Source organism: Cellulomonas sp. Leaf395, from assembly GCF_001424125.1.
In the GTDB taxonomy this organism is placed as follows: Bacteria; Actinomycetota; Actinomycetes; order Actinomycetales; family Cellulomonadaceae; genus Cellulomonas.
In genome coordinates this window covers 397,866-453,937 of sequence record NZ_LMQI01000002.1, presented here as the reverse complement: position 1 = coordinate 453,937, position 56,072 = coordinate 397,866, and the positions used below count along the sequence as shown (strand labels likewise).

Sequence of the window (56,072 nt, the reverse complement as noted above, 5' to 3'; positions counted from 1 at the left end):
CCGGGCGGTGTCGGGTGCGGAGGCCTCACCGGCCGCGCGACGGCCCAGCGCGTTGGCCGCCGCGCACCGCCCGGGTCTCGCCCGGTCGCAGAGCCGACCGGCCGACGACGTGCCGGCTCCCCACCGCCCCGATGCCGTCCCGTCGGCACCGCGCGAGACGCGCACGCCGATCACGGGTGTCCGCAAGCAGACCGCCGCCGCGATGGTGGCCAGCGCGTTCACGGCCCCGCACGCCTCGACGGCGCTGACGGTCGACGTCACGCCGACGCTCGAGCTGCTGGAGGCCTTCCGGTCGGACCGCGCCCTGGAGGGGCATCGCGTCTCGATCCTCACGATCGTCGCCAAGGCGGTGACGATCGCGGTCGGCCGCAACCCGTCGCTCAACGCGCACTGGGACGAGTCCGCGGGGGAGATCGTCCAGTACGGCTACGTGAACCTCGGCATCGCCGCGGCGACCCCGCGCGGGCTGCTGGTGCCGAGCATCAAGGACGCCGACGGGCTCACGCTGCCCGACCTGGCCGACGCGATCGGCCGCCTGACGCAGGACGCCCGGGACGGCACGACGACGCCTGCGGACCTGGCCGGCGGGACCATCACGATCACCAACATCGGGGTGTTCGGCGTCGACACGGGCACGCCGATCCTGGTGCCGGGGCAGGCCGCGATCCTGGCGATGGGAGCGATCCGGCGTCAGCCGTGGGAGTTCCAGGACCAGATCGCTCTGCGCAGCGTGCTCACGCTGAGCCTCTCGTTCGACCACCGCCTCGTCGACGGAGCCGAGGCGGCCCACTTCCTCGCCGACGTCGGCGAGATCCTCGCGCGACCGGGCTCCGTCCTGCGCATGGTCTAGCGGATCGTCACCGGCTCGTCACCAGCATGGGGCGCGCCGCCGCCGTGGTGCGCCGGCGGCGGGCCGGGTAGGGGACCGGGTTGGTGACCACCCAGGCCGCGCCCGCGCAGACGAGCTCCTTGTAGCGGGCCATGAGGCGTCCGCCGGGGGCGAAGGATCTCGCGCGGTCGTCGGACGTCACGAACTGGATGACCGCGTCGCGCCGGCCGAGGCTGATGCACTGGTGCACGTAGGCCAGGGGTATGTGCGGGAGCCGACCGCCGGTGAGGCGGGCGACGATCGAGTCGGCGGCCTGCCACGCCATCGGGATGCCCGACGCGCACGACATGCGCAGGGGGTTACCCACGGGGCCGTGCGCGAACGCGGCATCGCCGACGGCATAGACGTCCGGGTGGGACACCGACCGCATGGTCTCGTCGACCACGATCTGACCGCGGTCGGTGACCGCCAACCTCGACGCGGCCGCGATCGGGTGGACGGCGAACCCGGCGGCCCACACGGTGACGTCCGCCGGGATCGTGCGGCCGTCGTCGGTCGACACCGAGGCGGCGTCGACCCGCGTGACAGCGGTCTGCTCGTGCACGGTGACGCCCAGGCGGTCGAACGTCCGGCGCAGGTGGCGCTGCCCCGAGGGCGAGAGCCAGTCGCCGAACGAGCCGCGCACCGCGATGGCCACGTCGAGGTGGGCCAGGGAATCCGCGATCTCGGTGGTCGCCTCGATCCCGGTCAGACCGCCACCGACCACCACGACGCGCGCGCCGGGAGCGAGCGTGCGGAGCCGCTCGCGCAGGCGGAGGGCGCCCGGGCGGCTGGCCAGCTCGTGGGCGTGCTCGAACACGCCCACGACGCCGTGGTCGTCGCGCGCGCTGCCCAGGGCGTAGACGAGGGTGTCGTAGCCGAGGTCGGCTCCGTCGGCGAGCGAGACGGTCTGGTCGTCGACGTCGACAGAGGTCGCGCGCGCGACCCGCAGCGTCACGCCGGAGCCGGCCAGCAGGTCCTGGAGCGGTCGGTCGCGCAGGTCCTGGCCTGTGGCGAGCTGGTGCATCCGCACCCGCTCGACGAAGTCCGGCTCGGCGTTGACCAGGGTGATCTGGACGTCGTCGCCGTGCAGGCGCCGGGCCAGCCGACCGGCGGCGGAGGATCCGGCGTAGCCGGCTCCGAGGATGACGATGCGGTGCTTCATGGGGTGCTCAGCTCCTGTGGTGGAGGGGTGTGCCTCCTGAACTGAGCAGCCGCGCGATCCCTGACAACCCGCGCAGTGTGACCTCAATCACCAGCCGGCGATCAGCGGATCCCCGTGGTCCGACGCCCGCCACTGGCGCTCCGCGCGGCCGAGCTTGTCGGGGTTGACCTGGCTCAGGATCGCGGCGATCCCGTCGTCGGTCACCTCCAGGGTCATCACGCCGACGAGCCGCTCACCGACGGCGATGACGACGGCCGGGCTGCCGTTGGCGGTCCACGCGTAGGCGTCGGGCGACCCGCCGAGGAGCGCCCGCTTGACGTCGGTCGGCCGCAACAGGCCGCGCAGGAACTTCGCGACCGCCATGGCGCCGACGAACGACTTCGCGCGCGCCGGGACCTTGCCGCCCCCGTCACCGGTGCCCACGACGTCGGCGGTCAGCAGCGCCACGAGCGGCTCGGTGCGACCGCTCGTCGCGGCCGCCAGGAACTCCTCGACCACCTGCCGCGCGGCGTCGCGGTCGACCTCGGTGCGGACCCGCTCCGCGGCCAGGTGCTCCTTGGCGCGGTGGAAGATCTGCTGGCTGGCGGCCTCGGTGAGGTCGAGCATCTCGGCGATCTCGGCGTGCGGGTATGAGAACGCCTCGCGCAGCACGTAGACCGCGCGCTCCGTCGGGGTCAGTCGCTCCATCAGGACCAGGACGGCGGTCGAGACCGACTCCCGCTGCTCGGCGGTGTCCGCCGGGCCGAGCATCGGGTCGCCCTCGAGCAACGGTTCCGGGAGCCACTGGCCCACGTAGACCTCGCGTCGCGCCCGCGCGGACCGCAGCTGCGTCAGGCAGAGGTTGGTCAGCACGCGGGTCAACCAGGCGGCCGGCACCCGGATCTGCTCGCGGTCGGCGGCCTGCCAGCGCAGGAACGTCTCCTGGGCAGCGTCCTCGGCCTCCGCGGCCGAGCCCAGGAGGCGGTACGCGATGGCTTCGAGGCGCGGCCGGAGGTTCTCGAAGACCTCGACCTCGTCCGGGCGGATGTCGTTCTCGACGCCTCGCATGCTCACGTCCCGACCCTACGACCGGTCACCCCTCGCGGTCGCGGACGAGCCGGCGGGACCACGCGGTCCGTCCCAGCGCCGCCAGCGCCATCTCCTCCAGCAGTGCCCGCGTCCTGGCCGAGGACACCGCGCGGGCGCTGTGCGGGGTGGAGTTGAGCAGGCCGAACGTGGCCTGTGCGCGCAGCCGCAGCTCGGCGCGCTCGGTCGACGGGCTGAGCCGGGCGAGCACGTCGACCCACAGGTCGACGTAGCGGCGCTGCAGGTCACGGACCGATTCCCGGTCCTGCGGGGACAGGGCCGCGAGGTCGCGGTCCTGCACGCGGATGACGTCGGGGTCGCGCAGGGCGAAGTCGACGTGGAACCGCACGAGGGAGCCGAGCGCGGCGGGTTCGTCCTCCCCGGCCGCGTCCACGACCGCCCGACCACCGACGAGCAGGCCCTCGCTCACCCCGACGAGCAGCGCAGCCAGCACCGCCTGCTTGCTGGGGAAGTGGCGGTAGACCGCGGGTCCGCTGACCCCGACCGACGACCCGAGGTCCTCGATCGACACCCCCTCGAAGCCGCGGCTCGCGAACAGTCGGGCAGCCTCGGACAGCAGCGCGTCGCGACGCTCGGCCTTCGCGCGTCCGCGCGCCGTCGGCGCCGTCGAGGCAGCGGGCAAGGCGTCGAGCTGGTCGGGCATCGGCTCCTGCTCTCGTGGACGATGCGCTCGCGACCACCGGGTGGACAGCGGCGTGATCGCAGACTAGCGTCATTTCGGTTAACGATCGTTAACTCGGTTCGTCTCTCCCACCACCCCCCGCGGAGACAGCGTCGATGGAGATGCTCAACACGGCAGCCGACCCTGCCGACTCGTCGTTCGTCGCGAACGACGAGTCGCAGCGCGCCCTCGTCGCCGAGCTGCGGCGCAGGCTCCGGACCGCTGCTCTGGGTGGCCCGTCGCGCTCGCGGGAACGGCACGTGGCCCGCGGAAAGCTCCTCCCGCGCGAGCGGATCGACGTGCTCCTCGACGACGGCAGCCCGTTCCTCGAGGTCGCTCCGCTCGCCGCCGACGGGCTCTACGACGGTGAGGCGCCGGGCGCCGGAGTGATCGCCGGCATCGGGCTCGTGCACGGCCGGCACGTCATGGTCCTGTCCAACGACGCGACGGTGAAGGGCGGCACCTACTTCCCGCTCACCGTGAAGAAGCACCTGCGGGCGCAGGAGATCGCGCTCGAGAACCGGCTGCCGTGCGTCTACCTCGTCGACTCCGGGGGCGCTTTCCTGCCCATGCAGGACGAGGTGTTCCCGGACCGCGAGCACTTCGGCCGGATCTTCTTCAACCAGGCCCGGATGTCCGCGGAGGGGATTCCGCAGATCGCGTGCGTCATGGGGTCGTGCACCGCGGGCGGCGCCTACGTGCCGGCGATGAGCGACGAGACGGTGATCGTGCGCGGGCAGGGCACGATCTTCCTGGGCGGCCCGCCGCTGGTGAAGGCGGCGACCGGTGAGGTGGTGACAGCGGAGGACCTCGGTGGCGGTGAGCTGCACTCGCGGACCTCGGGCGTCACCGACCACCTGGCCGAGAACGACGCGCACGCCCTGCAGATCGTGCGGGACATCGTCGCGACCCTGCCTGTGCCGACCACCACCGCGTGGGAGGTGCACGAGAGCAGGCCGCCCAAGGTCGACGAGGGCCAGCTCTACGGCGTGGTCCCCACCGACCTGCAGACCGCGTACGACGTGCACGAGGTGATCGCGCGGCTGGTCGACGGCAGCGAGCTGCACGAGTTCAAGCGGGAGTACGGCACCACGCTGGTGACCGGGTTCGCGCGCCTGCACGGGCACCCGGTGGGGATCGTCGCCAACAACGGGGTGCTGTTCAGCGAGTCCGCGCTCAAGGGCGCCCACTTCATCGAGCTGTGTGACCAGCGCGGCATCCCGCTCGTGTTCCTGCAGAACGTGAACGGCTTCATGGTCGGCAAGGACTACGAGGCCGGGGGCATCGCGAAGCACGGCGCCAAGATGGTGACGGCCGTCGCGACCACGCGCGTGCCCAAGCTGACCGTCGTGATCGGCGGCTCGTTCGGGGCCGGCAACTACTCCATGTGCGGCCGCGCGTACTCCCCGCGCTTCCTGTGGATGTGGCCGGCGAGCCGGATCTCGGTGATGGGCGGGCCGCAGGCGTCGTCGGTGCTGGCGACGATCCGGCGCGAGCAGCTGGGAGACGAGTGGTCCGCCGCCGACGAGGAGGCGTTCAAGGCTCCGCTGCGCGAGCAGTACGAGACGCAGGGAAGCCCGTATTACTCGACCGCGCGGCTGTGGGACGACGGGATCATCGACCCCGCGGACACGCGTCGGGTGCTCGGGATGGCCCTCGACGTGTGCGCGACCGTCCCGTTGAGCGCGCCCCGCTTCGGGCTCTTCCGGATGTGAGCGCCATGTTCCGGACCGTGCTGGTGGCCAACCGGGGCGAGATCGCCTGCCGGGTGATCGCCACGCTCCGCAGGCTCGGCATCCGGTCCGTCGCCGTGTACACCGACGCGGACCGTGACGCCCTGCACGTGGAGCGCGCCGACGTGGCGGTACGGGTCGACAGCTACCTGTCCATCGACGCGGTGGTGCACGCCGCGGGCTCCGCTCGTGCCGATGCCATCCACCCCGGCTACGGGTTCCTCTCCGAGAACGCGGACCTGGCGCGGGCGTGCGAGGCGGCGGGCATCGTGTTCGTCGGCCCCGGCGTCAAGGCGCTGGAGGTCATGGGCGACAAGATCCGCGCCAAGGAGCACGTGAGCGCCGCGGGGGTGCCGGTGATACCCGGCTCGTCGTCGATCGACGCCGCGGCCGCCGACCGCGTCGGGTACCCGCTGCTGGTCAAGCCGTCGGCGGGCGGCGGCGGGAAGGGCATGACGGTCGTCGAGCGGGCCGAGGATCTTGCCGACGCCCTCGCGGGCGCCCGCCGGGTCGCCGCTGCGGCGTTCGGCGACGACACCCTGCTGATCGAGCGCCTGGTCAGAGCCCCGCGGCACATCGAGGTGCAGCTGCTGGCCGACTCGTTCGAGCACGTCATCCACCTGGCGGAGCGGGAGTGCTCGCTGCAGCGTCGGCACCAGAAGGTCATCGAGGAGGCGCCGTCGCCGTTGCTCGACGAGGTCACGCGGCAGAGCATCGGCGAGGCGGCCTGCGACGTCGCGCGCAGCGTGGGCTACGTCGGTGCGGGGACCGTCGAGTTCCTGGTGTCCGACGAGGCGCCGACGGAGTTCTTCTTCATGGAGATGAACACGCGGCTGCAGGTGGAGCACCCCGTCACCGAGCTGGTCACCGGGCTGGACCTCGTCGAGTGGCAGCTGCGGGTCGCGGCGGGGGAGCCGCTGACGGTGCGGCAGCACGATGTGGTCCTGAACGGTCACGCCGTGGAGGCTCGCGTCTACGCGGAGGATCCGTCGCGCGACTTCCTGCCGTCCGCCGGCACCGTGCACGTCCTCGACGAGCCGACCGGCGACGGGATCCGCGTCGACAGCGCGCTGCGGCCGGGCCTGGAGATCGGGTCGGCGTACGACCCGATGCTCGCCAAGGTCGTCGCGTGGGCGCCCGACCGGGCCACGGCGATCGCGCGGCTGGACGCCGCGCTGTCGCGGACGACGATCCTCGGGGTCCGCACCAACGTCGAGTTCCTGCGCCACGTGCTGGCGGATCCGGACGTGCGCGCAGGGCGGCTCGACACGGGCCTGCTCGCGCGGCTGATCCCGGACCTGACGTTCCGAGCCCCTGAGGACGCCCACGTCGTCGCCGCCGCGCTGTCGCGGCACGACGCCGCCGGGGGTCCGTGGGGTTCCGACGGCTGGCGCCTCGGCGAGCCCCGACCGGCCCGCTATGAGGACGTCTCCGTGCTCGGCGACACCGTGAGCGTCGGCGACGGCGACCCGGTGCCGGCCCGTCTCGTGCGCCGCGGACCGGACGCCGTCGACCTGGAGCTCGACGGCGTCGTGCACCCCCTGCGCCTCGTGACGCGCGGCTCGGTGACCTGGGTCGGTGACCAGGGCTCGGCGTTCGAGCTCCGGTTCCGCAGCCGCGTCGAGCGGCTCGCCGAGGACCTCGCGGCCCTCACCCGCGGCACGCGCCCCGTCGACCCGCAGGTGCGTTCCCCCATGCCCGGCACGGTCGTCTCGGTGGAGGTCGAGACCGGCGACAGCGTCGTCGCCGGCCAGATCCTCCTCACCATCGAGGCGATGAAGATGGAGCACCGGGTCGTCGCGCCCAGCGACGGCATCGTCACCCTCACGGTCCGACCGACCGACCAGGTGGCACTCGACCACGTGGTGGCCACCATCACCGGCCACCCCGACGAAGGGACCCCGGCATGACCTACGACCTCACCCCTGAGCAGCACAAGCTCCGCGACGAGGTGCGCGACTTCGCCGACACCGTCGTGGCCCCGGCCGCCTACGAGTACGACACGAAGCGCGAGCTGCCGTACGAGATCCTGGCCCAGATGGGGGAGATGGGGTTGTTCGGCCTGCCGTTCCCCACCGAGTACGGCGGGCAGGGGCGCGACTACGTCGACCTGTGCCTCGCGGTCGAGCAGCTGGCCCGCGTCGACCAGTCGATCGCCGTGACGCTCGAGGCCGGGGTCGGGCTCGGGGCCATGCCGGTGTGGCGCAGCGGGACCGAGGCGCAGAAGCGGGAGTGGATCCCGATGCTCGCCCAGGGCAAGGCGCTCGCGGGCTTCGGGCTCACGGAGGCCGACGCGGGGTCCGACGCGGCCGGCACCAAGACCACCGCGCGGCTCGACGACGACGAGTGGGTCATCAACGGGACCAAGCAGTTCATCACCAACTCGGGCTCGAAGATCACCAGGCTGGTGACCATCACCGCGGTGACGGGCGAGAGCGTGCGCGCGGACGGGTCGGTGAAGAAGGAGCTCACCGCGATCCTGGTCCCCAGCGGAACCCCTGGGTTCACCGTCCTCCCCGCCTACGACAAGGTCGGCTGGCACACGTCCGACACCCACCCGCTGCGGTTCGAGGACGTCCGCGTGCCCGAGGAGAACCTGCTCGGCGAGCGTGGGCGCGGGTTCGCCCAGTTCATCCAGACGCTCGACGAGGGCCGCGTCGCGTTCGCCGCGCTCTGCACGGGGGCCGCCCAGGGCTGCCTGGAGGAGGCGATGCGCTACGCCAAGAGCCGCAACGTGTTCGGCCACCCCATCGGCGAGAACCAGCACATCGCGTTCACCATCGCCCGCATGGAGGCCCGCGTCCACTCCGCCCGCCTCGCCTGGCTCGACGCCGCCCACCGGCTGGTCGCCGGCCAGCCGTTCAAGCTGGAGGCCAGCCTGGCCAAGCTCATCGGCAGCGAGGCCGCCATGGACAACGCCCGTGACGCGACGCAGATCTTCGGCGGGTACGGCGTCATGAACGAGAACCCCGTCGCGCGGCACTACCGCGACTCGAAGATCCTGGAGATCGGCGAGGGGACCACGCAGGTGCAGCTCATGGTGATCGCGCGGGAGCTGGGTTTTTCCGGGGCGTCGCGATGACGCGGGACGTCGAGCAGCGCGGGCTGTACTACGAGGAGCTCGAGCTCGACGTCCGCTACGTGCACCGGCCCGGGCGCACCATGACCGAGGCGGACAACGTCCTGTTCTCGACGCTGACCATGAACCCGCAGTCGCTGCACCTGGATGCCGCGTGGTCGGCCGAGCAGCCGTTCGGGCAGCGGCTGGTGAACTCTCTGATGACGCTGTCCGTGCTGGTGGGGAGCTCGGTCGCGCAGCTGACGCAGGGCACGATCGTCGCGAACCTCGGGTTCACCGACGTCCGGTTCCCGCACCCGCTGTTCCACGGGGACACGCTGTACTCGTCGACGGTCGTGACGGACAAGCGGCTCTCGTCGTCGCGGCCCGGCCAGGGGGTCGTGACGATGGAGCACACGGGCCACAACCAGGATGACGTCGTCGTGGCCACCGCGACCCGGAGCGTCCTCTTCTGGTGCCGACCATGAGAGGTCCGGCGCTGCTCTTCTGCCCGGCAGACCGGCCCGAGCGCTACGAGAAGGCCGCCGCCCGGGCCGACACCGTGATCCTCGACCTCGAGGACGCGGTGAACCCGGACGACAAGACGGCGGCGCGCTCCCACCTCGCCGCGAGCGCGCTGGACCCGGCCCGGACCATCGTCCGCGTCAACCCGGCCGGCACGGACGACCTCGTCGCGGACCTGCGAGCGCTGCTGCACACGCCGTACCGCATGGTCATGCTGGCCAAGACGGCGGCTCCGGCCGACGTCCACGCGCTGGCTCGGTACGACGTGGTCGCACTGGTCGAGACCGCCGCAGGCGTGGTGCACGCCGCGCAGATCGCCGCCCAGCCGAACGTGGTCGGGCTCATGTGGGGCGCCGAGGACCTGGTCGCATCGCTGGGCGGGACGTCGAGCCGGCACGCCGACGGGTCGTACCGAGACGTCGCTGCGCACGCGCGGTCCGCCGTCCTGCTGGCTGCCCGTGCCCACGGCAAGGCCGCGATCGACGCCGTGCACCTGGACATCGGCGACGCCGACGGGCTCGCCGCCGAGGCGACCGATGCCGCCGCCTGCGGCTTCACGGCGACCGCGTGCATCCACCCGTCGCAGGTCGAGATCGTCCGGGCGGCCTACCGACCGGGGGAGACCGAGGTGGAGTGGGCGCGCGGGGTGCTCGCAGCCGCCGTAGGGCAGCACGGAGCGTTCCGGTGGGACGGGAGACTGGTTGACGGACCGGTGCTCAAGCACGCCGAGGAACTGCTGCGTCGGGCGCAGTGACGAGGGCAGCCACCCGTTCGGCCCCGGGTGGCTGCCCTCGTGCGGGTGGTGCGGCCGCAGCGACGTTGCTGCGGCCGACGCGTGGGGTCAGGAGGTCCAGGACGGCGACGGCGTCGGCGTGCCCTCGCCCTCGCAACCATGGCTGATCACGAGCTGGGCGTTCGTCGCCATACCGTCGTAGCTGGCGATCACGTTGTCGACCAACATGGCCGGGTCCTGGTAGTCGGCCATGAACTTGAAGGCGCCGTTGCCGTTGCCCGACTGCACCATCGCGTACGTCCCCGAGGGCAGCGTGATGTCGGCGGCGGTGGCCTTGTTGGCCGTCAGGACGAACAGCAGATACGGCGCTGTGCCGTCCTCGCAGTTGTTGTTCTGCAGGGTTCCGTCGTCATTCAGGCCCTGGCCGGTATAGGTGACCTGGTTGGGGTACATCGGACTGGCCGACGCGGACGAGATCACGCTGATTCCGAGGATCACCAGGACAACAGCGCTGAGAAGTGCGATCAACTTCCTCACGAACCTGCTCCTTTGGGGGGTGAGGGATGGGACGCCCCGCTCTGCGAATCCCGTCGTTGGAAGCCACATACAGGACAAATCGGATGCTACTCCCGCGTCGCCGGGGATCAGCGGGTGAAGAGTTCAGCCGTCAGTCGGGCTGCACCTGGCCGGTCGCGTGGTTCGGGTTGCCGCGGTCGCCGTCGCGAATGGACGATCGTCGGGGTTCGAGGTCTGAGGGGGACTGCCATGGGTGCCGACCTGCCACCGTTCGCCGCCTGGCGGTTCGTCGACGCGGTCGACGGATTCGAGGTGGTCTACCTCGGACCGGGACACCTGCGCGGGCACACGTCCGCGGTCGAGAACGGCCGGGCGTATGCCGTCGCGTATGAGATCGCGCTCGACGACCGGTGGGTCACCCGGGAGGTGCGCGTCAGCTCCGACACCGTGGACGGATCCCGCAGCACCGTCCTGCACTCTGACGGGCGGGGCAGCTGGACCGTCGACGGTGTCTCCGCTCCCCACCTGGACGGCCTGGTCGACGTCGACCTCGAGGCGTCGGCCAGCACCAACACGCTGCCCGTGCACCGGCTGACGATGCCCGTCGGCGAGGTCGTCGTCGCCTCGGCGGTCTATGTCCAGGCGTCCGACCTGGTCGTGCGCCGCCTCGACCAGACGTACCGGCGCCTCGACGACCACCGGTTCGACTACGCGTCCGAGGGCGGGTTCCGGGCGGTGCTCACCTACGACGCGTCCGGGTTGGTGCTCGACTACCCGGGCATCGCTACCCGGTTCGTCTAGGACCCGGGCGGGAGCAGTACCTCGACGCCCGCGACGTCGAGCGCGGCGGCGAGGTCGGGCGGCGGCGCGGAGTCGGTGACGAGGTAGTCGGCGCGGCCGAGCTCCGCGATCTGCGCGAACAGTCTGCGACCGAACTTGGTCGAGTCCGCCAGGATCGCGACCTTGGCCGAGCGGTCCATCATCGAGCTCATCATCGCGGCCTCGCCGAGGTTGCTCGTCGAGTAGCCGGCGTCGACGCTGACGGCCCCGACGCCGATGAGGGCGAGGTCGCACCGGATGTCGCGGTCGGGGCCGTTCTCGGTCGGGAAGGCCACGGCGCCGATGGTGCCCTGGGCGCTGAGCCGGACGGCGCCGCCGAACACGTAGATGTCCCGGAACGCGAGCGGGTTGATCTCGGTCGGCATGCGCAAGGAGTTCGTCGCGACCGTGAGGTCGCGGTGCTCGGACAGGTGGCGCGCGAGCGCGAGGGTCGTCGTGCCGGCGTTGATCATGACCGCCGCGCCGTCGCGTACGAGGCCCGCCGCGCGCGCACCGATCTGGTCCTTCGCGGACGTCTGGATCCGCAGTCGGACGTCCAGACCGGTGTCGGGGCGAGGGACGGCCTGCGGGCTGATGGCGCCGCCGTGCGTGCGGATGAGGACGCCGTCGGCGTCGAGCGCGTCCAGGTCGCGGCGGATCGTGTCGGGCGAGACGTCGAACCGTTCGGCGAGGTTGGCGACCGTCACCTGCCCGTGCTCGGCCACGTAGGCCGCGAGGTCGGCCTTGCGGCCCGCGGGGAGGCGGCGTGCGGAGCCGTCGGTGGTCGCTGACATGGGAGTACTGAACCACAGCGATGCAGGTTTGTGCGAGAAACCGCATGCACTCGAAGAACCTGCTGGACGAGCGCGAAGCCGGTCATATGCCCAGTTCAGAGCAAAGGTGCAGGCCTGTGGGGCGCGCGGCTCGGCTGGTCACGCGGTGGTTGCGAGTGCCAAGTTCCGCTTGACGACGCAGATCCGCGGGTCTACGTTGGCGGAAACACGCAAAAGTGCGCACACAGTCGCACGAAGCGGCAGGACCTGAGGATGGGGAGAGTCATGGGCAAGGGCGCTCACGTTGGACGCTTCATTGCACTCACCGGTGTCGCATCGCTCGCACTCGCGGCGTGCTCCGGTGGGGGAGACGCGGGGACGGACGAAGGAGAGGGTGGCGACGTCACCCTCGAGTTCTCGCAGTGGTGGGAGCCCGAGCTTCCCGACGGCGCGTTCCGCGCGCTGATGGACCAGTTCGAGGAGGAGAACCCCGGCATCACGGTCGACCTGCTCTCGGGTCCCTATGCCTCGACGAAGGAGCAGGTCGTCGCCGGCGCCGCCGCCGGGACCATGTCCGACGTCGTCGGTCTCGACGGCGCCTGGGTCAGCGACTTCGCCGACCAAGGGGCGATCACCGACCTGTCCGCCGTCATGGCCGAGGCGGGCTACGACGAGTCGCAGCTAGCCAGCCAGGTCAAGGTCGACGACAAGACGTACATGATCCCCGTCGTGAACTTCGTCTACCCGATGTTCACCAACGACGACCTGCTCGCCGGGGCCGGCGTCACCGCGCCGCCCACCAACCGCACGGAGTTCGCGGACGCGGCGGCCAAGATCACAAGCGAGAACACCTACGGCTGGATCCTCCCGCTGTCGCTCGAGGCACCCAACGGCATCCAGAACGACGTCATGTCCTGGGTGTGGGCGTCTGGTGGCTCGATGCTCGACGCCGGCCAGCCCGCGCTGACCGACAACGAGGACGTCACCAGCGCCACCGAGTACATCCAGGGCCTGTGGGACGACGGAGTCATCGCACCGGGCTCCTTCACCATGAAGGAGCAGGACAAGGTCGAGGAGTTCAGCAACGGCCGGGTCGGCATGATGATCGACTCCCTCGCGCATGTGAACCTCATCCGCGAGTCCAACCCGGACCTGAACTTCAGCATCGCGGCGATCCCCGCCGAGGACGACTACACCGGCGAGCGCGGCATCCCGTACGCGTCCTGGGGCATCGGCATCGCCGAGAACTCCGAGCACAAGGAAGAGGCGTTCAAGCTCGTCGAGTTCCTGATGAGCGAGTCCGTCAACAGCGAGCTGTCGTCGATCGCCAACGCCTTCCCGGGCAACACAACCTCCGTCCCCGACTTCGTCGAGGAGGACGAGCTGTTCGCCACCGCGTTCGAGATCTACCAGTCCGGGTTCCCGGCCAACGAGTTCACCGGACTGCCTGTGGCCGAGCAGCTCATGCGGGACTTCGGCGAGGAGTTCCAGAAGGCGCTCGACGGCCAGCAGTCGATGGAGGACGCGCTCGCCGCGGCCCAGACCAAGTGGGAAGAGGAGTTCTAGGCCACCAGCCCGGAACGCCCGGGCCGCGCCGGAGGCACGACCGGCGCGGCCCGACCCCCCAGGAGAGAGCCGCGAGTCCATGTCACAGACCTCTACGCCCGCGACGTCGCGGACCGTCACGTCCGCCCCGCCCCCCGGCGCAGACTCCGCCCGGACGCGCACGATCGGCCGGATCAAGCGGACGCTGACGCCCTACGGATTCCTCACCCCGACCGGTGTGCTCCTGATCATCCTGATGATCACGCCGATCATCATGGTCGTCAGCTACTCGCTGATGGACCGGGTGATCACGAACAAGAACCCGGCGTTCGTGGGCTTCGAGAACTATCTCGAGGTGCTGACCGACCCGGTGTTCTTCACCGCGGTGCGCAACACGCTGGTGTTCACCATCTCCTCGGTGGTGGTGCACTTCGTGATCGGACTGACGTTCGCGCTCATGCTCAACTCGCCGCTCCTGAAGGACCGCACGAAGGCTTTCTTCCGGGTCCTGTACATCCTGCCGTGGCTGTTCACGGTCGCGATCGTGGCGGTGCTGTGGCGGTTGCTGCTCAGCCCGAACGGTGTCGTCAACTACCTGCTCGGGTCCGCCGGCATCACGGACGGCGCGACCGAGTGGCTGGCCAACCCGTCGACGGCGCTGGCCGCGGTCACGTTCATCAACATCTGGTCGGGCTACCCGTTCTTCATGATCTCGCTGCTGGCCGGTCTGCAGGGGATTCCCCGCGAGCTGTACGAGGCCGCCAAGGTCGACGGTGCCGGCGTGGTGGCCCAGTTCCGCAACGTCACGCTCCCGCAGCTGCGGCCGATCATCATCTCGATGGCGCTCCTGGACTTCATCTGGACCACGCAGCAGTTCGCGCTGATCTGGATGACCACCGGCGGCGGACCCATCAACTCCACCGAGGTGCTCTCGACCTTCACGTACAAGCTCGCGTTCACCGAGTACGAGTTCTCCGTCGCCTCCGCGGCCGCGGTCCTCGTGCTCCTCATGTCGATGGTTCTCGCGTTCTTCTACGTGCGGCACCAGAAGGCGAGGGACTGAGATGACCACGCTCGCAACCCCTGCGGTGACCTCCGAACGTCCCGCGCTTCGAACCCCGCCAAAGAAGACCGGTCAGAGGGCCGCACTGGTCGTCGCGTTGATCCTCGGTGCCTGCTTCGCGGCGCTCCCCGTGGTGTGGATGCTCTCCAGCTCGTTCAAGACCAACCCGGAGATCTTCGAGTTCCCGCCGCGCCTCATCACGCCGGGGTTCTCGTTCGACGCGTACACCACGATCCTCACCGACCCGACGAAGCTGCGGTTCTTCTTCAACAGCTACGTCATCGCGCTGTCGGTGACCGCGCTGTCGCTGATCGTGGCGGTGCACGCGGCGTACGCGTTCAGCCGGTACGAGTTCTGGGGCAAGAAGACGATCAACGTGGTCGTCGTCTCCGTCCAGGCGGTGCCGCCGATCACGCTGCTGATCCCGTACTTCGGGCTGGTCGTGGCGCTCAAGCTCTACAACACCTACCAGGGTCTGATCCTCACCTACATGGTCTTCACGCTGCCGTACGCGATCATCATGATGACGGGGTATTTCAATACCCTGCCCAAGGAGCTGGACGAGGCCGTCAAGGTGGACGGCGCCGGTCCGCTGACCGCATTGTGGCGCATTCTCATGCCCATCTCCGTGCCGGGCCTGGTGTCCGTCGGCGTGTACACGTTCATGATCTGCTGGAACGAGTTCCTGTTCGCCTTGACCCTGACCAGGACCGAAGACATGCGCACGGTGCCCATCGGCATCCAGCTCCTCATGGGCCAGCACTCGTACGAATGGAACGAGATGATGGCGATGAGCATTCTCGGGTGCATTCCCGTGCTTGTTCTCTTCCTCTTCTTCCAGCGCTATTTCATCGGGGGGATGACCGCCGGCGCTGTGAAGATCTAGACCCCCCTCCCCGAAGAAACACCCACACAGGAAAGTTGATACACACCATGTTGATGAACGGCCGAGACCTGCTCGCGGTGGCGAATGAGAACTACTTCGCCATCCCCGCCTTCAACATCAGCGACTACGCGATGGGCAAGGGGATCTTCGAGATCTCCGAGAAGCTGAACGCCCCGCTCATCGTCGCGATCCACCCCGACGAGGTGGCCCACCTGGGCCGCGACGCCCTGCCCGCGCTGATCCAGCGCGCGCACCGGTCGTCGGTGCCGGTGGCCATCCACTGGGACCACGGCGGCTCCTACGAGCAGGTGCTCGAGGCGATCCAGTACGGGTTCACCTCCGCCATGATCGACGCGTCGATGCAGCCGTTCGAGGACAACGTCGCGATCACCAAGAAGGTCGTCGAGACGGCCCACTCCGTCGGCGTCTCCGTCGAGGGTGAGCTGGGCACCATCGGCAAGCTCGACGAGCAGGCCGAGGACGGTGTGCTCGTCTCCCAGATCGCGTTCACCGACCCGGCCGAGGCCGTCGAGTACGTCCAGCGCACCGGCGTGGACAGCCTCGCGATCGCCATCGGCACCGCGCACGGCCTGTACCCGAAGCACGTGACCCCGGAGCTCCGGCTCGACCTGCTGCAGCAGATCAAGGCGCTGCTGCCCATCCCGCTCGTCCTGCACGGCGGCTCCGGCAACCCGGACGGTGAGATCGGCCAGTCGGTCAAGCTCGGCGTCAACAAGATCAACATCTCCAGCGACATCAAGGTCGCGTACCACGACAAGATGCGCGAGGTCCTCGCGGACACCACGCTGCGAGAGCCGCTCCTGATCCAGCCGCCGTGCATCGAGGCCATGCAGGAGGTCGCCGCGCAGAAGATCCACCTGTTCGACGCCGCCGGCAAGGCCGACCTGTACTGACCGGATCGGTCAGCCAGCCACACGCGAGAGGGAGCAGTCGATCGATGAGCACGAAGTTCGTGCTGGGCATGGGCGGCACGGTCGACTACGAGATCCGCTGGGACCCGGGGGTGCTCGAGCAGCTCGCTGCGGAGCACCGGATCGGCCCCGAGGACCTGGACCGGACCACCCCGGTCGACTCCGTGCGCGACCTGGTGCGCAGCCTGCTCGCGTTCGTCCGTGACGGTGTCGGGGGAGAGCGGTTCGTCGCCTCCTCCGACATCGTCGAGGAGTTCGCCGCGCGCTTCCACAAGGAGGTCACGCTCGGGGGGACGTGCGTGCGGGCGGCGATCGCGATGGACGTGCTCGGGGTGCCGAGCACGATGCACCTGGTCTCGATCGACGACAACGTCCGCCGGCTCCTGCCGGCCTCCGTCGACTACGTGTCGAGCGCGGTCGAGGACACCCTCGACCCGCACCTGATCGTGCAGTACCCGGCAGGGACGCGGGTCCGGTTGGGGGACGTCGAGCTGGTCGCCCCGCACCCCAACCGGGTCATCTACGCCAACGACCCGCCCCACCGCGAGCTGCGGATCGCGGCGGACCTGCCTGACGCGCTGCGCACGGCCGACGTCTTCCTCCTATCGTCCTTCAACGTGATCCAGGACCCGGCGACTCTCGAGTCGCGCCTGGCCCAGGTGCGCGACGCGATGCGAGCACTCCCTCCGGACGCGCTCGTCGTCTTCGAGGACGCGGGTTACCACGTGCCGGCGCTGAGCCGACGCGTGCGCGACGAGATGGTGTGGACGGCGGACATCTACAGCCTCAACGAGGACGAGATGCAGGCGTACCTGGGACGCACGGTCGACCTCCTCGACGGGCCAGCGGTCGCGAAGGCTGTCCGGGAGCTGCAGGACGTCGTTCCGGCGCCGACGCTCGTGGTGCACACCAAGTACTGGGCACTGGCGGTCGGGCAACGGGCGACATCGCTCCGGCCCGCGCTCGTCGGCGGGATCACGATGGCGAGCACCCGTTTCTGGTTCGGCGACGGCTTCACGGCCGACGACTACGCGGCGACGGCTTCCCTCGCGCCCGGGACGACCGTCCAAGGGCTCGTGAAGGACGTCGCGGACCTGATCGGCCCCGACGCCTGCGTCGTGCCGGCCCTGGACCTGAGCGGTGTCGCCAACCCGACGACCATCGGGCTGGGCGACTCGTTCGTCGGCGGCTTCCTCGCGGCCCTGGACCCACGATGACCGGCTGGGGCGAGCTGACCGACGACGGCCGGGTCTCCCAGCCGGAGGCGCTCGCGAGCGTCGAGGAGCGCGCCAGGGTGATCGCCGTGCGCCTGGCCGGCGGGCTCGCCTTCGACGTCCTGCCGGGCCGCGGGCTGGACCTCGGCGCGACGTGGTGGGGGTCGACACCCGTCGCATGGCGGTCGCCCAACCCCATCGACCCGGGTCCCGGTCGGGACTGGGAGTCGCGCTTCCTCGGTGGGCTCCTGGCCACCTGTGGCCCGGACAACATCGGCGAACCGCGCGGCTCGTTGGGCCAGCACGGCACCCACCACCTGACGCCCGCGGCCGACGTGCACTGGTCGCGCGACCGAACCGACGAGGGCTGGACGGTGACCGTCCGCGGGACCGTCGCGCACACGTCTCTCGGCGGGTCGCGCATCCTCGTCGAGCGCGAGGTGGTCGCGTCGACCGGGACACCCGCGGTCGAGGTGCGCGACGTGGTCCGCAACGTCGGCGACCGGACCGTCGGCGTCCCGCTGCTGTACCACGTGAACCTCGGGGCGCCGTTCCTGCGACCGGGTGCGCGCCTGGACGTCGACGCGGACGAGTGGGCCGTCCGTGAGCCGCTGCCGGCGGACCGCCATCCACTGATCACCCCTGAGCCCGCACCCGGCCTCGCCCCCGTGGTCGCCGAGCATCTCGGAGTGCGCGGTGCGAGGGCGACCCTCGTCGGCGACGAGGAGTGGCCCGACGTCGTCGTGACCTGGACCGGCGCGACCCTGCCCCGCCTGTGCACCTGGAGCTGGCCCGCGCGCGGCGCCTACGTGCTCGGCGTCGAACCCACCAACGCCCCGCTGTTCGGGCAGGAGCGCGACCTACCGAACGCCGGCGCACCGGTGCTGGAGCCCGGCGCGACCTGGCGCACGGGCGTCCGCATCGCTGTCGAAGGACTCTCGTGAAGCCGCTGTTCCTTCTCGCCAACCAGCCCGCCGACCGGTTCTACGCGGGCGGGCGTCAGATCGCCGGCTTCCGCGGCACCGGAGCGGCCGCGAGCCACGAGCCCGAGGACTGGGTCGGGTCCGCCACGTCGGTGTTCGGTCACGAGCCCGTCGGGCTGACGGTCCTGCCCGATGGTCGGCTCCTGCGCGACGCGATCGACGCCGACCCCGTCGCGTGGCTCGGGGCCGAGCACGTCGCCGCGTTCGGATCGGACCCCGCGCTGCTGGTCAAGCTGCTCGACGCCGGCCAGCGCCTGCCCGTGCACTTCCACCCCGACGTCCCGTTCGCCGCCGAGCACCTCGGCCTCGCGCACGGCAAGACCGAGGCGTGGATCGTGCTCGAGCCCGCGCGCGTGCACCTGGGCTTCACGCGGGATCTCGCGGCCGACGAGCTGGCCGCCTGGGTCCGGACGCAGGACACGGACGCCATGCTCGGCGCGATGCACGTGCTCGACCTCGACGCCGGCGACGCGGTGCTGGTCCCGGCCGGTCTGCCGCACGCGATCGGCCAGGGAGCGTTTGTCGTCGAGCTGCAGGAGCCCACCGACCTGTCGATCCTGCTGGAGTGGTCCGGGTTCGAGATCGACGGATCCGCCGACGGGCACCTGGGCCTCGGGTTCGACGTCGCGCTCGCGGCCGTCGACCGTCGGGGGTGGTCCGCGGACGAGATCGCTCAGCTGCGGGGCGCGACCGCGGCGTCCTCGGGGGACCTGCTGTCTCGGGCGGCGGAGTTCTTCCGTGTGGAGCGGTGGAACGGTGCGCGGATGCTCGACGCGGGATTCGCGGTGCTCGTCGTGGTCGACGGGACGGGCGCTCTCGTCGCCGGCAGCGGGTCGGCTCCGCTGCGACGCGGACAGACGGTTCTGCTGCCCGCCTCGGCCGGACCGGTCTCCATCGAGGGGCCTGACCTTCAGGTCGTGGTCTGCCGCCCACCCCGCCCGTAGTCGTCGGCTCGCGGGGGAGACCTTGGTGCTCGTGCTCGGCGGTGCTGCGTCTGCTTCGCGTGAACCGCCCGCAGCGTGAAACGGTGGGGCGGTGACATCAACGCGCCCGCCGATGGGCTGGAACAGCTGGGACTGCTACGGCACCACGGTGACGGAGGCCGAGGTGCTGGCCAACGCCGAGTTCATGGCCGAGCACCTGCTGCCGTTCGGCTGGGACACGGTCGTGGTCGACATCGACTGGTCCGACCCGACGGCGCGCTCGCACGGCTACAACGCGAGCGCCCCGCTGGAGCTGGACGAGCACGGCCGGCTGCTGCCGGACCCGGGACGCTTCCCGAGCGCGGCAGACGGTGCAGGCTTCGGGCCGCTCGCCGCGAGGGTGCACGCCCTGGGCCTGCGGTTCGGCATCCACACGATGCGCGGCATCCCGCGGCTGGCCGTCGAGCGCGACTGCCCGGTCCTCGGGGGTGCGGGTGCGACCGCGGGCGAGGTGGCGGACGACACCAACGTCTGCGAGTGGAACCCCGACATGCTGGGGCTCGACCACACCCACCCCGCGGCCCAGGCGTACTACGACTCCACCCTGGCGCTGTACGCGGGGTGGGGCGTCGACTTCATCAAGGCCGACGACATGCTCTGGCCGTACCAGGCGGCGGACATCGAGGCGTACGCGCGAGCGATCGAGCGGTCCGGCCGGCCCGTGCAGCTCAGCCTCTCTCCGGGGCGCGACCTGTCGTTGACGCGACTCGAGCACCTGCGCGACCACGCCACCATGTGGCGCATCTGTGACGACCTGTGGGACACCTGGGACGACATCGAGCCCAACTTCGCGCGGTTCGCGCGCTGGGCCCCCTTCGCCGGCGAGCGCGGCTGGCCCGACGGCGACATGCTCCCGCTGGGCCGGGTCGGGCTGCGCGCCGAGCGGGGCGAGCCGCGAGACGACCGGCTGACCCCCGCCGAGCGCATCACGCTCATGACGCTGTGGGTCATCGCCCGGTCCCCGCTCATGATCGGCGGCGACCTGCCGTCGTCGGACCCGGCCACCGTCGCCCTGTTCACGAACCCCGACGTGCTGGCCGTGCACGCGTCGTCCACCGGCAACCGTGAGGTGTTCCGCGAAGGGCCGCTCGTCCTCTGGGCGGCCGCGGGTCCCGCCGGCGAGCGGTACGTCGCCGCGTTCAACCTCGGTCCGGACCCGCTGGCGGTCGCGCTCGACGTGGGCAACGTCGGGCTCCCGCTCGACGGCGACGTGCGCGAGCTGTGGACCGGCGCGGCTCTGGCGACGAGCCGGGTCCGGGAGCAGAGCGACGCCGCTCGAGGGGTCGCACCGGGGAGCGCCGCGGTGCACGTCGTCCTCGATGCGCACGGTGCCGCCCTGCTGCGGAGCGGGCCGGCCCGCTGACGGGTCGGCTCGAGATGCGCGTTCACCCGAACGGTCGAACGATGGACGGCACGGTCGAGAACCGGGCCGACGTCGCAACGATGAAGTTTCGACCAGGGGGCGGCACACGATGCTCAACTCACGACGCACATGGATGGGAGCCGGCAGTGCTGTGCTGGCGGCGGGGCTCGCCACAGGGCTGACGACGAGCGGGGTCGCCGGCGGGGGTGACCGGGACGAGCAGGACCGCGGTCGCGGCAGCGGCCGGACCGTGGCCAAGAACGTGATCTTCATGGTCGGCGACGGCCTGAGCCTCGCGGCGCGGGACGCCACGCGGCTGGCCACCGTCGGCAAGGACGGGCAGCTGCAGATGGACTCGCTGCGGTACGCCGGCTGGACGCACACCGACTCGCTGGACCCTGAGGAGGCTGTCACCGACTCCGCCGCCGGAGCCACGGCGTTCGCGACCGGCGTCCTGACCTACAACGGCGCCGTCTCGGTCGACGTCGACGGGAACCCCGTCCCGACCCTTCTCGAGCACGCGAAGGACCTCCGCAAGGCGACCGGGCTGGTCTCCACCGCGCAGGTCACGGACGCGACCCCCGCCGCGTTCGGCTCCCACGTCCCGGACCGCGGCGACCAGAGCGAGATCGCCCGCCAGTTCATCGAGGTCACCCAGCCCGACGTCATCCTCGGCGGCGGCGAGGACTGGTGGTACCCCGTGGGGGACCCGGGCGCCTACCCCGACGACCCCGCGGACCCGCGGCCCGAGGTGAGCAAGAGCACCATCGGCAACCTCGTCGAGCTGGCCGAGGGGGCGGGGTACGACTACGTCTCCACGCCCGACGAGCTCGCGGCCACCCGGTCCGACCGGGTCCTCGGCCTGTTCGCCAACGAGGAGATGTTCGAGCAGTTCCCGGAGGGCCAGGGCGACGAGTACGCCCCGGTGGTCCCGCTGACGACGATGACCCAGAAGGCGCTCGACATCCTCTCGCAGGACAAGCAGGGCTTCTTCCTCATGGTCGAGGAGGAGGCGATCGACGAGTTCGCGCACAACAACAACGCGGCCCGGACCATCCAGGCGGGTCAGGCGCTCGATGCGACCGTGGCGGTGGTCAGGCAGTTCGCTGCGCAGCACCCCGGCACCCTGGTCGTGGTGGTCGGTGACCACGAGACGGGCGGCCTGGCGATCGAGAACGTCGACCCGGCCGACGAGTCGGGCGACACCGCGAGCACCGATCCGGCCGTCGTGCGGAGCCTCGAGGACGGGCCGTTCCCGATCGCCGGAAGCGACCTGGAGTTCACCGTCGACTGGACGACCGGCGGCCACACGGGGGCGGCGACACCGCTGACGGCCGAGGGCCCGAGCGCCGAGCGGTTGGCCCGGGCGCAGGACAACACGGACGTGTTCACGGTGGTCCTGGACGCGATGCGCGGCGGGCGCTGACGGTCGACGGCGGCCGCCCGGATGCCCGGGTGGCCGCCGTCAACGCCGGCAGGTTCGCGTCGATGACGCGGCAGGTCAGGCGGAGACCCGCTGGCGGACGAGCTCGACCAGCCGGCCGACGTTCAGGGTCCAGCCGACACCGAACACGCGCGGGTTGAGCAGGTGCGCGTTCTCCGGGTCCCACATCCGCTCCTTGACCCGCGCGAAGGTGGGGACGCGGAAGTCGTAGGGCACGAAGCCGAGGACGCCGTTCCACTGGCGTTCCTCGGGCGGGGTGCGCAGCTCCTTGACCACGGCGGCGACCGCCAGCGCCAGCGTGATCAGCCGGATCACCTTCTGGAGGTCCTGCCCGGACTTGCGTTCGTCGTGCGATGTCATCTCGGCCCCTCAGGTCAGTCGGTGGCCCCCATGCTCCACCCCGAGAGGGCGCAGGGCCACCGACGGCTCAGGTGTGGGCTGCTGACCGAGAACCGGTCACGCCTCCGGGGCGAGGACTCCGCCGAGCAGCGCGAGCGCCCGGTCGACCGCGTCGCGGGCCTCGGCGTCGGTGACCGACGTCGCGACGACGCCGTAGACCATGCGCTGCAGCAGCATGACGTCGGCCACGGTGAGGCGTGCGGACACGAGGCCGGCCGACTGCGCACGCGGCAGGGTCGCCCCGATGAGGGCGGGCAGCCGGTCGCCGAGGTCGGTGTCCGCCAGGTCGTGCCGCGCCGCCAGGAACATCTCGACGAACGCGGACTCCTCGACGGTGAGCTCCAGGAGCCGGGTCCAGAGGCTGCCGAAGGCGTCCGGGCCGGGCTCGGCCGCGATGTCCTCGAGCTCGACAAAGTGCTGCTCGAACACCGCGAGGGCCAGGTCGAGCCGCGTCGGGAAGTGCCGGTACAGGACGCCCTGACCCACGCCGGCCTCCTGCGCAATGGCGCTGAGGGGGGCGAGGTACCCGCGGTCGGCGAAGACGCGACGGGCCGCGTCGAGCAGGGCGCGACGGTTCTCCGGCGCGGCTGCGGGGCCACGGTTGCTTCTGCGGCTCGCGTTGTGCATCCTGTCATCCTAGACATCCGGACAATGTTGTCCGGTTACGCGAAGGAGCAGTCGAATGTCCGAGCTCAGCTACGACGTCGTGGTCGTCGGAACGGGTGGTGCGGGGTTCGCCGCAGCCATGGGCGCAGCCGACGAGGGCCTGCGCGTCCTCATGCTGGAGAGCACCGACAAGTGGGGTGGCAGCACCGCCATGTCGGGCGGCGGCATGTGGTTGCCGGTCAACCCGATCCAGCAGCGGGCGGGCGGCGGCGACTCCCGCGAGGAGGCCCTCACCTACATGGAGGCCACCATCGGCGACGACTACCGCGCCACGTCGCGCGCGCGCAAGGAGGCCTTCGTCGACGGCGTCGAGGACTTCGTCACCACCGCCGAGAAGTACGGCATGCGGTTCGCCCGCGCCGCCGACTACCCCGACTACTACCCCGAGCTCCCCGGCGGCAAGATCGGTCGCGCGATCGAGGTCGAGCCCTTCGACTCCAAGAAGATCGGCGCCTGGTGGAAGACCAGCCGCGCGCTCATGCCGCTGCCCCTCAAGACCGACGACGTGTGGCTGCTGAGCCGGTCGTGGTCCACGCCGGCCGGCTTCGTGCGCGGCGCGGACTTCGTGTTCCGCATGCTCGGCGGCGCGGTCCGTGGCAAGCGCCTGGTCGGTACGGGTGCAGGGCTGGCGTGCGCGTTCCTCGACGTGGTGGTCCAGAAGCAGCGCACGCCCCTGTGGCTGAACGCGCCCGTCGAGGGCCTCGTCGTCGCGGACGGTCGCGTGGTCGGCGTGCAGACGGTGCGCGACGGTCGGCCGGTCACCGTGACCGCGACCCGCGGCGTGGTCCTCGCAGCCGGTGGCTTCGACCACAACACCGTCCTGCGGCAGAAGTACCAGGGCATCGACGGCAACCCGTCGGGGAACCCGGGCAACGTCGGCAGCACCCTCGACATGGCCCAGGACCTCGGCGCTTCCGTGGAGCTCATGGACGACGCCTGGTGGGGTGCCTCGGTGGCGCCGCTGCCCGGCACGAGCCCCGGGTTCCTGGTGGGGGAGCGGTCGATGCCCTACTCGATCATGATCGACGCGGAGGGCGACCGGTTCGCCAACGAGTCGGAGTCCTACGTCGACCTGGGCCACCACATGCTCGACCACGACAAGGACGGGACCTACTGGCTCGTCGCGGAGGCCCGGCACGCGCGCCGCTACCTGCGCAGCTACGCCATGGACCCCCGCGCCACCAAGGCCATGGCGGCAGCGGGCACGATGGTGAAGGCAGGCACGCTCGCCGAGCTCGCACGCGGGATCGGGGTGGAGCCCACCCGCCTGCGGGCGACGGTCGACCGGTTCAACGGGTTCGCCCGCTCGGGGGTCGACGCGGACTACGGCCGCGGCAACTCCGCCTACGACCGCTACTACGGCGACCCGACCGTGCACCCGAACGCCAACCTCGGCCCGCTCGAGAAGGGCCCGTTCACGGCGTTCAAGGTCGTCATCGGTGACCTGGGCACCAAGGGCGGCGTGGTGACCGACGAGGACGCCCGCGTGCTGCGCGACGACGGCTCCGTCATCGAGGGCCTGTACTCCGCGGGCAACAACTCCGCCTCCGTCATGGGCCGGACGTACCCGGGTCCCGGCTCGACCATCGGCCCGGCTGCCGTCTTCGGTCTGCGGGCCGCCCGGCACATGGCGCGCAGCGCCCGATGAGCCAACGACCGCACGGCCGTCGTGAGGCGGCCGTGCGGTCGGTCATCCCTCGCCGTCGAGGACCTGGCGGAGCCGCACGGCGAACGCCTCCGGCTGGCCAGGCCGGCCGAACTCGTCGCCGAGGAAGCCGCCGTGGTCACTGGGGAACACGGTGAGCTCCTGGCCCAGCGCGTCGGCCAGTGCCGCCGACGTGCGCCACGTCATCGTGTCCCGGCTCTCGATACCTCCGGCGACGACCACCTCGCTCGAGGCGCTCGTCAGGGCGGCGACGTCCGGGCGGTACGCCGTGACCGCGTTGGAGGCACCCGACAGCAGCGGGTCGGCGCGCGACCCGTCGTCGTCGCTCGGCAGCCCGAACTCCGCGGGGTCGGGGAGCTCGCGCCCGAAGGCCTCGGGGAACTCGCCCTGCACGCTGGTCAGGGCGATGAACGCCGCCATTCCCGCGCCCCAGCCGCGCCGGTGGTACACCTCCTGGACTCTGCGCTCTGCCGCGAACGCACGGTCGGCGTCGGGCAGGACGGTGAGCAGGGGCGGCTCGTGCGCGACGAACGTCCGGACGCCCTCGGGGTGTGTGGACACCAGGTGCAGTCCCGTGACGGCGCCGCCGCTGCTCCCGAACAGGTCGACCGGCCCACCGAGCTCGGCGATCAGGAGGTGCAGGTCCTCAGCCTGCTGCTGGGGCGTGTTCGTGACGTCCCCGTCGCTGCGCGTGCTGCGACCCAGGCCACGCGGGTCGTACGTGACGACCGTCCGGTCGGGGAAGAACGACGCGAGCGTCCCGAACCCGGACGCGTCCATGGGCTGGCCGATGAACAGGAGCGGCACGGGCCCGTCGGTCGCCGGGAGCGCACCCCGGACGTCGTAGGTGATGGTTGCCCCCGGGACGTCCAGGGTGCGCGTGGTCGGCTTCGTCAAGACGTGCTCCTGTCGACTGTCCGGATGGCGGGTCGGCGCCAGTATCTCGTCGCCGACCCGCCCACGCCGGTCAGGGCAGCAGGACGCGCACCGCCTGCGTGGTCCCGCCGCTGCTCAGCGACCAGGTCCCGTCGTCCGTCGGCAGCAGCGTCCACGTGCCGCAGCCGGCCCCGTCGCCCGCAGTGCGGACGAGCGTGAGGTCGGCGCCCAGGCACGCGACCTGCCCGCCTCGGACGTCGGCCTCGACGCTGTGCACGGTGTAGCCCGCGGTCCCGGGCACAGACTCGAACCGCCACGTCTGGCACGCACGCGCGTCGCGCTCCTCGAACGTGACCTGGCCGGCGTTCGGCCCGTTCTGCGCGTGGCAGTGCGCCACGCTCAGCGCGAGGTTCGCGCCCGTGGGGTCGGCCAGCAGCACGTCGCCCACCGGCTCGACGCGGAACTGCTGCTCCGCACCGCCGGTCGGGGAGCTGATCGCCACGTTCGCACCGGCCACCGGACCGCCCTGGACCGTCCAGGCGCGGCTGCCGGGCAGCACGCTCGCGACCGTCGTCCAGCCGTCACCCGCGGCCGCGAAGAACCAGCGCTGGCAGTCGTTGTTCGGCAGGAACCCGAGCCAGCCCCACTGCGCCACGTTGCCGCCGTCGACGTTCTGGCACGCGCCCACCTCGGCGACGTTGTTGCTGAACCGGTTGAGGATCCTGGTCCCGTCGCCCCGGTCCGAGAGCTGCCACTGCTGGCACGCGTTGTCGAGGTCGTGCCAGAGGGCGATGTTCGCACCCTCGTACCCGCAGCCGGCGTTCTCGACGACGGCGGTGCCGTCCCGCGGGACGATCTGCACGAACGCGTCGCCGTGCCCGATCGAGCGGCTCGGGTTGATCGGGTCGCTGATGACCGGCCAGCCGTCAGGTCCCCAGCTCAGGGTGCGGACGTTCAGGCGGGGGGCGCCGCCGTCGGTCGCGTCGTAGTAGTGGTTCACGAAGTACCCGGTGCGGCCGTTCTTGTCCATGAGCAGGTCGCCACCGCCGGCACCGACGAACTCGTTGTAGCCGCGCAGGATCTCCGTGCCGCCCTTGTCGCCGAGCAGCGAGACGCCGTCGGCATCGACGTAGGGACCGGTCAGGCTCGGGGAGCGGCCGACGATCGTCCGGTAGTCGCTCTCGACGCTCCGGCAGCAGTAGTCCCAGGACACGAACAGGTAGTAGTAGCCGTCGTGCCACGCGATCGTCGGGTTCTCCTCGGCGTTCGGCGCGAACTGGCGCTGCGCGATCGTGACGGGCTGCTCGCCGGCGACCGGCTTGCCGGTGGCCTCGTCGAGGGGCACGACGTGGATGCCGGAGAAGAACGAGCCCCACGAGAGCCAGGTCGCGCCGTCGGCGTCGGTGACGACGTTCGGGTCGATCGCGTTGAACGTGTCGACGCCGGGCTGCGACCGCACCACCAGGCCGCGGTCCACCCACTGCGCGTCCTCGAGGGTGGGCGACGTCAGCAGGCCGATCACCGAGTTGTTGGTGCCGAACTGGGACACCGCGTAGTAGAGGCGCCACTCGGTACCGGACCAGCTCAGGTCGGGGGCCCACGCGTCGCGCGGCGCGTTCTCCGGGGTCACCCCGAGCGACTCGAGCACCCACGCCGGGAGCTCCGCGATCGCCGGGCCGAGGTCTTCCCAGTGCACCAGGTCGCGGGAGCGCTTGAACGGCAGGTACGTGTCGTCGAAGGCGGCGTCGCCCGTGATCGCGACGTAGTACCAGCCCTTCTCCTTGACCATCGTCGGGTCGTGCGCAATCGGGTCGACCGGCCGTTCGACCGGCGGCCGGGCCGCGGGAGCAGCCGGTGCAGCGGTCGCGGGGGACGTCAGGCCGATCACGCCCAGAAGGCTCGCGATCGCCATCAGGACCAGCGTCAGGGGGGTGCGCTTCATGGGTGTCCTCTTCTTCTTTCCACGTCGTTGTGGGGCTCGCCTCGCCCATACTGACACAGTTCTACAACGTTGGAAATGGACGCCGGACCCCAACTCACGCGTCCGGCAACAGCGGCACCGCGATCCCCTCGCCTCGCCGCAGCAGGCTGGCGCGCATGACCGCCTGGGTGCCGAAGCGCACCGCGACGGCGTCGACCGCCTCGTCGAGCCCGCCGTGGTCGGGGTGGTCCAGGGGCAGGGCGAGCTGCACGAACTCGTCCGAGGACAACCCCGTCAGCGCGACGCCCACGAGCGTGATCCCGCGCTCGCGGATCAGCGGCGCGGCCGAGTCCAGGAGGCTGACGGCCGCGGCCGCGATGTCCTCGGAGGAGTCCGTTGCGCACGGGAACGACCGAGACCGGGTCGCCTTGGTGTAGTCCTCGAACCGCAGGCGCAGGACCACCGTCCGCGCGATGCGGTCGGCCTTCCGCAGGCGTCGGCACACCCGGTCGACCAGTCCCAGCAGCGCGGCGCGGACGAACGCCTGGTCGTGCGGTCCGTGCCCGAGCGCACGCTGCGCGCCGATCGAGCCCCGTGACCTGCCCACGACCACCTTGGCCGGCGTGTGGCCGTGCACGACCGCGTAGAGGTGCCGGCCACCCGCCGGTCCGAGCGCCGCGACCAGGACCGACTGGGGGAGCGTGGCGATGTCTCCTGCGGTCCGCAGCCCGTAGGCGTGCAGCTTTCTCGCGGTCACCTCTCCGACTCCCCAGAGCATCTCCACCGGCAGGGGGTACAGGAACGACTCCTCGTCGGCCGGCAGCACCAGGAGCAGCCCGTCCGGCTTGGCCACCCGGGAGGCGACCTTGGCCAGGAAGGGCGTCCGCGCCACGCCGACGGTGATGGGCAGGCCGACGACGTCCCGGACCTGGGCGCGCAGGCGCGCCGCGATGTCCACGGGCGGCACGTCGATGCGGTGCAGGCCTCCGACGTCGAGGAACGCCTCGTCGATCGACACGCCCTGCACGAGGGGGGTCGTCTGGCGGAAGAGCTCGAAGACGGCCTTGCTCGCCTCGAGGTAGGCGTCGAACCGCGGCCGCACGATGATGAGACCGGGGCACAGCGCTCGGGCCTGTCGGCCGCCCATCGGCGTGGTCACGCCCCGGCGCTTCGCCTCGTACGACGCCGCCAGGATCACCCCGCCGCCGACGGCGACAGGCCGGTTGCGCAGGCGGGGGTCGTCGCGCTGCTCGACGGACGCGTAGAAGGCGTCGAGGTCGGCATGCAGGATGGTGGAGCGCACGAACACATGTTCGAACACACGTCTGACACTGCGCCAGCCACTAAGGTCCCGCCATGCACCGGATCATGCTTCGCGAGGTCATCATCGACGCCCCCGCGGCGGACATCGACGCGGTCACCACGTTCTGGTCCCGAGCGCTCGCCGCGACCCCGCACCCGATCCCAGGGGAGCCGTTCGTCGCGCTGCGCGGGGCCGCGTCACTGCCCCACGTGGCCACCCAGAGCATCGGCGGTGACGAGGCGGCGCGGTTCCACCTCGACATCGAGACCGACGACCTCGAGGCCGAGATCGCCCGGCTGGAAGGGCTCGGTGCCACCGTCCGTACCCGCGACGACGACTACGCGGTGATGGTCGACCCCGTCGGGCTGCTCTTCTGCCTGCTGCCGCCGGTGTCGCAGGAGTTCGCCGATCGGGCGAAGTCGGTCGGGTAGCGGAAGGGCCCGCCGGCGCCGTCGACGACCGTCAGTCGTAGAAGGGCGGGAGGAGGTCGTCGACGATGTCGTCGCGCGGGGAGAAGGTGTCCGTGGTCTGCGGGCTCTCGTCCGCCAGGCGCCACCAAGGTGCGTTCATACCGACGATTCTTCCGGGCGCCGACGCGGCCTTCCAGGGACGTTGGACCCGGTCGGCCGGCGCCTGCGCTCACTCCCAGACGAACCCCGGCCGCAGCTCCGCGACGCTGCCCGGCCCGGCGAACTGTGCGGCGACCTCCTCCGCGCGCTCGCGGGTGGCACAGTCGACCAGGAAGAACCCCGCCAGGTGCTCCTGCGTCTCGGCGTACGGGCCCTCGCTGGCCAGCGAGTCGCCGCTGCGCCAGCGGTACACGGTGGCCGACGCCGGATCGGCGAGCGCCTCCGCGGAGAGCAGCTCACCGCTCGCGGACAGCTCCCCGAGCAACGCGTCGAACCGGCGGTCCGCCTCGTCGTGCTCGGCGACCGGCAGCGCTCGGCCCTCGTCGGTGAACCGGGAGGTCGGGTGCGCCCACGGCTTCGGGTCGGCGTGGATGAGGATGAGGTACTTCACGATGGCCTCCTACGGTTGCGGTGCGGTCGGGGGATGACGTGGAGGGGTGCCGGTTCTCGACACGTCCTCGTCGCGGCCGTCGTGCAGGTCTGCGCACTCGACCTCGGCGACGCCGTGCGCGACGAGGTACCCGCGCGCACCCCGGTCCCCCGTGAGGGTCTGGGCCAGGGGCGCCCAGTGGTCCGCACCGATGAGGACCGGGTGGCCAGGGCGTCCGCCGTAGACCGCCTGGCGGAGCGTCCGGCGGTCCCACGTCGTCGTCAGTCGCGCGACGACGCTCACCGGGGTACCGGGCAGGTCCACGAGCGTGACCACGACCGCGTCGCCGGTGGCGTGGGCGAGGCCGGCGCGCAACGACTCGCCCAGGCCGTCGGCCCAGCGCTCCGCGACGACCACGGTGACCCGCGGGTCGGTGGGGACGAGCGCACGGGCCTCGTCGGCACCGTCGCCGAGGACCACGACGACGTGCGCGCAGCCGCCGGTGACCAGGAGCCCCACGGCGTCGGCGAGCCACGGCACCACCAGCGCCTTCGGTCCACCGTGGCGCGTGCCCGCACCGGCCGCGAGCACGATCCCGCTGAGGCTTGCGTCGGTGGGAGGCACGTCCCGTACGGTGCCAGTGCGCGTGTGCGGAGCGCTACTGGGAGGCGGCCTTGATGATCGACGACGGACCCGAGACCCGGGAACGGCTCACCACCGCGCTGCACGTCGCCCGGTGGGTCGACGAGGTGGCCGCCGGCTGCCCGTACCCCTCCCTCGACGCCCTCGTCGGCGTCGCGGACCTCGCCGCCCGTGGGCTGACCCCCGCGGAGGTCGACGAGGCCCTGTCGGCCCACCCTCGGATCGGCGAGAAGACCGCGGGGCTGAGCAGCGCGGAGCAGGCCGCGTCGGCCACCGAGGACCCGAAGCTCGTCGAGGCGATGGTCGTGGGCAACCAGACGTACGAGCAGCGGTTCGGCCGCATCTTCCTCATCCGTGCAGCCGGGCGCAGCCGCCTCGAGGTCCTCGCCGAGCTGCACCGCAGGCTCGGGCTGTCCGACGACGAGGAGGCCGCCGAGGTCGCCGACCAGCTCCGCCAGATCGCGCTCCTGCGCCTGCAGACCCTGTTCGCGTCATGAGCCGGCTGACGACGCACGTCCTGGACACCGCGCTCGGGCGCCCCGCGGTCGGCGTGCCGGTGACCCTGTCCGCGTCCGTCGCCGACCAGTGGACCGTCCTCGGCACCGGCGCGACCGACGACGACGGCCGTGCGCGCTCGCTCGGGCCGGACAGCGTTCCGCCCGGGCGGTACCGGTTCGCCTTCGACACCGCCGCCTACTTTGCCGCGACCGGGCAGACGGGGTTCCATCCGGAGATCGTCGTGGTGTTCGACGTCGTCGACGACGGGCACTATCACGTGCCGCTGCTGCTCAGCCCGTACGCGTACTCGACGTACCGGGGGAGCTGAGGGACCGCACGTCGACCTCAGTACTCGACGCGGTTCGGTCGTGCCAGCCAGGCCTCCATCGGGGCGGACGCCGACGGAATCCGATGGCGGCGCACGGGCATGGACCAGGTGTCGGGGTCGGACCCGAGCAGGTCGTAGAAGGCGCTGTCGTCGAACCCGGCGTGGGCGGCGTCTGCCCGGTCGGCGGCGTAGACGACGCGGTCCACCCGGGCCCACAGGCAGGCGGCGAGGCACATGGGGCACGGCTCGCACGAGGTGTAGACGGTGGCCCCGGCCAGCGAGAAGTCCTCGATGGCGAGGCAGGCGGCGCGGATGGCTTGGACCTCGGCGTGCGCGGTGGGGTCGTTGTCGCGCGTGACCCGGTTCTGGCCGGTGCCGATCACCACGCCGGCGCGCACCACGACCGCGCCGAAAGGCCCGCCGCCGTCCGCCACGTTGGCGGTCGCGAGCGCGACAGCCTGAGACACCCAGCGCTCGTCGTCGGAGGTCATGGCGCTCCCACCGATCGGGTCCAGGCACTGCCCGCGTCGGGGGCGCCGTCGCGGACGACCACCGCCTCGATCAGCCCATAAGGACGGTCCGCGGCGAAGAAGACCTCACCGGGGTTGTCCAGCCCGAACGGGCTCAGGTCGGCGAGGAAGTGGTGCTTGTTGGGCGCGGCGAACCGGATCTCGACCACCTCGGGGACCGCGTCGAGGACGGCCTCGCCCATGTGCCACAACGTCTGCTGCAGGGCGAGGGAGTGCCGGGTGGCGAAGGTCGCGAGCATGACCTCGCGGACCTGGGCGTAGGTGGCGTCGTAGTCGAGCCCGGTGCCCTCGTACCGCCACTGGGCCACCAGCGAGGTCGCCAGCACGCGATCCGTCGCCTCGGGCAGCGTCGTGTACTCGTCGGTGAGGAAGCCGCGGAACTCCGAGCGCGTCGACTTCAGCACGGTGAGGTCCGCCAGGCCCGCGATCACGGTCGTCCCGTCGGCGTCGACCGTCACGGACGCGGTCCGGACCTCCTGGCCGCTGCGAACCCACGTGTGGTCGTGCTCGGCACCGTCGACCTCGACGCGCACCCAGGCGTACTCCTCGACGTCGACCCGCGCCCCGGTCACAGGGGCAACGTCGTCGACGAAGTGCCGGGCGAGGAGGGTGGCGAACGCCTCGGGGGAGGACACGCCGTACTCCTTGGCATAGGCGAACGCCGTGTTCTTCTGGGTGTCGGTGGGTAGCACGGCCGACTGGTCGCCGTCGAGGTAGGCGGCCGCGAAGTCGCCCCGCAGGGCCGTCGAGACGTTGAGGTCCCGGATCTCGTGCCGCGGGGCGTCGCGCGCGATCCGGACGACCCGCGTCTCGGCCTTGCCGTACTGGTGGGCGTGCAGTCGGGCCGTCATGGCCGCAGTCTGCCGGGGTCGTGTGACATGCACGTTTCCTCCTTCGCGGACACCCGGTGCAGCGGGGTGCGCCGTGCAGGGTGACGCTACTCGCGGCCGCCCTACAGCGGTCTAGGCTCGTCGCACCCTGTTGGAGTCCGGGAGGTGACCGCCGTGCTCGAGATCGCGGAGCGCCTGCTGGCCGCGCTCACAGACGGTCACCGGGTCGCGGTCGCCACGGTCGTGTCGATGACCGGGAGCGCGCCGACCGTCGTCGGCACGTCGATGGCGGTGGACGACACGGGCGCGGCCCTGGGGAGCGTGGCCGGCGGGTGCGTCGAGGGCGCCCTGTACGACCTGTGCACCTCGGTGCTCGCCGGAGCAGCGCCCGGCGTCCAGGAGTACGGCGTCACCGACGACGACGCCTTCGCCGTCGGCCTGACCTGCGGTGGCGTGCTGCGCGTGCACGCGCGTGAGCTCGGCCCGGCGGACGTGCCGGTGCTGGCGGCAGCAGCACGCGGCGACGAGGCGGTGCTCGTGACGGCGCTGGACGGCCCGCTTCCCGACGCGGTGCCGCGGGTCGACCGCTCCGGCCTCGTGCGCGTCATGGGCCCCGACGGCGGCGTCGAGCTGTTCGTCGAGGTCTCGTCGGCCCCGCCCCGGATGGTCGTCTACGGCGCGCTCGAGTTCTCCACCGCGCTGGCCGTGGTGGCACGGGCGGCTGGCTACCGGGTCACGGTGTGCGACGCCCGCGCGGTGCTCGCCACCCCGCGTCGGCACCCGGGAGCCGACGAGGTCGTCGTCGACTGGCCCGTCCGACACCTCGCACAGCAGCGGCTGGGCGTCCGTGACGTCGTGTGCGTGATGGCGCACGACGACCGGTTCGACGCCGACCTGGTGCTCGCCGCGCTGCGGTCCGGCGCTGGGTATGTGGGCGCTATGGGGTCGCGACGGACACAGGACCGGCGCATCGCGGAACTCGTCGAGCGGGGGGCCACCGACGCCGAGCTGGCCGGCCTGCACGCACCGATCGGGCTGGACATCGGCGCGTCGACGCCGGGGGAGACCGCGGTGTCGGTGCTCGCGGAGGTGCTGGCCTCGCGCACGGGCGCGTCGGGCCTCCCACTGACCGACCTGGCGGGCCCGATCCACCGCCCCGCCCGCACACCCCACCCCTGACGTCCGACCCCTCGCAACGTCCGCATGTTCGGTTGTCGGGACGCTCGGATGTGCGGACGTGCCGACCGGCCCGGGGGTCTCAGTCCTGGAGCAGGCGCCAGAGGCGGTCGGCGGTCATGGGGAGCTCGTGGGGGCGGACGCCCAGGGCATCGCGGATCGCGTTGGCCAGGGCGGGGGCGACCGGGTTGTACGGGGCCTCGCTCATCGACTTCGCGCCCAGAGGTCCCAGGTCGTCGGCGGTGGCCGCGAAGAGGACCTCCGTGCGGGGCAGGTCGATCATCTGCGGCACGTGGTAGCTGCGGAACGAGGCGGTGGTCACGCGGCCCTCGTCGTCGAGCCGCATCTCCTCGTACAGCGCGGTGCCGATCGCCTGGCCGGTGCCGCCCTCGACCTGTCCGCGCAGCTGCTCGGGGTGCAGGACGGTGCCCGCGTCGACCGCCTGGACCGAGCGCAGGATGGTGACCTCACCGGTCGCCGGGTCGACGGCGACGCGGAACCCGTGCACGTTGAACGCGACCGACCGCGGGGTGCCGTCGTGGGTGCCCTGACCGGTGAGCCCGGGGGCGGCGCGCGCGACCTCGGTCAGCGGGACGCCACTCGCCGAGTCGGGGGTCAGGTCCAAGGCGTCCCACGTTCGTGGTTCGTCGCTCGGGTGGTCCCGCAGGGCGCCGGCGGCGGCGAGGATCTTGGCGCGGAGCTGGACGGCGGCCCGGTGCACGGCGAGCCCGGCGACGACGACGCCTGCCGACCCGAACGCCCCGGTGTCGTACCCGGCCTTGTCGGTGTCGGAGTGCACGAGGGTGACCCGATCGACGGTGGTGCCCAGCGCCTGGGCGGCCAGCTGGCCGTGCACGGTCGTCGTGCCGTTGCCGAACTCCGTGGTGCCGACGCTCACCTCGTACCGGCCGTCGTCGAGCAGGCGGACGGTCGCCTCGCCGTAGTGCCCGCGCGGGGCGATCGTCGCGATCATGGCGACGGCCATCCCGGCACCGACGAGGGTCCCGGCCGGTGCGGGCAGGTCCGCCGAGCGGTCGGCCAGGGCGGCCTGCACGAGGTCGAGGCACTGGTCCATACCGTAGGAGTGCATGTCGAGGTCGCCCACCTCCTCGGGGTCGACCACGAGCAGGCGGTCGCCGGGGACCACGACGTTGCGACGGCGCAGGTCGAAGGCGGAGATCCCGACGACCCGCGCGAGGTCGTCCATCGCCGACTCGATCGCGAAGATGATCTGCCCGAGCCCGTACCCGCGGAACGCGCCGGACGGCAGGGTGTGCGTGTACACGGACTCGGCGTCGACACGCTTGTTGGCGCACCGGTAGACCGCCATCGACTCGCTGACGCCGTGGAACATGACGCCGGGGCCGTGGTTGCCGTACGCGCCGGTGTTGTTGAGCACGTCGATGCGCATCGCGGTCAGCACGCCGTCGGCGTCGGCGCCCAGCTCCACCTCGACGCGGACCGGGTGGCGGCTGGGCACGATCGTGAACTCGTCGGCCCGGGTCATCTCGTACTGGACCGGGCGGCCGGTGCGCAGGACGGCGAGCGCCACGACGTCCTCGGTCAGCAGCTCCTGCTTGCCGCCGAACCCGCCGCCGACGCGTCCGGTGAGCACCCGGACCCGTGCGGGGTCGAGCGCGAAGATGTGCGCGATCTCGTCGCGGACCAGGTAGGGGACCTGGGTGCTGGTCCGCAGGACGAGCCTGCCGTCGTCGTCGAGCCAGCCGCGGGTGGCGTGCGTCTCCAGCGCCGCGTGCGACACCCGGCTCGTGCGGTAGGTGCCACCGACGCGGTGCGCGGCGGCGGCGAGGGCCCCGGACACGTCGCCCATCTCCGCGTGCAGCTGCGCGACCACGTTGCGCGAGGGCTCCGAGATCCGCGCCTCCGGGTCCTTGTCGCCGTGCACCAGTGGCGCGCCCGGCTCACGTGCCGTCACCGGGTCGATGACGGCGGGCAGCACCTCGTACTCGACCTCGACCAGCGACAGCGCCCGCGCGGCTTCGCGCAGCGACTCGGCGACCACGACGGCCACGCGCTGCCCCCGGAACCGCAGCACGGGATCGAGCACGCGGGTGTCGTCGGGGTCGTCCAGGCGGCTCTCGTGGCGGGCGGTCGAGAAGAGGACGTCGGGGGAGTCCTCGTGCGTGAGGACCGCGAGCACGCCGGGGGCGGCGAGGGCGGCGGTCGCGTCGATCGACACGATGCGCGCGTGGGCGTGGGGGCTGCCCAGGACAGCGAGGTGGGTGAGATCGGTGGCGGGAACGTCGAGCGTGAACGGCTCGCGTCCCGTGACGAGGCGACGGGCGGCGGGGGAGCGCACCGAGCGGCCGGCGTCCTGACCGGCCACGGCGTCGACGGTGTTCCGGCGCCTGGCGACGGCGTCGCAGATCGAGCGGTAGCCGGTGCACCGGCAGAGGTTGCCCTTGAGCAGGCGAGCGGTCTCGTCGTCGTCGGTCTCGAGCGAGAGCCCCGCCACGGTGGTGACGAGCCCGGCGGTGCAGAACCCGCACTGGAACGCGGCGGCGTCGACGAACGCCTGCTGGACCGGGTGCGGGTCCTCGACGGTGCCGAGGCCCGAGACCGTCGTGACCGCGCGCCCGTCGGCCCGGTACGCCGGGACCAGGCACGAGTGGGTGGGCCGGCCGTCGAGCAGGACCGTGCACGCCCCGCAGTCGCCGGAGTCGCAGCCCTTCTTCACCTCGACATGCCCCTGCTCGCGCAGCAGCGTCCGCAGGACCTGCCCCGGCGCCGGATCCACCTCCAGCGGGACGCCGTTCACCTCGACCCTCATGCCAGCTCCTCCCGCACCTGCTCGGCCAGCCGCACCGTCATGGCCCGCCGCCAGTCGGGGGCGCCGTGCGGGTCGTCGTACCAGTCGTCGACCGCCTCGACGGCGGCCCTCAGCTCGGCCGCCGACGGGACCGCCGGGAAGGCGAGGCGGTGCGGGTGCGTGGTCCCGGCGGTGAGGGTCACGACGAGCCCGTCGGCGGCGTCGCGACGGCCCACCACGATCGCGCCGGATCGTCCGTGCCGCGTCAGGGCGACCCGGCGGAACGCGGCGGGGTGGGCGAGCGCCTCCGCGGAGATCTCCACGGAGCGCAGCACCTCGCCCGGCGCCAAGGACGTGCTCCGCACCCCGGTGACGAGCGACGCGACCGGCTCCCGACGCTCCCCGCCGTCGGGCGTCCACACGAGAGCGGTCGCGTCCAGGGCGACCGCGAACGAGGTGAGGGCGCCGGCCGGCAGCGCCAGGCAGATGTTCCCGCCGACCGTCGCCCAGTCCCAGATCTTCTCCGACGCCACCAGCGAGCGCGCGCACCGGGCCACCAGGTGCTGTGACGCCCAGCCGGCGACCGGAGGGAGGTCGACGAGCGTGCGGATCGTGCAGGTGGCGGCCAGGGAGAGGCCCTCAGGAGTGACCTCGACCGCGGGCCAACCCAGGGTCGTGAGGTCCACCAGCTCCTCGAGGTCCGGCTGCGGCTCGGAGAACAGCCATGTCCCCCCGGCCAGCGGCGCGCTCCGGGGGCCGAGCGTCAGCTCGGCCCGGTCGTGTGCCGCACGGATGCGGTCGAGCGAGATGAGGTCCATGATCCGCCGAGTGAACCGTACCCAGGTATCCGTTGTGTGACGACGAGGGTGTCGGCCTACCGTTGGACGATGACGATCCGCCACCTGCGCCAACCGACAGTGGACTGTGCCGAGCCCCGCGAGCTCGCGGAGTTCTACCGGCAGCTGCTCGGCTGGGAGTGGGCACCCGGCCACGACGAGCCCGACCCGGACGGCGACGAGTACCTCCTGATCGTCGACCCCGATCGCAGGACCCGCCTCGGGTTCCAGCGCTCGGACGCCGTCGTCGCGCCCTGGCGGGTCGGTGCCCGCGTGCACCTCGACCTGGATGTCGCCGACCTGGCCGTCGGGCACGAGGACGCCCTGCGCCTGGGTGCGCGAGCACTGACCGGCACGCCCGAGGAGGAGGGGCACGCCGACGACCCGTTCCGTGTCTACGAGGACCCATCCGGGCACCCGTTCTGCCTGTGCCTCGCGGACGGCTCACCGACGGGCTAAGACGACGGCTGGGGCACGAAGGGCAGCAGCTCCTCACGCCCACCATGGACGACGAGGCAGCTGCTCTCGGGCACCTCGTGCCAGGCGCCCTTCAGGTCACCGAGCGGCTCCGAGACCACGACCCGCGTCGAGTCCGCGAGGTCGTGCAGGATCGGGTTCGCGGGGTACTGCTTCCTGAGCACGGCGACGTCCGTGTTGTGGAACAGCGACCGGCTCTGACCCTCGGAGCTGTACCGGAACGCCCACAGCCGCTCTCCGTCGGTGGTGCAGACGGTCATCTGCACCGGGAACGCGATGCCGTGCGCACGGCCGACCTCCTCGACCAGACCGACGGCGCGGGCGACGGCGGCGGACGGGTCGTCCTGGAGCCCGAACGTCAGGGCGAGATAGAACAGCACCTCGGAGTCGGTGGACCCCTCGATGAACGGGAACAGCTCGGGGTCCACGGCGAGGACGAGGTCACGCTTCATCGCGGAGAACCCGGCGAGCAGACCGTTGTGCATCCAGAGCCAGCGACCGTGCCGGAACGGGTGGCAGTTGGTCTGCTGCACGGCTGAGCCGGACGTGGCGCGGATGTGTGCGAGCACCAAGCCGGAGCGCGTGTGCTCCGCCAGCTCGCGCAGATTGCGGTCGCTCCAGGCCGGCTCGATGCTCCGGAACACGCCGGGGGTCGGGGAGTCCTCGGTGTACCAGCCGACGCCGACGCCGTCGCCGTTGGTCTCTTCCGCTCCGAGCCGGCTGTGCAGGCTCTGCACGATGAGCGAGTTGGTCGGTTCGTAGAGCAGGTCGTCGATGTGGACGGGCGATCCGGAGTATGCGAGCCAACGACACACGACGGCCTCCTTCGCGACGGGCGCCGGCGGACGGAGCCCACCTGCCCACGCTACGTCGCGCAGCCCCGGTTCATCGTGTGCAGGTGAGAGGGCCGATCAGCGCGAGGATGAGGACGACCTCTCAGCCATCGTTCTGCGCGGCCCCACGCATGACGTGCGACGGGTCGAGGACGTCGAGGATGCGGCCCATGATGCGGTCGAGGTCGGCGACGTCGGCCGCGGTCAAGGGGTCGATCACGGTCTCCCGGACGGTGCCGACGTGTCCGGGCGCGGCGGCCACGACGGTCGTCCAGCCGACGGGGGTGAGGACCGCGTTGGTCGCCCGGCGGTCCTCGGCGCACGGCTCGCGCCGCACCAGCCCGCGCTTCTCCAACCGCGAGACGACGTGGGAGAGCCGTGCGAGGGTGGCGTTGGTGTGTGCGGCAAGGGTGGTCATCCGCAGCGTCCGGTCCGGCGCCTCGGAGAGCATCGCGAGCGTGAAGTACTCGAAGTGGCTCAGGCCGGAGTCGCGCTGGAGCTGGGACTCCAGGGTGCCGGGGAGCAGCTCGACGACAGCGATCAGCTTCTTCCAGGCGCTCAGCTGCTCGGCGCTGAGCCATCTCGCGTCCGTCATGACATCGACGGTATCAAATACTTGACGCTACAACTATCTCCTGTACACTTGTAGCGACAACCAATCGAGGAGGACGCTGTGAGCACGGTGACGATCGTCGGAGCGGGCAACATGGGCTCCGCCATCGCGTGGCGGGTGATCGCGGGCGGCAACGACGCGCAGGTGCTGACCCGGACGCCTCTGAAGATCGCCATCCCCGGGGCGAAGCACGGCACGGTGGGTGACCCGATCACCGGTGACATCGTCGTCCTCGCCCTGCCGTACGCCGCGGTGGCCGAGGTGCTCGCGCAGTACGAGGGCCAGCTGGACGGCAAGGTTCTCGTCGACATCACCAACCCGGTCGACTCCGCCACGTTCGACTCCCTCGTCGTCCCGACCGGCAGCTCCGCCGCCGCCGTCATCGCGCAGGCCGTGCCCGGCGCCTCGGTGCTCAAGGCCTTCAACACCACCTTCGCGGCGACGCTCACCACCGGCGAGGTGGGCAACGAGCGGACCACGGTCCTCATCGCGGGCGACGACGCCGACGCCAAGGCCGAGCTGGCCGCCGTGATCGCCGCGGGCGGGCTGCGCGCGGCCGACGCCGGCTCGCTCAAGCGTGCGCACGAGCTCGAGGCGTTCGGGTTCCTGCAGCTCACGCTCGCCGCAACCGAGCAGACGTCGTGGACCGGCGGATTCGGGCTGACGGCATGAACGAGATCCTCGACGCCCGCACCGACGTCGGCGCCGTGACCCTCAAGGTGGGCGACCTCGACGCCATGACCGACTATTACGCGCGCGGCATCGGCCTGAGCGTCCTCGGGCAGGAGGGCGACCGCGTCACCCTCGGCCGGCAGGGCGTCCCGTCGGTTGTGCTCGAGCACACGCCCCTGCTCAAGCACGCCCCGTCGTCCGCAGCCGGGCTGTTCCACACCGCGATCCTGTTCGGCGAGCAGAGCGACCTGGCGTCCTCGGTGTACTCGGTCGCCCGGCACTTCCCGTCGTCGTTCACCGGCAGCTCCGACCACCTCGTGTCCAAGGCGCTCTACTTCGACGACCCCGAGGGCAACGGCGTCGAGCTCTACTGGGACCGGCCGCGCGAGCAGTGGGGCTGGGAGAACGGCCGCGTCGCCATGGCCACCGAGTACCTCGACCCGAACGGGTTCCTGCGGGACAACCTCGTCGACCCCGACGTCCTCGAGGGAGCCGCCGCCGTCGGTCACGTCCACCTCAAGGTGGGCGACATCACCACCGCTCACGAGTTCTACGTCGACACCGTCGGCTTCGAGGTCACCGCCGAGTACGGCACGCAGGCGCTCTTCGTCTCCGCCGGCGGCTATCACCACCACCTCGCGATGAACACGTGGCAGAGCCGCGGCGCGCAGGGTCGGTGGCCCGCGCTCGGCCTGGGCGAGGTCACCATCGAGCTGCCGACCGACGACGAGCGCGGCGCCCTCGGTGCCCGGTTGGCCGGCCGCGGGATCGCCACCCGCGACGACGGTCGCGTGCTGGCGTTCGAGGACCCGTGGAACAACGAGATCCGGGTGGTCGTCGCCGGCTGAACCGTGCTCAGCCGAGCGCGTCCGCCCGGCGCAGCAGCAGCGACCGCTCACCCGCGTTCCGCGTCAGCGCCGCGGCCGCGCGGAAGGCGTCGCCCGCCTCCTCCGCCCGCCCCAGCTGCTCGAGGAGCTGACCGCGCGCGGCCTCGAGCGGCGGATAGCCCTCGAGCGCGTCGATCCTCTCCACCAGCGCGAGACCCTCGGCAGGTGATCCGGCCATCCCGAGCGCGACGGCCCGGTTGACGAACACGACAGGCGATGGCGACACGGTCGACAACTGCGCGTAGAGACCGGCGATCAGCGGCCAGTCGGTGTCCGACGCCGTGGCGGCGCTCGCGTGGCACACGGCGATCGCCGCCTGCAGGGCATAGGCACCGCGCGCCCCGCCGAGCCGGTGCGCCCGTTCCAGTGCAGCCATCCCACGGCGGACCAGCAGGCGGTCCCACAATCGGCGGTCCTGGTCCAGCAGCGGCACCGGGTCGCCCGCGGCCGACACGCGGCTGGTCAGACGGGACGACTGCAGCTCGAGCAGGGCGTCGAGGGCGTGCACCGACGCCTCGTCCGGCAGCAGCGCGCACAGGACGCGCGCCAGCCGGACCGCCTCGTGGCACAGCTCGGGCCGGGCCCACGAGTCGCCGGAGGTGGCGACGTACCCCTCGTTAAACACGAGGTAGACCACCTCGAGCACCGACGCCAACCGGTCGGGCATGTGGTCGGCGGCCGGCAGGTCGAACGCGACCCCCTCACGGGCCAGGGTCCGCTTCGCGCGGGAGATCCGCTGCGCCGCCGTCGCCTCGCTGATCAGGAGCCCGCGGGCCACCTCGTCCGTCCGTAGTCCGCCCAGCAGCCGCAGCGTCAGGGCGACCCGCGACTCGGTGGTCAACGACGGGTGGCACGTGGTGAACACCAGGCGGAGCAGGTCGTCGCCGATCCTGTCGTCCAGACCTGCGCCCACGCCCAGCACCTCCTCGTGCAGCTGCTCCCGCTCGATCGACCGGCCGACCTCGGCCAGCTTGCGGGCGTACGTGCCCCGGCGGCGGACCAGGTCGAGGGCCTTGTGGCGGGCGGTCGTGACCAGCCAGCCGGCCGGGTTCGGTGGGACGCCGTCCACCGGCCACTGCTCCAGCGCGGCGACGAAGGCGTCCTGCGCGATCTCCTCACCGAGCCCCACGTCGCCGACCACCCGGGACGCGACGGCGACCACCGCGGCGGACTCCATGCGCCAGACCGTCTCGGCCGTGCGGTGCGCGACCTCGCGACGAGGGCCCGTCATGCGACCGACTCTCGTCGCGCGGTCCCGGCGCTGCGGTGCGCGAACCCGCGACGATTGGTCACGAGACCGACACTCGTCCTGCGGTCCCGGCGGTCCGGAGCGCGAGCCCGTGACGGTCCGTCATGCCAATGACCCTCGTCGGCCGGTCACGGCGGGGCGAGAGAGCCCGCCACGGTCGGTCACGCGACCGACCTCGTCCCAACCACCCGGTGTCACGGCTCGTAGACCCGCATCACGTCCACCTCGCCGCCCCAGCCGTCCCAGTGCTCCTGGTGCAGGCGGAGGAACCGGCTCGCCCACTCGACGGCCTCCTCGCGCGAGCGCACGTCGTAGACCGCGTAGCTGATCAGCTCCTTGGCCTCGGCGAACGGCCCGTCGGTGACCGTCAGGGTGCCGTCGGCCAGCTGGACGCGAGCGCCACCGGCGGCGCTGGGCATGAGGCCCGCGGTGTCGAGCAGCGCGCCCGACGCGGTCGCCTCGGCGCCGAGAGCCATGATCGCCTCCATCAGGGCAGATGGCGGGGGAGTGGTGGGCTGAGCGGTGACTCGGAGCGTGGTGAAGTAGCGCATCGTCTCGTCCTCTCGGTCGTTCGGCTCAGGCCGCCGTGCGGCGGTAGGTGTCGACGGCGAAGGCGCTCACCCAGGTCCAGGCGACCACGATCCCGGCCGTGAACGCCAGCACCCCGTCGGTCCCAGGTGCCGACGAGATCGCGACGAACCCGCCGAGCAGCGCGACCGCGGCCGCCGACGACAGCACGGCACCCAGCGGGCGGCGCTGCCAGGCGAACCGCCGTGCGACGACGATCATCGCGGCCGCCAGCGCGACGAACCCGATCCCTGCCGTGAGCAGGTGCAGCATCCCGTCGGTACTGGGGACGGTCGGAGCCGACGACCCCACCGGGAAGCCGTCCCCCGGGTCGGCCCGGAAGATCCCTGCCAGCACCAGCCCGGCACCGAACACAGCCACCAGCCGCGGCACCCAGCGGAACCCGGCACCAGAGACGAGCGCGCGCCGCAGACCGACCGCGAACGCCCCGACCATGAGCCCGGTCAGGACCAGGTTGGCCACCTGGATCCAGCCGAGCGAGCCGTTGGCCAGCGTGGACCACGCGTGCCGGGTCAGGTCGAAACCCTCACGCGTCAGCGCTTGCGCCAGCGAGACGACCACGTAGAACGGACCGGCGATCACGCCGTAGCCGAGCAGCGACCGGGTGACGCGGACGGCAGGGTCGACGGGGCAGTCGTTCGACGCGGTGCCAGCGGTGGACGACTCGGGCGCGGTCGACGAGTCGGCAGCGGTGGCCGCGGTGGACGAGTCGGCAGCGGTGGCCGCGGTGGACGAGTCGGCAGCGGTGGCCGCGGTGGACGAGTCGGACGAGGTGGCCGCGGCGGGCGTCGTGGACCAGGTGGACGGGTTGGGCGTGGTGGACATCGTGACTCCTCGGTGCCGGCGGCCGGGCGGATCCGGCCGTACACCCACCCCTCGAACGGGCTTGGAGGTTCTCGACAGCACTTCTGCCACGAGTTTCGACGGCACGGCTGATGTGGCCGGGCGGGGAGTGCTACGGCACGCCGCTGCCGCTACTGGGGGAGTTGATGATGTGACCGCGACCGTTGCGGAAGACGTAGCGCAGAGGTTCGCGACCGGTGATGGACTCGACGGGCTCACCGATGACACCGGTGGGACCTGTCCCACCGGTGTCCGTGCCTTCCATGGCCGAGGCCCTGGCCAGTTGTCGTCGTGTCCAGCCCGGTGGCTTCTCGAGTCGTTGGATGCTCAGAGCGAGGCGGTGGGTCTCGCTGTGGTGGTGCTTGCACAAGAGGGCGGCATTGGTCACGGAGGTTGGCCCGGTGTCGCGGTCCCACCAGCGCACGTGGTGGACCTCGCACCGGGAGGCGTGCTGGTCGCACCCGTTCCACACGCACTGCCCGTCCCGGGCGACCACCGCGCGGCGTTGCGCGGTCGTGAACAGCCGCTTGGTGCGCCCCACGTCCAGCGGCAGCGACTCGGCGGACATCACGATCCGCGTGATCTCGGCGTCGCACAACGCCCGCGCCAGCTCCGACATCGCCACCGGCGTCCCGTCCTCGAGGGTCGCCGGCACGACCGGAGCCCAGGGCAGCGCGATCGGCGCACACACCGGAGCCGCGCCACCGCGTCCCCTCCCACCAGCCGTCACGCCCGCGGAACCATCACGGGAACCATCACGGGAGCTGTCGCGGGACCAGTCACCGCGGGTAGTGCCACGGGTCGCGGTCGCGTCCGTGCGGTCGTCCTGCGCCGTTGTCGCCGCGTCGAGGGCGCGCTGGTGGGCGATCAGCTCGGCGACGGTCTCGGCCGGGACGAGCAGGGACAGGTGTGGGCGGCTGACCGTGCCCGAGACCACCGTCGCGGCGGAGTTCTCGCCTGCCGGGTCAGTGCTGCTGTCCACCAGCGGTCCGGCGGCGGCCGTGGAGCCGCGGGCAACCGGCCCGGCACTGTGCGCGCCCGACTCCGCGACGACGCGTCGCGGAGTCGAACCGGCGCAGACCTTCTCCGCGAGCATGGTCAACGCGTCCGCGCATGCTTGGCCTGGCGAGCGCGTGTCGTCGCCGAACTGGCCCATCGCGGCCAGCGCGATCCGCAGGGTTTCTCCGGCGACCCGGTCCAGGCGGCCCTTGAGGAACACGCCGTGCGGTTGGGCCGACATCGAGAAGAACCGTTCGCGCTGCTGCTCGTCGTGCGACGCCTGCAACCCGGCCGGATCCTTGGCGGCGACAAACCGGGCCAGAGCGCGGGCGAAGTCCGGGCCGGACTGGGACCGCGCCATCGCCACCACGGTCTCTTGTGCCTGCGGGGTGCGCAGCACCGCGGCGACCTCCGGGGTGGAGGACGCCGCGACCCGGGCCAGCGCGTCCAGGTGCCCCAACGGCACCGACCCGTCCCGCACGCCGGCCGCAACCGTGGCCATCGAGACCAGCGCGTCGGCCTGCCGCACCGCCCGGGCCGCCTCACCGAGCCCCGACCGCGACACCCGCGCGTGCGCCGCCTCGAACGTGCGGTCCCCGGTGCGCATGGTGTCTCCGGCGGCCCGGTCCGCCACGAGCACGAACCCCTGCGCCTCAGCCAGGGCGGCCTGCGCGGCACGCACCGCGCCGAGGACCGACGCCCGGTCCGAGGCGGTCCAGGTCGCACTGGAGCGGGACGCGGACGCGAGCTCGGACGTGGCGTCCCGTACACGCGCCGCCACGTCCCGCACACCCGCCTCCACATCGAACATGTGTACGATTCTAGGTGGTAGCAGGCGCCGGATCAAGGCTTTGACCTGCACAAACATATCCACAGGCCATGCGCTGAGCCGCCCACAGCCCGCCGTTGAGGGCGGCGTGAGGCGACCGCCGCCATCAAGGCGGCGGCCGCCGATGGATCATCCGTCGCGCACATGCGGTCATCTCGGGCCGTGTCGGTCGGCGGCTGCCGCGACTCTCACCCGTGCCGCTCGGCGGCTGCCGTGACGCGGACCCGTGCCGCTCGGCGGCTGCCGCGACGTGGACCCGTCACCCCGGGATCGCGGCCGCGAGCTCCTGCCGGGACCGGATCCCGAGCTTCAGGTACACGTTCCGCAGGTGGTACTCGATCGTCTTCGGGCTGAGGAACAGTGCCGCGGCGGCCTCTCGCGTGGTCCGTCCGCCCGCGAGCATGTGCGCGACCTGCAGCTCCTGGGGCGTCAGAAGGTCGATCCCGGTGGAGCTGCGGCGTTGCGCGGTCTCACCCGTCGCGCGCAGCTCGGCGGCGGCCTGGTCGGCCCACGGGACCGCGCCGAGGCGCTCGAAGGTGGCCAGGGCGGTCCGCAGGTGCGGGCGGGCGTCGACGCGGCGCTTCATCCGGCGCAGCCGCGAGCCGTAGGCCAGCTCGGTGCGTGCGGCCTCGAAGTCGTCGGGCGTGTGCTGGTGGTAGGCGAGGGCGACGGAGAAGCACACGTCCACGTCCGGGTCCGGGCAGGTGAGGCCGGCCGCGCGGGCAGCACGCGCCAGCGACCACGGCTGGCCCTTGACCTCGGCGCGCCCGGTCAGCGACGCCGCCAGGTCGCTCGCCTCGTCGGAGAGGCCGAGACGCACCATGGCCTCGACCATCTCCGCGGCGGGCGAGATGTCGACGTCCACCAGGCCGAGGTCCGCGAGGAGGGTGTCGATCGTCCGGAAACGCTCGAGCGCCGCGTCGGGGTGGCCGAGGCCCAGCTCGAGCTCGGCGAGGGCCGTCATCGCCCAGGTCTGGACGAAGCCGAGGTGGTGCTCGCCCGCGATCGCCAGGGCCTCCTGCGCGTGGGCCCGACAGGCGTCTGCGTCTCCCCGCCGCGCCTCGAGCCAGGACAGCCCGGCCAGGCACGCGGTGAGGTCGGTGGCCTGCCCGGCCTCGCGAGCGAGCTGGATCGCCTCGGTGTACCCGGCGACGGCGTCGTCCCACCGGTCGGTGGTCGCCTGGTCCCGGGCGACGTAGAACAGCAGGAGCGGGAGCCCGCCGATGTCGCTGCGCCGCCGCGAGTGGGCGACGACCGTCGGGATGACGTCGCGGCCCACCGTGCTCTCCCGCAGGTAGAGCGGCAGGATCACGAGCCACGGCGCCAGCTGCGGGTCGTCGAGGAACGCGTCGACCTCGGCCATGGCGGCGCGCAGCAGGTCCGGACCGCCCTGTCCCGCCAGGATGCCTGCCACGGCCGTCGCCATCGACCCGACCCACCGCGCTCGCGCTGTGCGCGGTTCCAGCCCGGCCATGAGCGCCGCGGCCGACGCCGCCGCCGCGACGTCTCCCGCGAACTGGCACGCGGCGATGCAGTCGGCCAGCAACGTGACCGCGGTGTCCGGGTCGTCGTCGGCAGCAAGCGTGCCCGCAGCCAGGAAGACGTCGCGAGCCCGTTCGACGGACCCGGTCCGCGCGGCCACGGCGCCGTCCAGCGCGGCGGCCCGGGTGCGCAGGGCGGGTGACCGGGGGAGGCCGGAGGCGCGGTCGAGCAGGTCGAGCGCGGCCTCGGGCAGCCCCGCGCGCCAGGCGCTCTCCGCCGCGGACACCAGACGCTGCGCGCGGTGCGCAGGATCGGGGCTCAACCTGGCGGCCCGCTCGTACCCGGCCGACGCCACCGCCCACGCCCCCCGCGCCCGTGCACGAGCGGCTGCCTCGTCGAGCACCCCTGCCACCGTCGCGTCGGGCGCGGCGGTCGCCTCCCCGAGGTGCCAGGCCCGACGGTCGACGTCGTCGGCGTGCACCGCCTGCGCCAGGGCGGCGTGCACCGCGCGTCGGGCTGCGGGCGCGGCCTCCGCGTAGATGCCGGAGCGGACCAGGTCGTGCCGGAACGTGACCCGCGTGGCGTCGACGGTGAGCAGCCCGGCGCGCGCAGCCTCGTCGAGGTCGCCGACGGACACGCCGAGCAGGTCGCAGGCGGCGGTGACCGTCGCGAGATCGCTGCCCCCCGCTGCCGCGACCAGCAGCGCGGTGCGGGCGTCCGCGGAGAGCGCGTCGGCACGGCGGGCGAACGTCCGAGCCAGGGACGCCGGGACCGGGACGGGGGCGCCCGGCGGGAGGGCGTCGAAACCGTCGTCGGTGAGCTCCAGCAGGGCGAGCGGGTTCCCGCCGGCGGAGGCCAGCAGCCGTGAGCGTTCCTCGGGCGAGAGACGGTGGCCGAGCCGCCCCGCCAACGCCTGGGCGTCGGCAGCCGCGAGAGCCTCCACCGCGAGCTCCGGGAGGCCGGCCGAGCGGACGACCGACGGTTCGTCGCGCGCTGCGAGCAGGACGACGACGGGGTCGGCGGTGAGGCGTCGGACCGCGAAGCACAGCGCCTGCGCCGACGGCGGGTCGAGCAGGTGCGCGTCGTCGACGATCACCGCGACGGGTCCGTCCTCGGCCACGCGGCTCAGCAGGCTCAGGACCGCCGCGCCGACCGCGAAGCGTTCGCCGCCGGACCCCGGCACGAGCGCCAGCGCGGAGCCCAGCGCCTCCGCCTGCGGTGCGGGCAGGGCGTCCAGATGGTCCAGCACGGGACGCAGCAGCTGCAGCAGGCCACCGAACGGCACCTCCCGCTCGGAGTCGATCCCGGCCGCGCGCAAGACCCGCATGCCCGCGTCGCCAACCGCCGACGCAGCATCCTCGAGCAGCGCGCTCTTGCCGATCCCCGCCTCGCCGGTCAGCAGCAGCGTGCCGCTCTCACCCACGCGAGCGGAGGCCACCAGCCTGCTGATGACCTGCCGTTCGAGCTCGCGTCCGACCAGCACGGATCGAGTCTAGGGAGCACACCAGGGGGGTGCCCTGATGCGATGGGTCGACCGTCGCGGCCAGTGTCGAGACCGACACATCCGACACCTCGGCGAGGAGATCGACGACCATGACCGACACCATGCCCGCGCAGGTGCAGCGGACCATCGACCCCGACACGCTCATGTCCTTCGTGTTCCGCGCCGTCGACGAGGTCGGCGCCACCCTGAACACCGCGCTCGTCGTGATGGGCGACAAGCTGGGCTACTACACGACGATGGCCGACGGCCGCCCTGTCACGCCGGCCGAGCTGGCCGAGCAGACCTCGACGAGCGAGCACTACGCGCGGGAGTGGCTGAACAGCCAGGCCGCCGGCGGCTACGTCGAGTACGACGCCGAGACCCGCCGCTACACGTTGCCCGCCGAGCACGCTGTCGCGCTCGCGGACCCGACCAGCCCGGCGTACCTGGCGGGCTTCTTCCAGCTGGCGCTCGGCACCGTCCACGGCGCCGAGAGCATCCTCCAGGCGGCGCGCGACGGCGACGGTCTGGGGTGGCACGAGCACCACACCGACGTGCACCACGGGTGTGAGCGCTTCTTCCGCACGATGTACAACGGGCACCTGCTGAACGAGTGGATCCCCGCGCTCGACGGGGTCGCGGCGAAGCTGGAGGCGGGTGGCACGGTCGCCGACGTCGGCTGCGGGCACGGTGCGTCGACGATCCTGCTGGCGAAGGCGTTCCCGAACGCCACGTTCGTCGGTTCGGACTATCACGAGGCCTCGATCGAGGTCGCCCGCGAGCGCGCGGCGGCTGCCGGGGTGTCCGACCGGGTGACGTTCGAGGTCGCTCCCGCTACCGGGTTCTCCGGGACGGGCTACGACCTGATCGCGATGTTCGACTGCCTGCACGACATGGGTGACCCCGTCGGGGCGGCCCGGCACGTGCGCGAGGCGATCGCTCCCGACGGCACGTGGATGGTCGTCGAGCCGATGGCCGGCGACCGCGTCGAGGACAACCTCAACACCGTCGGCCGGGCGTACTACGGGTTCTCCACCCTGCTGTGCACGCCGGCGTCGCTCAGCCAGGACGTCGGGCTGGCGATGGGCACGCAGGCCGGTCCGGCCAAGATCCGCGACGTCTCCACCGCCGCCGGGTTCACCGCGTTCCGGACCGCCGCCTCGACCCCGTTCAACAACGTGTTCGAGGTCCGCCCGTGACGCGGAGCACCCGCGAGGACGAGACTGCTCAGGTGGGCACGGACCCGAGCAGGGCAGCGGACCCCGACGTCGTCGGCGTCGCCGAGCGCGACGGGGTCCCGCTCGCCTACGAGGTGTTCCATCAGGACCACCGCACCACGGTGGTCCTGGTTCCCACCTGGTCGATCGTCCCCTCGCGGTTCTGGAAGGCGCAGATCGGCTTCCTGGCGCGGCACTACCGCGTGATCACGTTCGACGGCCGCGGGAGCGGGCGCTCGGGCCGGCCGCAGGGCGCCGAGGCGTACACCGACCGGCAGTACGCCGACGACATCCTGGCCGTGATGGACGCGACGGGAACCGAGAAGGCCGTCCTGGTCACCGAGTCGTGCGGGGCGTCCTGGGCGGTGCACGTCGCGGCTGGCGACTCTGCGAGTGCCGCGCGCGTGCTCGGGATCATGGCTATCGCCCCGTCATGCGGCCTGGACGTGGCCACCCCGGGCCGCGACCACGTCCCGTGGGACGAGCCCCTGGACTCCTCGGAGGGCTGGGCCAAGTACAACAAGCACTACTGGCTCGGGGGCGGCTACGACGACTTCACCGAGTACTTCTTCCACAAGATGTTCTCCGAGCCGCACTCGACCAAGCAGATCGAGGACTGCCTCGGCTGGGCGCAGGAGATCTTGCCGCAGACGCTCGCGGACACCACCGCCGGGCGGATCGGGTGCGACGGCGCGGTGTGCGAGCCGGTCACGCCGTTGGCCCGGCAGGTGACCTGCCCGGTCGTCGTGGTGCACGGCACCGACGACCGCATCCGGCCGCACGCGTTCGGCGAGCGGCTGGCCGAGCTGACCGGCGGCGAGCTGGTGCTGCTCGAGCACGCGGGGCACGGCCCGTCGGCGCGCGACCCCGTGAAGATCAACCACCTGATCGCGCAGTTCGTCGACCGGTCCGTCCCGGCCGCACCGCGCACCACCTGGGTGCGAGCCCTGCGAAGGCCACCACGGGCGCTGTACCTCTCGTCACCCATCGGGCTCGGGCACGCGCAGCGGGACGTGTCGGTCGCGGCGGAGCTGCGCGCGCTCCGGCCCGAGCTGCAGATCGACTGGCTCGCGCAGAACCCGGTCACCCGCGTGCTCGCGCGGCACGGCGAGCGGGTGCACCCCGCGTCGGCGTGGCTGCGCAACGAGTCGGGTCACATCGAGCACGAGGCCGGCGAGCACGACCTGCACGCGTTCCAGGCGATCCGCCGGATGGACGAGATCCTGGTGCACAACTTCATGGTCTTCGACGAGGTGGTGGCCGCCGGCGACTACGACCTGGTGATCGGCGACGAGGCGTGGGACGTCGACTACTTCCTGCACGAGAACCCCGAGCTCAAGCGGTTCTCGTTCGCGTGGATGACTGACTTCGTCGGCTGGCTGCCCATGCCCGACGGCGGGCCACGCGAGGCGATGCTCACCGCGGACTACAACGCGGAGATGATCGAGCAGCGCGCCCGGTTCGCCCGGGTCCGGGACCGTTCGGTGTTCGTCGGGGACCCGGACGACGTGGTCGAGGACGACTTCGGGCCGGGCCTGCCGAGCATCCGGGCGTGGACGGAGGAGAACTTCGACTTCGCCGGGTACGTGACCGGGTTCGACCCCGCGGAGCTGGAAGGCACCGAGCGGCTGCGCGCGGACCTCGGGGTGGGTCCTGGGGAGAAGCTCTGCGTGGTCACGGTCGGGGGGTCCGGCGTCGGCACGTCCTTGCTGCGCCGGGTCATGGACGTCGTGCCGCTGGTCCGCCAGCTCGCGCCGGAGCTCCGGTTCGCGTTCGTCACCGGCCCACGGATCGACCCCTCGTCACTGCCGACCTGGGACGGGTCGACGGTCCTCGGGTACGTGCCGGACCTGTTCCGGCACCTCGCCGCGTGCGACGTCGCGGTCGTCCAGGGCGGCCTGACCACGACGATGGAGCTGACGGCCCTGAACAAGCCGTTCGTGTACGTGCCCCTGCGTCACCACTTCGAGCAGAACCTGCACGTGCGCAAGCGGCTCGACCGGTACGAGGCCGGGCGGCACCTCGCCTACGAGGACGCGGTCGACCCGGACGGCCTCGCGGAGGCGATCGTCAAGGAGGCCAGCCGCGACGTGCGGTACCGGCCGGTGGCCACGGACGGCGCGGCGCGGGCGGCCGCGCTGCTGGCGGACCTCGTCTAGAGATCCACCAGCGCGAGGTGCACCCGCACGGTGTCACCCACGTCGAGGCCCTCGGCCTTGCGGACCGCCTTCTTCACCGGCAGCACGTACGTGTCGGTCGACGGGAAGATCGACGTCCGCCACACGGTGGCGCCGACGGTGACCTCGACCCGTACCGACCCGAAGCCGCGCGTGGAGTCGCCGACGACGTCCAGCACCTCGTCGGCGACGTGCGTCGGCAGGCTCACGAACGTCCACGCGTCGGTCTTGCGGGCGTCCCACAGCCACAGCGGCGCCTCGAACTCATAGGTCACGGTCGTGCCATCTCTCCACCCAGCAGGCTCGGACCGGTGTACTCGGTGACCTCGTCCACGAAGTGCTCGGCGTCGTCCTGCGGCGCGTAGCCGAGGGCCCGCGCGCCTGTCAGGTCCCACCAGGCGCGGGTGTTGGCCGAGGTGCCGTACACGACCGTCGGGCCGTCGACCGGTCCGCGCAGCGCGGCGTCGACCAGGCGGACGGCGTCGCCGGGACTCAGCCAGATGCCCAGGTCGAAGGTGGACAGCGGCCGGTCGATGCAGGCGCCGATGCGCAGCGACACCACCTCGATCCCGTGCCGGTCGGCGTAGAGGCTCCCGAGCGCCTCATCGGCGGCCTTGGAGACGCCGTAGAACGTGTCGGGGCGCACGGGCCGGTCCGCCGGCGCCGTCGAACCGGTGGGGTAGTAGCCGACGGCATGGCACGAGCTGGCCAGCACCGCCCGCCGTACTCCGGCACGCCGGGCCGCCTCGAGCACGCGGTAGGTGCCGTCGATGTTCGTCGACACGAGCGCCTCCCACGTGTCCTCCTGCGCGATCGCGGCCAGGTGGACGACCGCCGTGGCACCCGCCATCGCCTCCGTCAACGCGTCGAGAGCGTCGTCGTCCCGGAGGTCCACCGACGTGTACGGATCCCCGGGGTCCACGGCGTCGACCAGGACGAGGTCCCACCCTCGCGACGGCAGCCCTCCGTCGACGTGTCGCAGGTACGTGCCGATCCGACCGGCCGCGCCGGTGATCACGACGGTGTCACCCATCCCGTCCTCCTTGGTTCTCTGTCGCGCGGTGAGGGCCGGCGACGTAGCGTCGATCGTCTCCAACAAAGGATGGTGCCGCATGGACGTGGCCGGACTGCTGGTCGAGTCGTTCGGGCGGGTGGACGGTCTGCTGACGCGGGCCGTCGACGGGTTGGGCGTCGACGAGCTCGCGTTCCGACCCGACCCGGAGGCGAACTCCATCGCGTGGCTGGCGTGGCACGCGGCCCGCGGCGAGGACGCGCAGATCGCCGACGTCGCGGGCACCGAGCAGGTCTGGACCGCCCAGGGCTGGGCCGACCGCTTCGACCTGCCGTTCGACGACACGGCGACGGGGTACGGCCACAGCGCGCAGGACGTCGGTCGGGTGCGCGCGTCGGCGGACCTGCTCGTCGGCTACTACCGGGCCGTCGGCGACCGCACGCTGGACTACCTGCGCAGTCTCGCGGAGGGCGACCTCGACCGCGTGGTCGACGAGGGCTGGGACCCGCCGGTGACCCTCGGCGTCCGGCTGGTGAGCATCGTCGGGGACAGCCTGCAGCACGCCGGTCAGGCGGCGTACGTGCGGGGTCTGCTGGAGCGCTCTGCCCTCACCCACGGCTGACGCGACTCAGAGACCGTGCGCCGCGACCAGCGCGTCCAGCTGGCCGCGGTGCGCGTCGACGAACTCCTGCTGGACGGCGTGCCACGCGGCTCGGGTCGACTCCTCGTACCCGGTCGAGGCGCGGCACGTGAGGTCGGCGACCGCCAGCGCGATCTCCGCGTCCTGGACCTCGGGGGTGGGGAAGACGCCGCCCTCCGTCGCGGCCGCCGCCTGGTCCTCGGCCTCGTCCGGCGACCCGACGTCGTGACCGGCATCGGCCATGCACGCGGACCATGCAGCATCGGCAACGTGCACCCGCGGGTCGTCGATCACGGCGAGCACCCAGGCCTCGAGGTCCGCGTGCAGGTCGGCGAAGTGCGGGTCGGCAACCCAGTCCTCCGCGGGCGCCTCGACCGGTGCGACCGAGCAGGCGGCGAGCGTCGCGTCGTACCGCTGGCGGTCCTGTGGGGACAGGGTGCGGACGTACGCGGCGTTGTGGTCCGCCGACGTCGCAGCGGGGATGCTGAGGCCGCCGTACCCCCACCGCCGCGCGAACGGGAGGGTGTCCTGGGTGAGCTCGTTGTTCGGGTCGTCCGGCCAGTACGTGAACCCGGCGTCGGCCACGCACGTCCGGGTCCGCTCCTCGTTCACCTGCGTCGCGAGCCTCGCGTCGACCTGGTCGAGGTAGGCCCAGAGCGGTCCGGGGACCGGTCGTTCGACCGGGGGGACGGCGGGCGGGAGGACCTCCGCCGTCGCCTGGGCGCAGCCTGCGACGAGCGTGGCGGCGGCGAGGGCCAGCAGCAGGGCGGTCCGGTGCGGCACGTCGTGACTCCCGTCGTCCGATCACAGGCTCCTGCGCCCGCCGCGTCAGCCGACCGTAGCGCCGGTCCGGGGTCCCCGTCCGGCAGTTCATGCAACGGTCGGGGTCGGCCTACGTCGACGAGGCGCTCGTCCACGTAGGCTTCCCGCCCATGCGGTGTGCGTACTTCGACGCAGGGGTCTGCCGCTCCTGCACCTGGATGGGGCGCCCGCACGGCGAGCAGGTCGCGGACAAGGAACGGCACTGCGCCAACCTCCTCGGCGAGCGAGACGACCTCGTGTGGCTGCCCCCGGTCACCGGTCGCGAGTCGGGGTACCGCAACAAGGCGAAGATGGTCGTCGGCGGGACCGTCGAGACTCCGACGCTGGGCATCCTCGACGCCGCGGGCCACGGCGTCGACCTGCGGGGCTGCGGGCTGTACCCGGGTCCGCTCGCGGAGACGTTCCCCGTGCTGGCCGCGTTCGTCACGCGCGCGAACCTCACGCCGTACGACGTCCCCGCGCGCACAGGCGAGCTGAAGAACCTGCTGGTCACCCAGTCGCCGGACGGCGAGCTCATGCTCCGGTTCGTGCTGCGCTCGCAGGAGCCGGTGGCCCGGATCCGCAAGCACCTGCCGTGGCTGCTGGACGCCCTGCCGCAGCTGCGGGTGGTGTCCGTGAACCTGCTGCCGGACCACAAGGCGGTGCTCGAGGGGGCGCGGGAGATCCTCCTGACGGCGACCGAGACCCTGCGGATGCGCGTCAACGGGATCGACCTGCACCTGCGCCCGCAGAGCTTCTTCCAGACCAACACCGAGGTGGCCTCCGCCCTGTACCGGCACGCCGCGTCGTGGGTGGAGGAGCTGGCGCCGACGAGCGTGTGGGACCTGTACTGCGGCGTCGGCGGGTTCGCGCTGCACGTGGCTGCTCCCGGCCGCGAGGTCGTCGGCATCGAGACCAGCGTCGAGGCGATCGCGAGCGCGACGCTCAGCGCTGCCGACCTCGGCCTGGCCGGCGTGCGGTTCGCGGCCGGTGACGCCACCGAGTTCGCCGTGGCCGCTGAGAGGGCTCCCGACCTGGTCATCGTCAACCCGCCGCGGCGGGGCATCGGGGAGGCGCTCAGCCGCTGGCTGGAGGCTTCCGACGTGCAGCACGTCGTCTACTCCAGCTGCAACGCCACGTCGCTCGCCCGCGACCTGGCGGCCATGCCCTCGCTGCGGCCGCGGCGCGCGCAGGTGCTCGACATGTTCCCGCAGACCACCCATTACGAGGTCCTCACACTTCTGGAGCGCACGTAGCTCTCTTGGACGGCCGTTCACAAGACGATAGGAAGAGGCATGAGCACCTCTCCCGTCCTCGTCATCGGCGCCGGACCCGCCGGCCTCGCGGTCGCCGCCTCCCTCGGCAGGCGTGGCGTCCCCGCCGTCGTGCTCGAGCGTTCCGACGCCGTCGGCGCCTCGTGGCGTCAGCACTACGAGCGGCTCCACCTGCACACCACCCGGCGCTGGTCGGGTCTGCCGGG

The 56,072-nt window shown here is 72.1% G+C and carries 55 protein-coding genes (2 of these 55 cut by a window edge); 29 read left to right on the top strand and 26 right to left on the bottom strand.

The features are described 5' to 3' along the window. A protein-coding gene (locus ASG23_RS06455) for a dihydrolipoamide acetyltransferase family protein (RefSeq protein ID WP_056022711.1) crosses the window boundary here: on the top strand, positions 1–850 show its 3' portion. Its footprint begins 620 nt before the window's first position; only the last 850 of its 1,470 coding nucleotides appear in the window; its start codon lies off the left edge, out of view; it ends in the stop codon at positions 848–850. A gap of 7 nt (positions 851–857) precedes the next feature. On the opposite strand, the gene ASG23_RS06450 is transcribed toward ASG23_RS06455, so the two are convergent. From ASG23_RS06450 to ASG23_RS06440, 3 genes are all read right to left on the bottom strand, one after another. Next, complete coding sequence (locus ASG23_RS06450; protein ID WP_056021848.1) at positions 858–2,033, bottom strand: NAD(P)/FAD-dependent oxidoreductase; 1,176 nt, start codon at positions 2,031–2,033, stop codon at positions 858–860. Positions 2,034–2,120: 87 nt separating this feature from the next. Then, positions 2,121–3,080: an RNA polymerase sigma-70 factor gene (locus ASG23_RS06445; protein WP_056021845.1), complete on the bottom strand. Its 960-nt coding sequence runs from the start codon at positions 3,078–3,080 to the stop codon at positions 2,121–2,123. A gap of 25 nt (positions 3,081–3,105) precedes the next feature. Continuing rightward, the gene (locus ASG23_RS06440) at positions 3,106–3,762 is read right to left on the bottom strand and encodes an SACE_7040 family transcriptional regulator (protein ID WP_056021842.1); all 657 of its coding nucleotides are present in this window, start codon (positions 3,760–3,762) and stop codon (positions 3,106–3,108) included. Between the two features lie 134 nt (positions 3,763–3,896). Here ASG23_RS06440 and ASG23_RS06435 point away from each other — a divergent pair, with 134 nt between their 5' ends. Genes ASG23_RS06435 through ASG23_RS06415 form a run of 5 tightly spaced genes read left to right on the top strand, consistent with a single transcriptional unit; the run spans position 3,897 to position 9,850 of the window. Next, positions 3,897–5,495 carry a carboxyl transferase domain-containing protein gene (locus ASG23_RS06435; protein ID WP_056021839.1) on the top strand — a complete coding sequence of 533 codons (1,599 nt, stop codon included), beginning with the start codon at positions 3,897–3,899 and terminating at the stop codon, positions 5,493–5,495. A 5-nt stretch (positions 5,496–5,500) separates the two neighbouring features. Continuing rightward, positions 5,501–7,423, top strand: coding sequence for an acetyl/propionyl/methylcrotonyl-CoA carboxylase subunit alpha (locus ASG23_RS06430; RefSeq protein ID WP_056021836.1), 1,923 nt, complete (start codon positions 5,501–5,503; stop codon positions 7,421–7,423). Then, complete coding sequence (locus tag ASG23_RS06425; RefSeq protein ID WP_056021833.1) at positions 7,420–8,595, top strand: acyl-CoA dehydrogenase family protein; 1,176 nt, start codon at positions 7,420–7,422, stop codon at positions 8,593–8,595. Before ASG23_RS06430 ends, ASG23_RS06425 begins: the two co-directional genes overlap by 4 nt. Beyond that, positions 8,592–9,059, top strand: a complete 468-nt coding sequence (locus ASG23_RS06420) for a MaoC family dehydratase (RefSeq protein ID WP_056021830.1) — start codon at positions 8,592–8,594, stop codon at positions 9,057–9,059. Before ASG23_RS06425 ends, ASG23_RS06420 begins: the two co-directional genes overlap by 4 nt. Next, on the top strand, positions 9,056–9,850 hold the full coding sequence (locus tag ASG23_RS06415) for an HpcH/HpaI aldolase/citrate lyase family protein (protein WP_056022708.1): 795 nt from the start codon (positions 9,056–9,058) through the stop codon (positions 9,848–9,850). Before ASG23_RS06420 ends, ASG23_RS06415 begins: the two co-directional genes overlap by 4 nt. An 87-nt stretch (positions 9,851–9,937) precedes the next feature. Here ASG23_RS06415 and ASG23_RS06410 read toward each other — a convergent pair whose 3' ends face one another. Further along, on the bottom strand, positions 9,938–10,366 hold the full coding sequence (locus ASG23_RS06410; RefSeq protein ID WP_157465541.1) for a hypothetical protein: 429 nt from the start codon (positions 10,364–10,366) through the stop codon (positions 9,938–9,940). A 228-nt stretch (positions 10,367–10,594) separates the two neighbouring features. Between ASG23_RS06410 and ASG23_RS06405 the strand changes: the two genes are divergently transcribed. Beyond that, positions 10,595–11,146, top strand: a complete 552-nt coding sequence (locus ASG23_RS06405; RefSeq protein ID WP_056021823.1) for a putative glycolipid-binding domain-containing protein — start codon at positions 10,595–10,597, stop codon at positions 11,144–11,146. On the opposite strand, the gene ASG23_RS06400 is transcribed toward ASG23_RS06405, so the two are convergent. Continuing rightward, positions 11,143–11,958, bottom strand: a complete 816-nt coding sequence (locus ASG23_RS06400) for a DeoR/GlpR family DNA-binding transcription regulator (RefSeq protein ID WP_056021820.1) — start codon at positions 11,956–11,958, stop codon at positions 11,143–11,145. The two genes, ASG23_RS06405 and ASG23_RS06400, sit on opposite strands and share 4 nt — an antisense overlap. 252 nt (positions 11,959–12,210) lie before the next feature. Between ASG23_RS06400 and ASG23_RS06395 the strand changes: the two genes are divergently transcribed. The 9 genes from ASG23_RS06395 to ASG23_RS06355 all read left to right on the top strand — a co-directional run bounded on the left by ASG23_RS06395 (position 12,211) and on the right by ASG23_RS06355 (position 22,332). Continuing rightward, complete coding sequence (locus tag ASG23_RS06395; RefSeq protein ID WP_056021817.1) at positions 12,211–13,503, top strand: ABC transporter substrate-binding protein; 1,293 nt, start codon at positions 12,211–12,213, stop codon at positions 13,501–13,503. A gap of 79 nt (positions 13,504–13,582) precedes the next feature. Further along, complete coding sequence (locus ASG23_RS06390; RefSeq protein ID WP_082515885.1) at positions 13,583–14,545, top strand: carbohydrate ABC transporter permease; 963 nt, start codon at positions 13,583–13,585, stop codon at positions 14,543–14,545. Position 14,546: 1 nt separating this feature from the next. Then, complete coding sequence (locus ASG23_RS06385; RefSeq protein ID WP_082515883.1) at positions 14,547–15,431, top strand: carbohydrate ABC transporter permease; 885 nt, start codon at positions 14,547–14,549, stop codon at positions 15,429–15,431. A gap of 53 nt (positions 15,432–15,484) precedes the next feature. After that, positions 15,485–16,345, top strand: coding sequence for a ketose-bisphosphate aldolase (locus ASG23_RS06380; RefSeq protein WP_235520915.1), 861 nt, complete (start codon positions 15,485–15,487; stop codon positions 16,343–16,345). A 44-nt stretch (positions 16,346–16,389) separates the two neighbouring features. Beyond that, complete coding sequence (locus ASG23_RS06375; protein ID WP_056021810.1) at positions 16,390–17,580, top strand: ADP-dependent glucokinase/phosphofructokinase; 1,191 nt, start codon at positions 16,390–16,392, stop codon at positions 17,578–17,580. Then, the gene (locus ASG23_RS06370; protein ID WP_056021807.1) at positions 17,577–18,521 is read left to right on the top strand and encodes a DUF4432 family protein; all 945 of its coding nucleotides are present in this window, start codon (positions 17,577–17,579) and stop codon (positions 18,519–18,521) included. Before ASG23_RS06375 ends, ASG23_RS06370 begins: the two co-directional genes overlap by 4 nt. Further along, positions 18,518–19,504 (top strand): class I mannose-6-phosphate isomerase, encoded by a 987-nt coding sequence (locus ASG23_RS06365; protein ID WP_056021804.1) that lies wholly within the window; start codon positions 18,518–18,520, stop codon positions 19,502–19,504. The genes ASG23_RS06370 and ASG23_RS06365 overlap by 4 nt, the downstream gene beginning before the upstream one ends. Before the next feature lie 112 nt (positions 19,505–19,616). Next, the gene (locus tag ASG23_RS06360; RefSeq protein WP_056021800.1) at positions 19,617–20,906 is read left to right on the top strand and encodes a glycoside hydrolase family 27 protein; all 1,290 of its coding nucleotides are present in this window, start codon (positions 19,617–19,619) and stop codon (positions 20,904–20,906) included. A 133-nt stretch (positions 20,907–21,039) separates the two neighbouring features. After that, a complete protein-coding gene (locus ASG23_RS06355; RefSeq protein WP_157465539.1) occupies positions 21,040–22,332 on the top strand; it encodes an alkaline phosphatase in 1,293 nt (430 codons plus the stop codon). Between the two features lie 75 nt (positions 22,333–22,407). Here ASG23_RS06355 and ASG23_RS06350 read toward each other — a convergent pair whose 3' ends face one another. Further along, positions 22,408–22,710 (bottom strand): DUF5808 domain-containing protein, encoded by a 303-nt coding sequence (locus tag ASG23_RS06350; protein WP_056021795.1) that lies wholly within the window; start codon positions 22,708–22,710, stop codon positions 22,408–22,410. A 96-nt stretch (positions 22,711–22,806) separates the two neighbouring features. Continuing rightward, entirely contained in the window at positions 22,807–23,376 is a 570-nt protein-coding gene (locus ASG23_RS20680) for a TetR/AcrR family transcriptional regulator (RefSeq protein WP_056021792.1), read from the bottom strand. A gap of 55 nt (positions 23,377–23,431) precedes the next feature. On the opposite strand from ASG23_RS20680, the gene ASG23_RS06340 reads away from it, so the two are divergent. Further along, a complete protein-coding gene (locus ASG23_RS06340) occupies positions 23,432–25,063 on the top strand; it encodes an FAD-binding protein (RefSeq protein WP_056021789.1) in 1,632 nt (543 codons plus the stop codon). Positions 25,064–25,105: 42 nt separating this feature from the next. Here the strand turns inward: ASG23_RS06340 and ASG23_RS06335 are convergent, their stop codons facing one another. From ASG23_RS06335 to dinB, 3 genes are all read right to left on the bottom strand, one after another. Beyond that, positions 25,106–25,978 (bottom strand): alpha/beta fold hydrolase, encoded by an 873-nt coding sequence (locus tag ASG23_RS06335; protein WP_056021786.1) that lies wholly within the window; start codon positions 25,976–25,978, stop codon positions 25,106–25,108. Positions 25,979–26,048: 70 nt separating this feature from the next. Then, entirely contained in the window at positions 26,049–27,899 is a 1,851-nt protein-coding gene (locus ASG23_RS06330; RefSeq protein ID WP_056021783.1) for a family 43 glycosylhydrolase, read from the bottom strand. A gap of 94 nt (positions 27,900–27,993) precedes the next feature. After that, on the bottom strand, positions 27,994–29,181 hold the full coding sequence (dinB, locus tag ASG23_RS06325; protein ID WP_442856809.1) for a DNA polymerase IV: 1,188 nt from the start codon (positions 29,179–29,181) through the stop codon (positions 27,994–27,996). A 53-nt stretch (positions 29,182–29,234) separates the two neighbouring features. On the opposite strand from dinB, the gene ASG23_RS06320 reads away from it, so the two are divergent. Next, a complete protein-coding gene (locus tag ASG23_RS06320; RefSeq protein WP_056021777.1) occupies positions 29,235–29,612 on the top strand; it encodes a VOC family protein in 378 nt (125 codons plus the stop codon). A 208-nt stretch (positions 29,613–29,820) separates the two neighbouring features. Here the strand turns inward: ASG23_RS06320 and ASG23_RS06315 are convergent, their stop codons facing one another. Continuing rightward, positions 29,821–30,201, bottom strand: coding sequence for a YciI family protein (locus tag ASG23_RS06315; RefSeq protein WP_056021774.1), 381 nt, complete (start codon positions 30,199–30,201; stop codon positions 29,821–29,823). Between the two features lie 9 nt (positions 30,202–30,210). Further along, positions 30,211–30,804, bottom strand: coding sequence for a nucleotidyltransferase family protein (locus ASG23_RS06310; RefSeq protein ID WP_056021771.1), 594 nt, complete (start codon positions 30,802–30,804; stop codon positions 30,211–30,213). Positions 30,805–30,857: 53 nt separating this feature from the next. Between ASG23_RS06310 and ASG23_RS06305 the strand changes: the two genes are divergently transcribed. Then, positions 30,858–31,319, top strand: a complete 462-nt coding sequence (locus tag ASG23_RS06305) for a 2-oxo-4-hydroxy-4-carboxy-5-ureidoimidazoline decarboxylase (RefSeq protein WP_056021768.1) — start codon at positions 30,858–30,860, stop codon at positions 31,317–31,319. Next, complete coding sequence (uraH, locus tag ASG23_RS06300; RefSeq protein WP_056021766.1) at positions 31,316–31,648, top strand: hydroxyisourate hydrolase; 333 nt, start codon at positions 31,316–31,318, stop codon at positions 31,646–31,648. The genes ASG23_RS06305 and uraH overlap by 4 nt, the downstream gene beginning before the upstream one ends. 17 nt (positions 31,649–31,665) lie before the next feature. Here uraH and ASG23_RS06295 read toward each other — a convergent pair whose 3' ends face one another. Beyond that, positions 31,666–32,139 (bottom strand): nucleoside deaminase, encoded by a 474-nt coding sequence (locus ASG23_RS06295; RefSeq protein WP_056021763.1) that lies wholly within the window; start codon positions 32,137–32,139, stop codon positions 31,666–31,668. Further along, positions 32,136–33,029, bottom strand: coding sequence for a factor-independent urate hydroxylase (gene pucL / locus ASG23_RS06290; protein WP_056021761.1), 894 nt, complete (start codon positions 33,027–33,029; stop codon positions 32,136–32,138). Before pucL ends, ASG23_RS06295 begins: the two co-directional genes overlap by 4 nt. Positions 33,030–33,182: 153 nt before the next feature. On the opposite strand from pucL, the gene ASG23_RS06285 reads away from it, so the two are divergent. Beyond that, entirely contained in the window at positions 33,183–34,187 is a 1,005-nt protein-coding gene (locus tag ASG23_RS06285) for an XdhC family protein (RefSeq protein ID WP_082515960.1), read from the top strand. A 79-nt stretch (positions 34,188–34,266) separates the two neighbouring features. Here ASG23_RS06285 and ASG23_RS06280 read toward each other — a convergent pair whose 3' ends face one another. Continuing rightward, positions 34,267–36,975, bottom strand: a complete 2,709-nt coding sequence (locus tag ASG23_RS06280; protein WP_056021755.1) for a molybdopterin-dependent oxidoreductase — start codon at positions 36,973–36,975, stop codon at positions 34,267–34,269. Further along, positions 36,972–37,772: an FAD binding domain-containing protein gene (locus ASG23_RS06275; protein ID WP_056021753.1), complete on the bottom strand. Its 801-nt coding sequence runs from the start codon at positions 37,770–37,772 to the stop codon at positions 36,972–36,974. Before ASG23_RS06275 ends, ASG23_RS06280 begins: the two co-directional genes overlap by 4 nt. A gap of 69 nt (positions 37,773–37,841) precedes the next feature. On the opposite strand from ASG23_RS06275, the gene ASG23_RS06270 reads away from it, so the two are divergent. Further along, positions 37,842–38,249 (top strand): VOC family protein, encoded by a 408-nt coding sequence (locus ASG23_RS06270; RefSeq protein ID WP_056021749.1) that lies wholly within the window; start codon positions 37,842–37,844, stop codon positions 38,247–38,249. Here ASG23_RS06270 and ASG23_RS06265 read toward each other — a convergent pair. Beyond that, a complete protein-coding gene (locus ASG23_RS06265) occupies positions 38,246–39,082 on the bottom strand; it encodes a class II glutamine amidotransferase (RefSeq protein ID WP_056021746.1) in 837 nt (278 codons plus the stop codon). The genes ASG23_RS06270 and ASG23_RS06265 overlap by 4 nt on opposite strands. Before the next feature lie 121 nt (positions 39,083–39,203). After that, positions 39,204–39,695, bottom strand: a complete 492-nt coding sequence (locus tag ASG23_RS06260; protein WP_056021743.1) for a MarR family winged helix-turn-helix transcriptional regulator — start codon at positions 39,693–39,695, stop codon at positions 39,204–39,206. A 78-nt stretch (positions 39,696–39,773) separates the two neighbouring features. Between ASG23_RS06260 and ASG23_RS06255 the strand changes: the two genes are divergently transcribed. Both ASG23_RS06255 and ASG23_RS06250 read left to right on the top strand, forming a co-directional pair. After that, the gene (locus ASG23_RS06255) at positions 39,774–40,385 is read left to right on the top strand and encodes an NADPH-dependent F420 reductase (protein ID WP_056021739.1); all 612 of its coding nucleotides are present in this window, start codon (positions 39,774–39,776) and stop codon (positions 40,383–40,385) included. Next, positions 40,382–41,233, top strand: coding sequence for a VOC family protein (locus ASG23_RS06250; RefSeq protein WP_056021736.1), 852 nt, complete (start codon positions 40,382–40,384; stop codon positions 41,231–41,233). The genes ASG23_RS06255 and ASG23_RS06250 overlap by 4 nt, the downstream gene beginning before the upstream one ends. 7 nt (positions 41,234–41,240) lie before the next feature. Here the strand turns inward: ASG23_RS06250 and ASG23_RS06245 are convergent, their stop codons facing one another. The 5 genes from ASG23_RS06245 to ASG23_RS06225 all read right to left on the bottom strand — a co-directional run bounded on the left by ASG23_RS06245 (position 41,241) and on the right by ASG23_RS06225 (position 48,745). Next, positions 41,241–42,503: an RNA polymerase sigma factor gene (locus ASG23_RS06245; RefSeq protein WP_056021733.1), complete on the bottom strand. Its 1,263-nt coding sequence runs from the start codon at positions 42,501–42,503 to the stop codon at positions 41,241–41,243. A gap of 212 nt (positions 42,504–42,715) precedes the next feature. Further along, positions 42,716–43,072 (bottom strand): YciI family protein, encoded by a 357-nt coding sequence (locus ASG23_RS06240; protein ID WP_056021730.1) that lies wholly within the window; start codon positions 43,070–43,072, stop codon positions 42,716–42,718. A gap of 25 nt (positions 43,073–43,097) precedes the next feature. Beyond that, on the bottom strand, positions 43,098–43,934 hold the full coding sequence (locus ASG23_RS06235) for a DUF998 domain-containing protein (protein ID WP_082515882.1): 837 nt from the start codon (positions 43,932–43,934) through the stop codon (positions 43,098–43,100). A 130-nt stretch (positions 43,935–44,064) separates the two neighbouring features. After that, on the bottom strand, positions 44,065–45,762 hold the full coding sequence (locus ASG23_RS06230) for an HNH endonuclease (protein WP_056021727.1): 1,698 nt from the start codon (positions 45,760–45,762) through the stop codon (positions 44,065–44,067). Between the two features lie 277 nt (positions 45,763–46,039). Continuing rightward, a complete protein-coding gene (locus tag ASG23_RS06225) occupies positions 46,040–48,745 on the bottom strand; it encodes an AAA family ATPase (RefSeq protein ID WP_056021724.1) in 2,706 nt (901 codons plus the stop codon). A 110-nt stretch (positions 48,746–48,855) separates the two neighbouring features. Between ASG23_RS06225 and ASG23_RS06220 the strand changes: the two genes are divergently transcribed. After that, positions 48,856–49,944 (top strand): class I SAM-dependent methyltransferase, encoded by a 1,089-nt coding sequence (locus ASG23_RS06220; protein WP_235520912.1) that lies wholly within the window; start codon positions 48,856–48,858, stop codon positions 49,942–49,944. After that, complete coding sequence (locus ASG23_RS06215) at positions 49,941–52,121, top strand: alpha/beta fold hydrolase (RefSeq protein WP_082515879.1); 2,181 nt, start codon at positions 49,941–49,943, stop codon at positions 52,119–52,121. Before ASG23_RS06220 ends, ASG23_RS06215 begins: the two co-directional genes overlap by 4 nt. On the opposite strand, the gene ASG23_RS06210 is transcribed toward ASG23_RS06215, so the two are convergent. Next, positions 52,118–52,414, bottom strand: a complete 297-nt coding sequence (locus tag ASG23_RS06210; protein WP_056021721.1) for a DUF1905 domain-containing protein — start codon at positions 52,412–52,414, stop codon at positions 52,118–52,120. The two genes, ASG23_RS06215 and ASG23_RS06210, sit on opposite strands and share 4 nt — an antisense overlap. Further along, a complete protein-coding gene (locus tag ASG23_RS06205) occupies positions 52,411–53,172 on the bottom strand; it encodes an NAD-dependent epimerase/dehydratase family protein (protein WP_056021718.1) in 762 nt (253 codons plus the stop codon). The genes ASG23_RS06210 and ASG23_RS06205 overlap by 4 nt, the downstream gene beginning before the upstream one ends. A 79-nt stretch (positions 53,173–53,251) precedes the next feature. Between ASG23_RS06205 and ASG23_RS06200 the strand changes: the two genes are divergently transcribed. Next, a complete protein-coding gene (locus tag ASG23_RS06200) occupies positions 53,252–53,773 on the top strand; it encodes a mycothiol transferase (RefSeq protein WP_056021715.1) in 522 nt (173 codons plus the stop codon). Between the two features lie 6 nt (positions 53,774–53,779). On the opposite strand, the gene ASG23_RS06195 is transcribed toward ASG23_RS06200, so the two are convergent. Next, positions 53,780–54,574 (bottom strand): hypothetical protein, encoded by a 795-nt coding sequence (locus tag ASG23_RS06195; protein ID WP_056021712.1) that lies wholly within the window; start codon positions 54,572–54,574, stop codon positions 53,780–53,782. Between the two features lie 149 nt (positions 54,575–54,723). Here ASG23_RS06195 and rlmC point away from each other — a divergent pair, with 149 nt between their 5' ends. Both rlmC and ASG23_RS06185 read left to right on the top strand, forming a co-directional pair. Beyond that, complete coding sequence (gene rlmC, locus ASG23_RS06190) at positions 54,724–55,848, top strand: 23S rRNA (uracil(747)-C(5))-methyltransferase RlmC (RefSeq protein ID WP_056022693.1); 1,125 nt, start codon at positions 54,724–54,726, stop codon at positions 55,846–55,848. Positions 55,849–55,887: 39 nt separating this feature from the next. Continuing rightward, positions 55,888–56,072, top strand: partial view of a flavin-containing monooxygenase gene (locus tag ASG23_RS06185; protein WP_056021709.1) — the beginning only. It continues 940 nt past the right edge of the window; 185 of the gene's 1,125 nt are visible here — the first part of the coding sequence; the start codon lies at positions 55,888–55,890; its stop codon lies beyond the right edge, outside the window.

Coding starts and splice junctions, on each gene's coding strand:
- ASG23_RS06450 (WP_056021848.1), bottom strand. CDS start 2,033: ATGAAGCACCGCATCGTCATCCTCGGAGCCGGCTACGCCGGATCCTCC.
- ASG23_RS06445 (WP_056021845.1), bottom strand. CDS start 3,080: ATGCGAGGCGTCGAGAACGACATCCGCCCGGACGAGGTCGAGGTCTTC.
- ASG23_RS06440 (WP_056021842.1), bottom strand. CDS start 3,762: ATGCCCGACCAGCTCGACGCCTTGCCCGCTGCCTCGACGGCGCCGACG.
- ASG23_RS06435 (WP_056021839.1), top strand. CDS start 3,897: ATGGAGATGCTCAACACGGCAGCCGACCCTGCCGACTCGTCGTTCGTC.
- ASG23_RS06430 (WP_056021836.1), top strand. CDS start 5,501: ATGTTCCGGACCGTGCTGGTGGCCAACCGGGGCGAGATCGCCTGCCGG.
- ASG23_RS06425 (WP_056021833.1), top strand. CDS start 7,420: ATGACCTACGACCTCACCCCTGAGCAGCACAAGCTCCGCGACGAGGTG.
- ASG23_RS06420 (WP_056021830.1), top strand. CDS start 8,592: ATGACGCGGGACGTCGAGCAGCGCGGGCTGTACTACGAGGAGCTCGAG.
- ASG23_RS06415 (WP_056022708.1), top strand. CDS start 9,056: ATGAGAGGTCCGGCGCTGCTCTTCTGCCCGGCAGACCGGCCCGAGCGC.
- ASG23_RS06405 (WP_056021823.1), top strand. CDS start 10,595: ATGGGTGCCGACCTGCCACCGTTCGCCGCCTGGCGGTTCGTCGACGCG.
- ASG23_RS06400 (WP_056021820.1), bottom strand. CDS start 11,958: ATGTCAGCGACCACCGACGGCTCCGCACGCCGCCTCCCCGCGGGCCGC.
- ASG23_RS06395 (WP_056021817.1), top strand. CDS start 12,211: ATGGGGAGAGTCATGGGCAAGGGCGCTCACGTTGGACGCTTCATTGCA.
- ASG23_RS06390 (WP_082515885.1), top strand. CDS start 13,583: ATGTCACAGACCTCTACGCCCGCGACGTCGCGGACCGTCACGTCCGCC.
- ASG23_RS06385 (WP_082515883.1), top strand. CDS start 14,547: ATGACCACGCTCGCAACCCCTGCGGTGACCTCCGAACGTCCCGCGCTT.
- ASG23_RS06380 (WP_235520915.1), top strand. CDS start 15,485: ATGAACGGCCGAGACCTGCTCGCGGTGGCGAATGAGAACTACTTCGCC.
- ASG23_RS06375 (WP_056021810.1), top strand. CDS start 16,390: ATGAGCACGAAGTTCGTGCTGGGCATGGGCGGCACGGTCGACTACGAG.
- ASG23_RS06370 (WP_056021807.1), top strand. CDS start 17,577: ATGACCGGCTGGGGCGAGCTGACCGACGACGGCCGGGTCTCCCAGCCG.
- ASG23_RS06360 (WP_056021800.1), top strand. CDS start 19,617: ATGGGCTGGAACAGCTGGGACTGCTACGGCACCACGGTGACGGAGGCC.
- ASG23_RS06355 (WP_157465539.1), top strand. CDS start 21,040: ATGGGAGCCGGCAGTGCTGTGCTGGCGGCGGGGCTCGCCACAGGGCTG.
- ASG23_RS06350 (WP_056021795.1), bottom strand. CDS start 22,710: ATGACATCGCACGACGAACGCAAGTCCGGGCAGGACCTCCAGAAGGTG.
- ASG23_RS20680 (WP_056021792.1), bottom strand. CDS start 23,376: ATGCACAACGCGAGCCGCAGAAGCAACCGTGGCCCCGCAGCCGCGCCG.
- ASG23_RS06340 (WP_056021789.1), top strand. CDS start 23,432: ATGTCCGAGCTCAGCTACGACGTCGTGGTCGTCGGAACGGGTGGTGCG.
- ASG23_RS06330 (WP_056021783.1), bottom strand. CDS start 27,899: ATGAAGCGCACCCCCCTGACGCTGGTCCTGATGGCGATCGCGAGCCTT.
- ASG23_RS06320 (WP_056021777.1), top strand. CDS start 29,235: ATGCACCGGATCATGCTTCGCGAGGTCATCATCGACGCCCCCGCGGCG.
- ASG23_RS06305 (WP_056021768.1), top strand. CDS start 30,858: ATGATCGACGACGGACCCGAGACCCGGGAACGGCTCACCACCGCGCTG.
- uraH (WP_056021766.1), top strand. CDS start 31,316: ATGAGCCGGCTGACGACGCACGTCCTGGACACCGCGCTCGGGCGCCCC.
- ASG23_RS06295 (WP_056021763.1), bottom strand. CDS start 32,139: ATGACCTCCGACGACGAGCGCTGGGTGTCTCAGGCTGTCGCGCTCGCG.
- pucL (WP_056021761.1), bottom strand. CDS start 33,029: ATGACGGCCCGACTGCACGCCCACCAGTACGGCAAGGCCGAGACGCGG.
- ASG23_RS06280 (WP_056021755.1), bottom strand. CDS start 36,975: ATGAGGGTCGAGGTGAACGGCGTCCCGCTGGAGGTGGATCCGGCGCCG.
- ASG23_RS06275 (WP_056021753.1), bottom strand. CDS start 37,772: ATGGACCTCATCTCGCTCGACCGCATCCGTGCGGCACACGACCGGGCC.
- ASG23_RS06270 (WP_056021749.1), top strand. CDS start 37,842: ATGACGATCCGCCACCTGCGCCAACCGACAGTGGACTGTGCCGAGCCC.
- ASG23_RS06260 (WP_056021743.1), bottom strand. CDS start 39,695: ATGACGGACGCGAGATGGCTCAGCGCCGAGCAGCTGAGCGCCTGGAAG.
- ASG23_RS06250 (WP_056021736.1), top strand. CDS start 40,382: ATGAACGAGATCCTCGACGCCCGCACCGACGTCGGCGCCGTGACCCTC.
- ASG23_RS06245 (WP_056021733.1), bottom strand. CDS start 42,503: ATGACGGGCCCTCGTCGCGAGGTCGCGCACCGCACGGCCGAGACGGTC.
- ASG23_RS06240 (WP_056021730.1), bottom strand. CDS start 43,072: ATGCGCTACTTCACCACGCTCCGAGTCACCGCTCAGCCCACCACTCCC.
- ASG23_RS06235 (WP_082515882.1), bottom strand. CDS start 43,934: ATGTCCACCACGCCCAACCCGTCCACCTGGTCCACGACGCCCGCCGCG.
- ASG23_RS06230 (WP_056021727.1), bottom strand. CDS start 45,762: ATGTTCGATGTGGAGGCGGGTGTGCGGGACGTGGCGGCGCGTGTACGG.
- ASG23_RS06220 (WP_235520912.1), top strand. CDS start 48,856: ATGACCGACACCATGCCCGCGCAGGTGCAGCGGACCATCGACCCCGAC.
- ASG23_RS06205 (WP_056021718.1), bottom strand. CDS start 53,172: ATGGGTGACACCGTCGTGATCACCGGCGCGGCCGGTCGGATCGGCACG.
- ASG23_RS06200 (WP_056021715.1), top strand. CDS start 53,252: ATGGACGTGGCCGGACTGCTGGTCGAGTCGTTCGGGCGGGTGGACGGT.
- rlmC (WP_056022693.1), top strand. CDS start 54,724: ATGCGGTGTGCGTACTTCGACGCAGGGGTCTGCCGCTCCTGCACCTGG.